Consider the following 56,893-nt stretch of genomic DNA (forward strand, 5'->3'; position numbering starts at 1 on the left):
GGCACGGAGTTTGTGGCGAAGATCAAAAGCCTGGGCCGGCAAGGAAAGATCAAACACCAACTTGGCTTGACGCTTGTTGACCGGCACTTTCTTCTGGACCGGTCTAACGCCTGAGTTAAGCCGGGCCGCTTTGCGGCCTTGGGCAAGTGAAACTCAATGGTACTTGCACGAGGCCGCGAAGCGGGCTCGGCTTGAACGAATTGTTAGGCTGCTGCGCGCTTACGCCACTGGCTACAAGTGTTGGAGTGGCCAAAAATGTCATGACTCGATGCTCTCCCATGTGGCTCAACTAGGTCAGGGAACTTGTTTAGTTGAGCCGAGAGTTGCTGGTGGACAACCATGAACGGCTCACCGCCGCCTTTGTAAGAGTTAAGAGCTTCCACGTACGCCGCCTGATTTTGTTGGGCAAGGCGAAGGATGAAGTCGTGACTAGTGAACGTATCAGGCATCGCAGCGATGTGCTTTGGGTACAGCGCGAAGAGGTGTGAAAAGTCGTGCTTTCCCATGTAATTCTCCTGCAGCCTAACGCCTGAGTTAAGCCGGGCCGCTTTGCGGCCTTGGGCAAGTGAAACTTGCAAGAACTTGCACGAGGCCGCGAAGCGGGCTCGGCTTGAACGAATTGTTAGCCCGTAGCGTTAAGGTGCATGCAGATTCTCGAAAGAACTAAGAGTGCATGCTCAATGTCTGGCGGTGATGTTGTGTTGCGATACCATCGAAGACGTTTACCTGCACCTTGTGGCTGCGCCCAATAATAGTTGAAGGGAAAGGTTGCTGGTGGAAGCGCTGAATTTGGAACAAGAAACTGATCCGTTAGATAAGTCCATTTGAATGGAGCGAGAATTTCGTCCTTGATCTGTTGAACGGATCGTCCTGTGAATGAGATATGAGTTGCGTCTTTGAAAGGTGCATTGCCCCTGACCGCGATTACCAAGCTGTGCGATTTCCCAAGAATTGCGAGAGCTGGCACTTCATCTATGTAGAAGGTGGTGCCTTGGGTTCGTTCCTGTTCGCACTTGGTAGTTAGCTCAGAAAAACTGGTTCCGAAGCCTCTGACTTCCCCTGAAGGATTGCCATGCCAAGCATTGCGATTAGTGTGGTAGCAGAAAAGTTTTGAGAGATAGGCGCCCACTGCATTCTCGTCCTCTATCCGTTCGTAGCTCGATAGCGGTTTGAGTGGCAAGACTTGTGTCATAAGGGCTAACGCCTGAGTTAAGCCGGGCCGCTGCGCGGAACGGCGGAGTGGTACACGTCACCATGCAGCCGAGCCGCGAAGCGGTCTCGGCTTGAACGAATTGTTAGGGCGCACGGAACAATGCTGGCGCTTTTGCCGTCAACTTTGGCTGTTGAAAGGATGCGAGTCCGTCGACAACCGAAAAGGGTAGGTAGGCCATGAATCGTTGTTCTCCGCGCTGCTCAATGTCGATCATAGCGCCGCTTGTGTTGTCTTCAACTGTCGGTGGCTCAAGAAGAATGACGAGGGCTGTGCCCAGCGCCCCGGCGGTGATGCCTTGCTGAAGTTCGTCAACAAGTGAGCCAAATGATTGCTCTTCTTCTCCTGGTTGGAATGCCGGGAAAAGCTCCTGAACCTGACCGTGAGCGTGCATTAATAGCGCGAAGCAAGGCACCAGCGACTGCGAGCCAATGAGGCGACCAATGACTGCCTGCGAGATTGAGAGCAGCTGATCTTGACGATGCGTAAGCAAGGTTGGAGTCCGTAAGAAATGGGGTGCGCCCTAACGCCTGAGTTAAGCCGGGCCGCTGCGCGGCTTGGCGGGATGGTAAACGCTACCATTTAAGCCGAGCCGCGAAGCGGTCTCGGCTTGAACGAATTGTTAGGCCGCAGCGATGGACGCAATTGCCCCAATCTCCGTCAAGTCATTCACTAGCTGCTGTGCCATCGAGTTGTCTGAAACGTAGACACGTTGAGTCTCACCACTAAGTACACCATCCGTTATCGCCTTACCCTGGACAAGGTCTATGCCGGTAGCGGCCCTGATGATGTTCGTACATGCAACCTTGTTGAACCCAACTTGCCAGCCTTGGATCTCGACGATTGTCATATGCGGCCTAACGCCTGAGTTAAGCCGGACCGCTGCGCGGAACGGCGGAGTGGTACACGTCACCATGCAGCCGAGCCGCGAAGCGGTCTCGGCTTGAACGAATTGTTAGGCCGCACCTGCGTGACTCATGCCGCCTTTGCCTGGGCAATGCACAACTGAAGCTTGGCTAGGAATTCTTCAGCCTCACTCTCACTCATGTCCAGCGGGTCACCATTTGAAGCAACAGCGACAATGCAAATGGCGGATCCGTCGAACCAGACGTCCAAGCGGTCTTTTGTAGGTGATTGCGTCATGGATCCTTCTGCGGCCTAACGCCTGAGTTAAGCCGGACCGCTGCGCGGAACGGCGGAGTGGTACACGTCACCATGCAGCCGAGCCGCGAAGCGGTCTCGGCTTGAACGAATTGTTAGACCAACGCCTAACGTAGCTGACGAACCCCAACGGCCTTGTCAGTGCCCTCGACTTTCATCTTCCAGCCTCCACTCGTTTGAAAGATGATGACGTCAGGGGAGTAGGCGTAGTGATAGTGATAGTGGTACTCGGTCTGCAGCCAAATCTGACCGTTCTGGAGCTTTATTACGGTCTCGCCTTCCCATCCTTCGAACTCACCATCGATCTGTGATTCGATGACGTCTTGGGCTTGAGCCGCAGTTGGGTGCAGGAGAGTGACAAAGCCTACAGACATTGACAGTGCGAGTAGAAGGACTGTTCTTTGTATGACCTGCATGACTTTCCCCTAGTTGGTCTAACGCCTGAGTTAAGACGGACCGCTTTGCGGAACGGCGGCGTGCTACACGCTAGCACGCAAGCCGAGCCGCGAAGCGGTCTCGGCTTGAACGAATTGTTAGCGCCGGCCGCCACTACGAACCGCGTTTAGCTGGCTTTTAAACCAAGAGCTGCTCGATACCGGAGCTGTCTTGCCACAGCGTACCTGGTAGGGCTTGCCCGACATGCTGCTCTTTGTGGCGGCAAGTTCAATGAATGACTCGGTGGTCGTTACCAAGCGCTTCTTCAGCAGGTAATCATACTTGCGCTGCAGGTGCTCGCTCGCTTTCTGGGCATTGTGCCAAGATCCGTTGCGGGAGAACTCACAGTTGGATTGCTTCAGGGCGGCAAAGAGCTGGCCCACTTCTTGGGTCGTCTTTGCCGACGGCGTCTGAGCGATCGCGCCGCCTGCAAATAGAAGTAAAAGTGTGAGTGCTGGGATCTTCATGGAGTAAGGCGCTAACGCCTGAGTTAAGCCGGACCGCTGCGCGGAACGGCGGAGTGGTACACGTCACCATGCAGCCGAGCCGCGAAGCGGTCTCGGCTTGAACGAATTGTTAGGGCGCAATCTGGATTGTTACCGGCACATCAATCATGGCCCAGATTTGATCCATTTGCGCGTTGGTCACTGCAATGCAGCCGTCAGTCCAGTCGTAGCGCTGAAGAACGTCAGGAGAGTAGCTGGAGCTATTGGGTTGGCCGTGAATCATGATGTCGCCGCCTGGCGATACACCAAGCTCCCTGGCGTGCTTTTTGTCTTGGGCGTTCGGATACGAGACGTGGATTGACAGGTAGTACTGGCTGTTCGGGTTCTTGTAATCGAGGACGTAGCGGCCCTCCGGGGTTCTCTTGTCACCCTCACGCTCCTTGTGACCAACGGGCGAACGGCCCAAAGAGATCGGGAACGTTGCTAGGAGTTCTTTCCCGTCATATAGGAACATTTGCCGTGCGGCCTTGTGCACGTAGACGAAGGTCGCCTTCTGCGGCGGCGGCGGGGTGGCACCGACCGAAAGGCTTGCGAATAGGGCGATGAGTAGACAGGGAACCTTCATTTGCGCCCTAACGCCTGAGTTAAGCCGGGCCGCTTTGCGGCCTTGGGCAAGTGAAACTTGCAAGAACTTGCACGAGGCCGCGAAGCGGGCTCGGCTTGAACGAATTGTTAGACCGGTGCCAGCCGTGGCTTTTGACCAAGAACCCGTGAACAGAGCCAAGTGTAGAACTGACGATCGCTCTTTGCGAACTGCTGACCCCAGAAGCGGAGTGCCGGCCGCTCTAGCCGGCACGGAGTTTGTGGCGAGGATCGAATGCCTGAAACAGGCGAGGGCCCGGCTCCGAGCTTTGCGCTTGTTGACCGGCATTTTCTCTGGACCGGTCTAACGCCTGAGTTAAGCCGGACCGCTGCGCGGAACGGCGGAGTGGTACACGTCACCATGCAGCCGAGCCGCGAAGCGGTCTCGGCTTGAACGAATTGTTAGCCCCCAACTGCGGGAACTTTGTGAATTGACCCGTTCCCTTGGCGGTCACACTTAAGCACGTAGTTCTCACCTGCAGTAAAGTTGAATACAAGTTTCATGCTGCCATCAAAGACAAAATAATTCGGACACGTGTAGTAGATGGAACGCGTTCCACGAGCCACATAGATGTGAAGTCCATTCCCGTCAATATCTTGGTCATCCACGCTGAGTATGCCGTACCCCCAGTTGGGATCTGTCTGTTGCTGTTCTGCTAGCAGTGTCAGTGATGCGTAGTTCTCGCCGGGCGTTCGTTTAGCTGAGATCAGCATAGAGCTGCAGCCTAGTACGAAGAATGGAGCTAGCAAGAGCGATGCATGTCTCATTGGGGGCTAACGCCTGAGTTAAGCCGGGCCGCTTTGCGGCCTTGGGCAAGTGAAACTTGCAAGAACTTGCACGAGGCCGCGAAGCGGGCTCGGCTTGAACGAGTTGTTAGACCGGTGCCAGCCGTGGCTTTTGACCAAGAACCCATGAACTGGGCCAAGTCTAGACCTGACGATCGCTCTTTGCGAAGTGCTGAACCCAGAAACGGAGTGCCGGCCGCTCTAGCCGGCACGGAGTTTGTGGCGACGATCAAAGGCCTGAGACAAGCGAGGGAAGAACAAACCCAACTTGGCGTGACGCTTGTTGACCGGCAGTTGTTTCTGGACCGGTCTAACGCCTGAGTTAAGCCGGGCCGCTTTGCGGCCTTGGGCAAGTGAAACTCAATGGTACTTGCACGAGGCCGCGAAGCGGGCTCGGCTTGAACGAATTGTTAGACCTGCCAACAGTTATCCCCGCCACTCAAACTCAATGGGAAACGTGTGGCGGCAAGCCGTGCGCCGTGAAGGGTAGCGCCATTTAGAGAGGGCAGAAACGATTGACTCGTCATATCCGCTGGGCTTCCCGCGACTGCGGCCGATCGGATGCCAAGTTGCAGAAGTGATCTCGGGTAACTCCACCAGTCCTGTCGCCAGGATTGTGAGGGAGATTTCCACCTGTCCGGGGAACTCGTTATGCAAGCGGCGTGGAAGCTCGGGTGCAACGAAAAACACCGGCGCGAGATTAGAAGTGCATTCTTGCATCGGTTCTTTGCCTGTTGATGCGCCGGACGCCGCGCCTAGCAGTAGAGCGCAAAAAGAGCAGAGAACTTTCATGGCAGGTCTAACGCCTGAGTTAAGCCGGACCGCTGCGCGGAACGGCGGAGTGGTACACGTCACCATGCAGCCGAGCCGCGAAGCGGTCTCGGCTTGAACGAATTGTTAGCCCGCAGCCTCACATGCTTCACTGATCTTTACTTGGTACTCGATTACAGCTGACTCTTGAGTGATCTCTGTCTTGCTGCATTGAATCAGGAACGGTCTCTTTGCGCCCGCAGGAATAGGGCCAATGAGTCGCGTTTCACACTCGTTGATTTGTGACCCTGGCTTTCCAATCGTTGCGGAAATTACAGCATCACGCCACTCGAGGTTTGAAGAATTGTGGGCCACGCCAAAGATGGCTACTTGATCCACGTCTGGCACGAAATTGTGCCTTTCAATAGCGAGTCCTGCCGGTGCGGTCTTGCAGGGGGCGTGTACAGGAGCGGTGGATTGCATGTCCTTCATGTACTGCCTCTCCGCGTACCACATGAAGCCGAAAACGGTGGCCGCAATGAGTGCGATCGTAATTATTGCGCTGAGTACGGAGATGAGAAGTTGCTTCATGCGGGCTAACGCCTGAGTTAAGCCGAAACGCGTAGTGGAGGTAAAAACATGGCAAGCTTTTCCTGCCATGTTTTTGCCGTAACGAAGCGGTTTCGGCTTGAACGAATTGTTAGGCCAGCGTTTTAGGCGACGAGACCGCACATGCGACGGCTTGCGCGTGCAGCACCGAGAGAACCAAAGCAGCGACGAAACAAAGATGTTGCCGAAGGGACTGAACCACACGGTTGCACAGAGTAGCCGAAATTTGCCCGAAGTCCGACGCCTAGTTTTGGACGCGGAAATTGGCGAACAGCGCCCACGCGATGAGCGTCGCAGAAATCCCCCACGCTCCGGAAAGCACCGCGGCCCCTGTCTCGGAGATCGGACCTACGAGATCGGAGAGCAGCGCGTAGGGGAAATAGAGAACTTTGAGGGTGATGTCGTGCCAAGCGGGCAGTGTGCAGCCCTCAGTGTAGAAGCAGGATATCGACGAATACACCAAATACCGAAGACCAGAGTTGTGCAGGAATGCGGTGATCACTCCGATGCTGCATAAAAATGGCACGTGCTTTTTGATGGGCCTAACGCCTGAGTTAAGCCGGGCCGATTTGCGGCCTTGGGCAGGTGAAAATATATAGCACTTGCACGAGGCCGCGAAGCGGGCTCGGCTTGAACGAATTGTTAGCGCGACGCCCTTTCTGGAGCCCCGCTTTCAGTTGCGCATCATCCGATTGGCCTGTGGTCGGCTGCTTTCCTGGATGATCGGGCAGGGCGCGATGGAGTTGCCACCGAAGCCCGCCGTCAAGCGGAGCGAAAGCAATTCACGCGGTCCCACGCGGACGCGCACTGTCGCCGAAGCCCGTGGCCAAGCTTTGTGTGAACTTGAGCGCTAACGCCTGAGTTAAGACGGACCGCTTTGCGGAACGGCGGCGTGCTACACGCTAGCACGCAAGCCGAGCCGCGAAGCGGTCTCGGCTTGAACGAATTGTTAGGCGCGCCCATGCACAAAGAACTTACGCGCCTCCGGGTGGAACGATTCAATCAATGCTGGCTCGCTGCGGTCCTGGCGAGACCAGATTGACCATATCGACTCTCCAGCAGCGTCAGCAATGTCTGGATCAACCGATTGATCTTGAACAAGTTGCAGAAGAGCCGCCTCAGCCTCCGGCTCATCGTATTCACCAAGATCCATTGCTGCATCATGACGGTCGCCGAACGGCGCTGCCTGATTTAGCACAACCGTTATCAAACCCGCCGGCTGATTGGTCTTGGCAGTCACGACTAGAAGATTCCTGTGCGCGCCTAACGCCTGAGTTAAGCCGGACCGCTGCGCGGCACGGCGTGATGGTACGCGTCACCATTTAAGCCGAGCCGCGAAGCGGTCTCGGCTTGAACGAATTGTTAGGCGCGCGCCACTGAAGCTTGATTGATTCCGTATGCGCTCCATCTGATTCCAGTCGATCGATTAAGCCAATGCATATATCTTGCAGAATCAAAAGCAATGGCACAGCAGTTTCTCTACGGTGCCTGAGGAAATTCAGTGCCTCATAGAACTTCGATTCCGTGTCAAGGCGCGAGAACGGCTGCTCTACGTAATGGTGCATCACCTCGTTACGATATTTGACGATTTGCGTCCAATCTCGGTCTAGCAGTTCTGGATGGCTTGAGTCGACGTGCTCTTTCAGCTTTTGAATCAAAGGGCCGAGTGTGTTCTTTGAGTCTAGGTAGAGCCTCCAGTTGGAAGGGTCTTCACCAGCAAGGCTGGCGTCTTTCCCGGGCGGAATTAGATGAGGCAGCATCATCTTAAGTCTTGCCTCAATTCCTTGGAAAACATAAACACACCTTCCAAGCTCCGCGAAAAGTAGCTCGTGTTGCTTTGAAGTTGGGATCCAAACTTTGCTCATCGATAAGCGCCTAACGCCTGAGTTAAGCCGGGCCGCTTTGCGGCTTTGGGCGAGTGAAGATCATAGCGACTTACACGAGCCGCGAAGCGGTCTCGGCTTGAACGATTAGTTATGCGCCTGATTCAGTCGGTGAACCCGGCGGGCTGAAGCGATCTTAAGCCCGCGAAGATCGGGATGCGAAGGTCACTTCACGAAGGCCAGGTTGGTTGGTGGCCAGTAAAGCCAACACTGTCAGCTGCATTGCACGATCAATTGGGGACTTCAGATCGCATGGCTGATGGATTCAAGCCGAAGAAGCGCGGTTACGGGTGACCACGCATAACGCCTGAGTTAAGCCGGAGCGCTTTGCGGCCGCGGCGATGGTTGAATCTTACGACCATTTCCGCGGCCGCGAAGCGGTCTCGGCTTGAACGAATTGTTAGATGCCATGCCCTGTTCGCGAGAAGAGAAAGCCTTCTTGGTTGTCGATGTTGCAAACAAGGTCTTGGCTATCAGTTCTAGTGCAATGAATTTCAGCAGGCCCGACTTGGCGGCCGTTCTCGCACTCTCCGACTTTGAGGTTGAAGTCAATCTTCTCTCGGCTGGTGTCTACTGTTCCGGCCTGACTACAGGTTGTAGGAGCTGAATTTGGGTTCGGGTAGTAGATCGTTCGCGTGGCATAAATCCCATTGCTGCACATGGTCAGCGTGTTCCTGGCCAAGTCCACTCGATCTATTGTGTGCTTCCAGCACTCTTCCTTGGCCACCTTCTGAGCGACAGAGGAACATCCTGAAGCGGATAGGACGAATACTGCAAATGCGAAGTACTTGAGCATGGCATCTAACGCCTGAGTTAAGCCGCACCGATTTGCGGCGTTGTGCGAGTCAAGATTAGCAAGACTTGCACGACGCCGCGAAGCGGTGTCGGCTTGGACGAATTGTTATGCAGCGTCTGAGAGTAGGCGAAGCAACGCGGATGAAGCGATCTTAGGCCCGCGAAGATCGGGACGCGAGAGTCACTTCACGAAAGCCAAGGCGGTGAGCGGCCCGAAACCGCTGTTGCCAATGAACACATGCATTGAGCCAACAACAGGCTGACAACTTGCAAGGCAATCAGAGCTGCCCACAAAAAAATCGAAAAGCTCTTTGCGTTTGACCGCGCATAACGCCTGAGTTAAGCCGGGCCGCTGCGCGGAACGGCGGAGTGGTACACGTCACCATGCAGCCGAGCCGCGAAGCGGTCTCGGCTTGAACGAATTGTTAGCCGTCAACACGAACGCTGCAGTTCTTTGCCGGGATTTCAACACTAATCTTTGGTGGTGCCGAACCAGAGCATTGCGTAACGATTACTTGGGAGGCCCGTCTCATATGGGCAGAAAATTTCTGAATCTCCCCGCTAGTATGTGGTTTCCCGACCTTAGAAACGTAAAGTTCGTAGCCACCTCTCCGCACACGGAGGCCCATGTAGATGTCGCCGCTTTGTACCGGCACGTGAGACTCCTCGGGGAAGCCCTCTGCATCGAACCCGGCTCTACGCAGCGCCTCCACAGCGCAACTCATGCCCCTAGCTGTCGGACTGTCAATCTCAACCCTTGTCTCTGAGATTGGATCACATCCCAGGCAAGTAGAAGCTAGTAGAACAATCGCAACGACGGGAAATCCTTTCATTGACGGCTAACGCCTGAGTTAAGCCGCACCGATTTGCGGCGTTGTGCGAGTGAAGATTAGCAAGACTTGCACGACGCCGCGAAGCGGTGTCGGCTTGGACGAATTGTTAGCGCGGTGCGTAGTCACAGAGCCTCAGATGGCCAACCTGATTGCATCCTGGCCGTCGAAGGTGGCGTTCGGTCAGGGCCAGCCACCGCTTTCCCGAAAAACCAACGCCTGAAGAAGCGTTTTTGCTGGCTGATCGCGAGCAATTGCGACAACAGCTGAGAACAACAGAATAATTTTTAGAGCAAATTCCGTGAACTCGTTCTACCCCGCGCTAACGCCTGAGTTAAGCCGGACCGCTGCGCGGAACGGCGGAGTGGTACACGTCACCATGCAGCCGAGCCGCGAAGCGGTCTCGGCTTGAACGAATTGTTAGCTCTCTTACTCATTGGGTTTTGGCTTAGGCGTGAGGCTATCTCTGAGTGCAAGAACTTGTTTACGCCGATCCGCTCGCAATGCAGGAACCACATAGATTTCATGCAGCACTTCAGAAAGTGAGGCAAGGATCACTCGCAGATGCTTGGATTGCCAGCCGTCGTAGGAATTTTCATGAACCTTGGCGCTTGTTACCTGTTGGATCGTAAGAAGAGTGTCGAAGAACGTGGGGTCGACCTCCGGGTGCTTTTCCTTCAGTGACTTGATCCGCTCGTCATAGTTCTCTCCTTCCGCTTCACTCAGTACGCCAAGCTCATAAACGATCTTGCGCGCACAGGCTGACGCGCCGGTCAAATAGTTACTCTTAAGACACCCCTCTGCTTCCGTAAGAAGTTCCCGGAGCGGTCGTGGCACTCTGTCGTCTAGAACGAAGAACGAGGTCGGTACAGAGTAAAAGAACAGTCCGTCAAGGATCTCACTGAGGCTGCTACCTTCCACTTGCCGAAAGCGGTACGTGGTAGTGCCGCTCCAAGAGCCGGAGTTAACTACGCCTGGGGGATCAAACGACAAGTGCATTGACTTGTGGTGGCATGACTCGCAGCGCACGAAGTACGCGGTGCAGGGCTTTTCATCCGTCCAGTCAAAAGTGACATGGTCGTACACGTGATAGGCAACGTGTCGCCGATTGCAGAATGGACAGTTGTAGACCCTTCCATCTACGAAGTACTTCGAGTCGAGGTGCGATTGATCTGTCATAAGAGAGCTAACGCCTGAGTTAAGCCGGACCGCTGCGCGGAACGGCGGAGTGGTACACGTCACCATGCAGCCGAGCCGCGAAGCGGTCTCGGCTTGAACGAATTGTTAGCCCTACACGCGATCAAGTAGTTCATGGGACGGGCCATAGCCAATCTTCCACCCAGCGAAGCAGCCAAGGACGCCGCACGTTGAACAGCGGTATCCCACGTAAAGCCATTTGATATCTGTGCTATCTGCGTAGAGGGAGAATCCAACTCCTATATTGGCACCCGAAGATTGGCACTCACTACATTGCCAGCTCTCCGGCTCAGCGTCACTCCAATACTCTTGACTGTCGCAGATGAAGTGCGCAACTCCGCACGCAGTGCATGTTCTGCGGGCAACCCCCTCGTTGTCGTCGGCTTCAAGGCTGAATTGATCGGATCCGCAACTGCAGCGGGCTAAGCGGAACACGTGGGTCTGGTATCCATCAGAACTGTAAGCCTCCAGGTACTCCTCTATGTCTTGAGGAGCACTGCCGACCCACCACCTTCCGGTCGTATCGATAGTCATCTGTAGGGCTAACGCCTGAGTTAAGACGGACCGCTGCGCGGAACGGCGGCGTGCTACACGCTAGCACGCAAGCCGAGCCGCGAAGCGGTCTCGGCTTGAACGAATTGTTAGGTGCCGCCCTTACTCCCAAAAAGCGCTAGCAGAAAGACATACACGCCGGCTGGAATGAGTAGCCCTGTCAATGCTGCGAGATGTGCCAGCCACGCGGCTGAAATCCCAACTGCAACCGCAAAGATGATGTACAAGCTGGTCATTCCTAGGATCGGAATCAGGTACGCATAGGACGTGCGTTGCAGAGCACCACGTCTGAGCAGCGGAAGAAATATGCCTAAAGACAGCAAATGGGTCGCCGCAGAGAACGCGATTGATCCGAAGAAAAGCAGGCCCAACAGTTCTGCTTGTCCAGGACCCGAAGCTATACAGATCGAGGGCAATGAACTGAGAGCAGCAAATGCTGGCAGGCGATACTGGTTCATAGGCACCTAACGCCTGAGTTAAGCCGGGCCGATTTGCGGCCTTGGGCAAGTGAAACTTGCAAGGAACTTGCACGAGGCCGCGAAGCGGTCTCGGCTTGAACGAATTGTTAGACCGGTGCCAGCCGTGCTTTTTGACCAACGAACCGATCTGACCTGAGTCTAGTGCCGACAACCGCTCTTTGCGAGATGCCGAACCCAGAAACGGAGTGCCGGCCGCTCTAGCCGGCACGGAGTTTGTGGCGAGGATCAAAGGCCTGGAACAGGCGAGGGCCCGCGGCTCCGAGCGTTTCGCTTGTTGACCGGCATTTGTTTCTGGACCGGTCTAACGCCTGAGTTAAGCCGGGCCGCTTTGCGGCCTTGGGCAAGTGAAACTCAATGGTACTTGCACGAGGCCGCGAAGCGGGCTCGGCTTGAACGAATTGTTAGGCCTCAGCCTTAACTACTCGGGCCTAAGTGGGAACAACGGTTCCGAGCTTGCCTTGTATGCGCTGTAGCCGCCGCCAATCTGTAGGCCGCGAGCTTCAGCCAGCACGACAATTGCACCCATGAATTCGTTGGCCTGATCCACCGTGATGAGTCCGCCGCCATCTTGCTCAATTGCGAAGTTGAATTCCCAAGCGACCTGCGGTTCGTTGCCAGACATTCGCTGGTACTCCATGAGGCCTAACGCCTGAGTTAAGCCGCACCGATTTGCGGCGTTGTGCAAGTGAAGATTAGCAAGACTTGCACGACGCCGCGAAGCGGTGTCGGCTTGGACGAATTGTTAGCCCGCTGAAGCCGGCTGTTCTTGCAGATTGGAAGCGAACTGAGTTCATTTGAAGCCAAGAAATGTTTCACCGCGCGGAGTTGTAGCGGGTTTGAGGTGCGACGGAGCGCGGGCGAGAGGCGATCAGGGAAGATCTTCGGGCTTTGCCGAGAATGCTCTAAGCGATGATCTATTTCTTCTGCGGGCTAACGCCTGAGTTAAGCCGCACCGATTTGCGGCGTTGTGCAAGTGAAGATTAGCAAGACTTGCACGACGCCGCGAAGCGGTGTCGGCTTGGACGAATTGTTAGCGCGGTGCGTAGTCACAGAGGCTCAGATGGCCAACCTGATTGCATCCCGGCCGTCGAAGGTGGCGTTCGGTCAGGGCCAGCCGCCGCTTTTTCCGAGAACCAATGCCTGGAGAAGATCGACAGTTGCTGATCGCGAGCACTCTCGGGGAGGGCGGGAGCCAGCATAAATTTTCTAAGAGCAGGTTCCGTGAACTCGTTCTACCCCGCGCTAACGCCTGAGTTAAGCCGGACCGCTGCGCGGAACGGCGGAGTGGTACACGTCACCATGCAGCCGAGCCGCGAAGCGGTCTCGGCTTGAACGAATTGTTAGGCCGCAGTGCGTTGGTTCAACGCCAACAAAAGCCATAGCAATATTGCTGCAACTGAAGCGCTTAGCAAGTAGAGGATTGGAAGATCACCCAGCGTCACGGGCATCATTTGAAGGGCCCGAGCATCTGGATGGTTCATAGATGACAGCCGAAACTCATAGATGGCCAAAACCGCGAGTGGAGTAGCAAGCGCCAGTCCCACGACGGTCCAGAGCGATCTACCGGCCTTAGGGGTTCTCTGAAGGAAGAGTCGGCGAGCCGGGTAAATGCCTGAGACAGCAATCAATGCGATGACTGCTGAGGAGCCAAACATCACATAGCCGATAGTTTCGTACATGCGGCCTAACGCCTGAGTTAAGCCGGACCGCTGCGCGGAACGGCGAAGTGGTACACGTCACCATGCAGCCGAGCCGCGAAGCGGTCTCGGCTTGAACGAATTGTTAGGCCTCACCCGTTCTCTGTTCTGGTAGCGGATTGTCAGCTGTGGAACGTTCTACGATGCGCAATGTGAGCTCATCTCCAACGGATAGTTGAGCGTGATGCCAATGAAGGTGGACGTGCATCGGCTCATCTGTGGCCGACGTGAGTCCCGTGAGACTGGTCTCTAGGATGCACGAATCCTTTAAGTTGGCCGTGCCTTGTGATGCAGATCCTAGTTTCCCTCGCGCAGTGAGGGTATGGGATAGCACGCTCAAGCTATCTGAGCCAGCAGACGAAACTAATTTGCCGTTGACTACCAGTTCGATGACGATCATTTGTGAGGCCTAACGCCTGAGTTAAGCCGCACCGATTTGCGGCGTTGTGGAAGTGAAGATTAGCAAGACTTGCACGACGCCGCGAAGCGGTGTCGGCTTGGACGAATTGTTAGCGCGGTGCGTAGTCACAGAGGCTCAGATTGCCAACCTGATTGCATCCCGGCCGTCGAAGCTGGCGTTCGGTCAGGGCCAGCCACCGCTTTTCCCGAGAACCAACGCCTGGACAAGATCGGCAGTTGCTGATCGCGAGCACTTTCGGGGAGGGCGGGAGCAAGCACAAATTTTCTAAGAGCAAGTTCTGTGAACTCGTTCTACCCCGCGCTAACGCCTGAGCTAAGCCGGGCCGCTGCGCGGCATTGGCGATGGTCAAATCATAGCCGGCCAGCGCCGAGGCCGCGAAGCGGGCTCGGCTTGAGCGAATTGTTAGACCGGTGCCAGCCGTGCTTTTGGCCAACGAACTGATCTGACTTGAGTCTAGTGCCGACAACTGCTCTTTGCGAGCAAGTCGAACCCAGAAACGGAGTGCCGGCGCTCTGGCCGGCACGGAGTTTGTGGCGAGGATCAGAGGCCTGGGCGAGGCGAGGGAAGAAAAAACACCAATATGGCTTGACGCTTGTTGACCGGCCTTTGTTTCTGGACCGGTCTAACGCCTGAGTTAAGACGGACCGCTTTGCGGAACGGCGGCGTGCTACACGCTAGCACGCAAGCCGAGCCGCGAAGCGGTCTCGGCTTGAACGAATTGTTAGCGGGCAGACACGCGCCAAACAACCGATACACCTCCAGAGTTGTGCACGCCCACAAGAACAGGTTTAGATGACGCGTCTGCTGGACAGCGATAGAAAACGTACGAGCTGAGTAGCTGGCGCTCAGTTGGCCACCATTCCTGCCTGTAGCGCGATGGCTTAGCTTCTGAAGCTGGGATGAGCTTGCACTGTGCGGGTGGCCGCCAAGCCGTGCCTAGCTTGTGCTTGAAAGAAAGAGCGCTTTCGTTAGTGTCGATGTTATGGATTTCATGGAGTTCGGTTGCTGAGTCAGGGAGCCATGAGGGAATCCAACCGCTTGAGATGCCGCCTCTCGATTTGACTTCAGTCATGTCGGAATAGGTGGTCTCCAAAACATCAAGAGGGCCACAACCCGCCAGCAAACTGCCGAAGATGCAAATGGCTGCGCTTAGTTGCTTCATGCCCGCTAACGCCTGAGTTAAGCCGGACCGCTGCGCGGAACGGCGGAGTGGTACACGTCACCATGCAGCCGAGCCGCGAAGCGGTCTCGGCTTGAACGAATTGTTAGGTGGGCCCTGGATACAATTGAGTGATATTTGAGTCAAACGCTGTGCGCATGACTTGAGGCAGCCAACTTTCTTTGCGCAACGCAGTACGAAGATTGGCAGGAATTTGGTCCAAGAGTTGGTCCCAACGCTTGGCCGTCTCTGGGACCGAGCACGAGGCGCCATCTTTGAGAATGAAGGTGATCCAAATCGTGTCCCAAGTGAAATCATCAGTCTGTCCGGCGAAGACTCTTTCAATCTCTGACCATGCGACAAAATTCTCCGAGCCACCTGGGGCAAGAAACGGTCGATAGTCGATATGAGAGATGACAAGCCCGCCAGGCTGGAAAGAGACTTGCCAGTCGTCAGCTGGTCGTAAAAGGAAGCCACGTTTGCCAGCCTCAATCCGATAGCGAATGAAATCGCGAAATTTCACGATGCCCACCTAACGCCTGAGTTAAGCCGCACCGATTTGCGGCGTTGTGGAAGTGAAGATTAGCAAGACTTGCACGACGCCGCGAAGCGGTGTCGGCTTGGACGAATTGTTATGCGCCTGATGCAGTGGGTGAACCCGGCGGGCTGAAGTGATCTTAAGCCCGCGAAGATCGGGATGCGATTGCCACATCACGAAAGACAGGCCGGTAGGCGGTGCGGATCTGCCTTTGCCAACGAACAACTGCACACAGCCAACACCAAACCACTGAATTGCAACTTGGTCACTGTTGCCAAAAAAGATCGAAAAGCTCTTTGCGTTTGACCGCGCATAACGCCTGAGTTAAGACGGACCGCTTTGCGGAACGGCGGCGTGCTACACGCTAGCACGCAAGCCGAGCCGCGAAGCGGTCTCGGCTTGAACGAATTGTTAGGCCGCTGCCCGGAATTTCTAGAGAAGTTCCCACTCAACAATAAAATCTGGATTCGCAGTCTGATTGCCTCTGGCTTTTGTTTCTTGATGGTGTCTGGTCGCGGTCTTGTTAGTGAGATCAAATTCAAGGATCACATCTGCAACCTTTTTCCCAGACTTGGCGCGGATCTTTGTGTCTGTCCAGGATTCAATCGTGTATTCACTTAGGAGGGAGAACAGGGCGGAAGAGGGCATGCGCGGTTCATCTTCCTTTGTCATGAGTGCTGCGACCGCCTCAGTGCACGACATGGTCTCTTTGCGGCAAATGATCTGTACGGTGTTGATCTTTGACAAGGGCGGAGAACCTACCTCTGTGTCTGTAACCCACCGACCAGACGCTTCAATTGAGTCTGGGGTAACTGCTATTGAAGCTGGAAGAGCCCTAATCTGGTCGTCAGCTTGCGCGCAAGCCGTGAGGGATAGAAGGGCAATAATCACTATGGGTCTCATTGAATGCTCTCCTGCGGCCTAACGCCTGAGTTAAGCCGGACCGCTGCGCGGCCTTGGGCAAGTGAAACTTGCAAGAACTTGCACGAGGCCGCGAAGCGGGCTCGGCTTGAACGAATTGTTAGCGCCCAGGCCACGTACCCTTATGCACGACTTGCTCGCCAGCGAACGTGACCTTGTTAACGCGATAAGCCTCTCGGCCAAAGGTGAATTTGGCCCAGTACTCACACTCACACATGATTGCGACGTCTGTTGGAGAGTGCAACTCATAATTTAGGTTCAGCGCATCTGTATGACCAACTACTGAGGGAGCCCGGCCGGATAAGCCGCATGCTGCGACCGTGTGCGTAAGAAAGCTGACCGTATCACCGGACGTAAGCCTCCAGACTTGGGGCCTTGCGTCCGTACCCTCAAAGTCCCCGCTGCAGCCAAGAAACTCGAACGACTGCAATGCGAGCGGCGATGCATGCTGAACTCTCACAGGCGTGCAGGCCGCGAGTATCAAGGTGACTAGTGTGATCGCGATATTCTTCATGGGCGCTAACGCCTGAGTTAAGCCGGACCGCTGCGCGGAACGGCGGAGTGGTACACGTCACCATGCAGCCGAGCCGCGAAGCGGTCTCGGCTTGAACGAATTGTTAGGTGCGCCCCTAGTCACCGAGGAACCAAACATATGAATGTGTTGTGCCATGAGCCTCGGAAACAAGTGTGATCAGGTCATCCAGCTGTTTAGCGGGCCTGCCGCCAGCGACCTTGGTACGGACTTGGTGCAACTCTGAGAGAAGATCAGGCAACTGCAGCTGGTTGAAGCAAGCGTCACCAGCAGGATCGATGTAACGAGCGCACGAACCGGGCTGTTGATATAGGAGCTTACTTAGGTTGCTCAGAAGGAAATCAGCGTCCGAAAGCTCGCCGAGAACTTCACCGCGTTCGTTCTTCCAGTAAACGTTGATTCCCATTGCGCACCTAACGCCTGAGTTAAGCCGGACCGCTGCGCGGAACGGCGGAGTGGTACACGTCACCATGCAGCCGAGCCGCGAAGCGGTCTCGGCTTGAACGAATTGTTAGGCCTCACGTGATTGTGCCCGGAAGAGCCCCGCCGACTCCAGAAAGAGCTCGCGTGCAACCCGCTCGGCACCGGCGAGATCACGAACTGAGAATCCGTAAGCTGCTTCTGCTCGCGTGGCGACCCCGAGAGGAAGTCTGCTTTGGAGTGGCCAGTTGGCACATATGTAACGGGCAACCGCCTGCTTGTCTGCAGAGAGCTGATGCAGATGGCTTCTGAGAAGTTCGATGGATCGCGAACCTACTGTCATGAGGCCTAACGCCTGAGTTAAGCCGGACCGCTGCGCGGAACGGCGGAGTGGTACACGTCACCATGCAGCCGAGCCGCGAAGCGGTCTCGGCTTGAACGAATTGTTAGGTTTGACGCTCTTGCTAGTTGACCTTCATGGACACGGGCACGTCCTCACACTCAGGTCGTTCCGTGCCATCTGCTCTGACGGGAGGGAACTTCCAACGTTTCGCGGCTTGGAAAACGGCGCGATCCATCTTCTTGTCGCCGCTCGACTGGACCATTGAGATGTCATATGGACGCCCTTGCTTGTCAGCGCAGACCCGGATTACTGCGGTTGCGTCAGCGCCGACCACTCCGATTGCTCGTACTGGCTGCGGCAAAGGGTCAGCGGCGAACGTATTCGCTGTTGCGATGCTCATGAGTGCCAATAACAAGTTGCGGAAGTCTTTCATGTCAAACCTAACGCCTGAGTTAAGCCGGACCGCTGCGCGGAACGGCGGAGTGGTACACGTCACCATGCAGCCGAGCCGCGAAGCGGTCTCGGCTTGAACGAATTGTTAGGGCGCTGCGTGATTCTACGAGCACTTGCATGGCAACCGATCCCGATCGAGCGCTTGAACCGTGCATGTCCCGCGCAATCTTGATCGTCTTATCTGAATTGTCTTGGCTATCTTGGGTGGCGGCGAGGTGAGTCTGCAGGAGCCGGTTCCTCCAGCGGTACAGCAAGTGACATAGTGGACTTCATTACCCTGGAATGCTCTTGGTGAGAAGGACTGTTCAATCACTTCTGGTGGAAGTATTGGGTCAACTACAAGCATAAGAATTGACCAGATGATTGCGCTACACACTGCAACGCATAGGCCAAACAAGGCCATTTTTTTCATGAGCCGGCTCACAAATTTGTTGTGCGAGCATATTTGCCAAATGTGCGGAGTAAACGAAGCGGGCATGAGCCCGAGGTGAGCGCCCTAACGCCTGAGTTAAGCCGGACCGCTGCGCGGAACGGCGGAGTGGTACACGTCACCATGCAGCCGAGCCGCGAAGCGGTCTCGGCTTGAACGAATTGTTAGCGCCCAGCCTGTTGCATTAATGCCAGTTTACGATTGCGCTCGGCGTCCGGCCAGGCCTTGTGTCCGCGAGGCACGCGCAAGTAGTGCTGGATCGCTAGAGCGTACATCCCGCGGTCAAAGCACGAGTTGCCCATATTGAAATGCAGGGCGGGGTGCCACTCCGGTTCACACAACGTCATCGCTTTGCGATACGCCGCCTCTGCTCTGGCGGGTTGTTTCAATGCGTCATGGCAACTGCCGATGGCGATCCAGCAGTCCCCGTCTTCCGGGTCTGCATCCGCTGAGTTCCTGAATAGCGCGAGCGCTTCCTTGTAGCGGCCGCAATGAAATAGGTCGTCCGCGTCCGAGTAAGCGGAGATGTTCAGTGAATAGTCCGGTGGTCTTTCAGTTGCGCGGCTTGTCATGGGCGCTAACGCCTGAGTTAAGCCGGACCGATTTGCGGCCTTGGGCATGTGAAAATTATCAGAACTTGCACGAGGCCGCGAAGCGGGCTCGGCTTGAACGAATTGTTAGGCACGGACCCGACGTTTTTGTCTCGTCATGGCATACCAGGACACGACCATGACAATGACGAGCGCTAACGTTGGAAGGAGGGCATAGTCGAATACTGTCGCGTCATACTCCGGTGTGGTCAGTACTTTGCGCAACCAATAGATCCAAAAGACGTACTCAGCTAGAGCCGCTGTGAGTACAACTACAAAGTAGCGAATCTTAGACGTAAGCCATAGGCCAACAATTCCCGCTGCGATTACAGCGGGAAGAACAATCGTGAAAGCGGCGAGGTTGATCACAGTGCCTAACGCCTGAGTTAAGCCGGACCGCTGCGCGGAACGGCGGAGTGGTACACGTCACCATGCAGCCGAGCCGCGAAGCGGTCTCGGCTTGAACGAATTGTTAGCCGCGTAACAAGGCACTAAGTCTTATCCCACCGCTCAGCAAAGAGCCCAAATCCAGACTCAAGATAGTCTAGGAGTTGCTGTGCGCTAAGAGTCGTGCGGAGGATGATGTCATTGAGGCTTAGCAGTGGCGGAAATAGATCTGTACCTGCGCGGTGCGTAACGGAAGAAACAGTGAAAATTAGAGGATTGAGCGGATGATCCTTAGGCAAGAGCTCGATTCCGCTGTTCGGCTGAGTGAAGGAGATTAGCTCACCTACTCTCGGTAGATGGGAAAGATCAAGCTCACCGTGAACGAGCCCGAATGGCTCGTCGCTTACGTAGACCGACATAGCAATTTGAAGTCTCAAGATATCTGCATTCCAACTAGCGGCTAACGCCTGAGTTAAGCCGGACCGCTGCGCGGAACGGCGGAGTGGTACACGTCACCATGCAGCCGAGCCGCGAAGCGGTCTCGGCTTGAACGAATTGTTAGGCACCACTACCAGAACTTCCACCACTTCTTCTCGGCAGAAGGAAGTGGGCCGATGCCCGGGATGAGGATTTCTCCTGGATCATCACTGGCGTGGAAAAAGCCAACCTCATGCTTGATCGCAAGCTCCCTCATCTTTGCGTGAGCCTCATCTGCCAGAGACCAGCTAAACGCCGAATAGATGACGTTCTGACCAATGCAATGGTCTGTGACTTCCGGACCTTCAGCGTCTGGGGAAGACAGCGGACCGTTGATTGGCGGGAAGAACTGGATCATCTCCGCGAACCAACGCTGCAACGCGGGAGAAGCGACTTGAGGATCGTCGTAGCTATGGTCTTCCGACCATTCCGCTTGTTTCGCGTACCAATTCATGAAAGACGCGCGATCGTGCGGAGCCGCGCTCGGCTCAAATACCATCATGTCAAAGCTCATAGATGCCTCAAATGTGGTGCCTAACGCCTGAGTTAAGCCGGACCGCTGCGCGGAACGGCGGAGTGGTACACGTCACCATGCAGCCGAGCCGCGAAGCGGTCTCGGCTTGAACGAATTGTTAGCTGCGAAAAGGGCTGTGCCTCTCAGAGTGAGACTTCCGCCTAGTGGGTCTGGAAAACGCATAATTATCTCGTGCCAATTCAAGTAGATCGGACTGAGGGATTGCGGAAGCTACAGCTATACGCTCCGCGTCAATCAAACTACCAAGGTAATCTGTCGCCTTTTTAGATAGTGCCAAGAGATGCGCCATTTGCTGTGGGGAGAGGATAGATATCATCTCGGTGCCATCAGTGACGCGGCTAACGACGGGTTCACCGGTTGGCCCTTCTGAGAGTTCAACTTGAACAAATGATGTTTCATAGTCATTGACAGAGTGGGCCGCCCATTTGTCTCTAAGATCTAAAAACTCCTGATGATGCTGTTGTTCGCTCACGCTAAGAATGGCGATAAATTCGTCCTTTATCTTGACCCTTACACCTTGGCCGAATATCCGAGCGTAGGTGACTAACGATGCAATGCAGAGCCCGCGCATACACCAAATTGAATGAATGTCGGTGTTGGCTGAAATGCTGAGAAGCGTACTGGTCATTTCCGTCGTGGTAAGGCTATCCAATCTAAGTCCACTTAGATCAGCCAGGCGTTGCGTTTCTTTCTTGCAGTAGTCGAGTAGTGTCATTTCGCAGCTAACGCCTGAGTTAAGCCGGACCGCTGCGCGGAACGGCGGAGTGGTACACGTCACCATGCAGCCGAGCCGCGAAGCGGTCTCGGCTTGAACGAATTGTTAGGCAACATCCCATGGGCGAACTGCCTCAAGATCCGGGAGGGGTGTCGCGCCTTGACCAACCAACTCTAAGCCAACGAGTGCGCCATGGCGTTCCCAGACGATCAACTGAATGTCTTCTCCAGCCGATGTCGCGAAGGCCTCCGCGACAATTCGTCCGTTGGAGCCGTCCCCGTCGGGACCAAACCACACGGTCGAGCACCCACACTTGCACAAAGCGGTGACTTGCAAGGAGCCGACGGACGCGACAAGTTCCGGTGAAATATCAGTCGTGGCCCCCACTTCTAAGGTGCGAAGGACGAGCGCGGCTTCTAGCTTTGAGATTGGGCGCAACATTGTTTGCTGTTGCCTAACGCCTGAGTTAAGCCGGACCGCTGCGCGGAACGGCGGAGTGGTACACGTCACCATGCAGCCGAGCCGCGAAGCGGTCTCGGCTTGAACGAATTGTTAGGCCGCCAGCAATTACTCGTGATCATGCATCCAAGCTGGTATGTCGCGCTGCGATTGCAAAAGACGCCAGACATCTATGTGCTGCGTTTGCTCGACATAAAAAATCAAGTACGGAAAGCCCTTGACTGACCAATGCCTCAGACCAGGAAGGTTCAGCTCGTGAGCGTACCGAGGTGATCCAGCCGCTGGGTGGCGGCTAATGTGCGCTATTGCAGTTTCCAGTGCATCCGCAAATGAAAGCGCTATCTCAGATCCAGCTTCCGTAAGGTAGTGGTCAAACGCCTCTTGAATATCGGCGTCTGCCTGCTTGCGCGGGATTACAGGCTTTGATTTCACCGCTTCTTTGGCCTACTTACGCGCAGGCGCAAACTATCAAAGTAGTTAGAGGAGAACGGCGTCGCTCCAAGCTCCGACTCAGCACCGGCAAGCAGTAGGTTGCGAAGTCGCAGCCTATCTTGATCCTTGCGGATCAGTTCTCGGACATATTCGCTGCTAGTGCCATAGCCACCTTGCGACACTTGCTTGTCGACGAAGGACTTCAACGTTTCTGGCAAAGAGATATTCATTGTGCTCATGTGGCTGAGCCTACCGCTGTTGGCAAAAATTGGCAAGAAGCTTGATTCGGCGGCCTAACGCCTGAGTTAAGCCGGACCGCTGCGCGGAACGGCGGAGTGGTACACGTCACCATGCAGCCGAGCCGCGAAGCGGTCTCGGCTTGAACGAATTGTTAGACCTTGCCCGAGTCATGGCTCATAGCTGCCAAGGAAGACTGCGATTCCTATGTAGAACACGACTGCCAAGATAGCGGCGACGCGGGCTTCTTTGCCCAACACGCTATCAGGACCTGCCAGCCGCCGGACACGAACTGCATTGCCCAGCGCTGAGGGGGCAATGGTCAATGCGACGAAGAAGACAGTGAGCAGAGCGTAGCCATTCATGTTCGGCCTGTACGTGATTTGTACAACACAAAGACATCCGATCCCTGTTAGCGTCCCCAAAAGCCAGGTAATGGTTCTTTCTGCAATCGCGTCAATCTTTCGCAAGGTCTAACGCCTGAGTTAAGCCGGACCGCTGCGCGGAACGGCGGAGTGGTACACGTCACCATGCAGCCGAGCCGCGAAGCGGTCTCGGCTTGAACGAATTGTTAGACCGGGGCCAGCCGTTGCTTTTGACCAAGATCCCGCGACCTGAGCCGAGTGTAGAGCTGACGATCGCTCTTTACGAGATGCTGAACCCAGAAACGGAGTGCTGGCGCTCTAGCCGGCGCGGAGTTTGTGGCGAGGCTCAAAGCCCTGGGAACGACGGTGCACGAACGACCGAGATTGGCCTGACGCTTGTTGACCGGCATCTGCCTCTGGACCGGTCTAACGCCTGAGTTAAGCCGGACCGCTGCGCGGAACGGCGGAGTGGTACACGTCACCATGCAGCCGAGCCGCGAAGCGGTCTCGGCTTGAACGAATTGTTAGGCGGCACCCGGCAGGATGGTCTGGCCTCCCAGCGATCTGCGCGCTCAGCCAGTTGTTCCGGGCACCGCGAGAGCAAGCATGGAAACATCCCCCGGCGATGCCCTCGGCACATCCAGTGCGACTGCAAGCAAGCACACATGCATCCCTCGGCTCGCAGCGAACTGCTGCGGTCTGCAGATATGCGGCCTCTTTAGCATTTCGGACCGGGATGCCTTGAGTAGTGCAGTGCCGTGACCACGGCATTTGTGCGGACACCGTTTCTGCGCCGGCTGAGCAGCCGATAAGGGTGAGGCCAAGTACCAGGATGGTCATGAGCCGATGCATTTTCTTTGCCGCCTAACGCCTGAGTTAAGCCGGACCGCTGCGCGGAACGGCGGAGTGGTACACGTCACCATGCAGCCGAGCCGCGAAGCGGTCTCGGCTTGAACGAATTGTTAGGTGCCGGGAGCTTTGCGAAGAAAGTTGTATTCCGATTCTTGAACACTCTTTCCCCATAGTTGTCCGTCGCGGTGCACCAGAACGCCGTTGCCAAAAAACCGTAGGGCGATGTTGCCGTCAGAAACGAGGATTCCGCCGCTCGGTGGGGTAGCGTAGTGCTTCGACCAGCCAGTTTGGTTCCGCGAAATCCAGTTCTGAAGTGCCTGGTGGTCCGGTGTCCCAGGCTGAATTTCATGGACGGATGTGCTGTCACGAACGGAAACTGGTGTGTCCGGTGACAAGGACAGTTCAAGCCGTGCACTGCATGCGGCGAGGATAAGAAGGCTTGTTAGCATCAGCTTGCGCATATTTCCCACCGGCACCTAACGCCTGAGTTAAGCCGAAACGCGTAGCGGAGGTAAAAACATGGCACGCTTTTCCGCCATGTTTTTGCCGGAGCGAAGTGGTTTCGGCTTGGACGAATTGTTAGGTGGCATTTGCGATCTCACTTGCTGCCAGCAGAGCTTCTATGGCCGCGGTTGCGTCAGAAGAGTTGACCGCGAACCCTTGAGCGCTGACGATCTGCCGGCCGTCCAGTGCCAAGGACTCACTGACATACGACGAGTCACTCCACCAAGTGAAACGGGCTACTGCATGCGGAGAGTCAAAGTCGAAGCGAACGGCAGGATTGTCCGAAGGCTCCGTATAGGTGATCTCGCAAGGCGCTGTGAGTGCGACGACGACGCAGTCTGCAGTTCTGCTCTCAATCAAAAGTTGCGAAGAATTTTCCATGCCACCTAACGCCTAGTAGGTTGTGATTTTGCAGCATAGCGCCGCGTTGTTCAGGTTTGGACGACGTAATGCGGGCGCCGTTCCTTTGAAGATCAAGAGCTTAGCTTCTGTGAAGAATATTTGCATTCCATGCATATTCCGCAGATCTGAGGCGATAAATCTTATTGCCGCGCTTTTGAAGGTGATCGGAGCGGCCTAACGCCTGAGTTAAGCCGCACCGATTTGCGGCGTTGTGCGAGTGAAGATTAGCAAGACTCGCACGACGCCGCGAAGCGGTGTCGGCTTGGACGAATTGTTAGCCCGCTGAAGCCGGCTGTTCTTGCAGATTGGAAGCTTAAGTGGGTTCATTTGAAGCCAAGAAATCTTCCACCGCGCGGAGTTGTAGCGGGTTTGAGGTGCGACGGAGCGCGGGCGAGAGGCGATCAGGGAAGCTCTTCTGGCTTTGCCGAGAATGCTCTACGCGATGATCTATTTCTTCTGCGGGCTAACGCCTGAGTTAAGCCGGGCCGCTGCGCGGAACGGCGGAGTGGTACACGTCACCATGCAGCCGAGCCGCGAAGCGGTCTCGGCTTGAACGAATTGTTAGGGCGCACCCGCGATTACCCACGGCAGCTCAACAATGAAGCTAAAGCATACTGCCCCTTCCACATGAAACTCGCTTTGCGCGAGAGGGGAAGGTTTGGTAAAGGTGAAGTCGAGTGGACCCGATGGATCTAGCCCGGAGCCATCCGTGAGCGGCGCCTCGCCGAAGAAATAGAACTCTCCGCCGTATAGGTGCTTGCCTGACTCCGTTTGGTTGTACTCATAAGTCTCGGCCGGCTGGTCAAGGTCGATACCGGCCTGCTCGAAGAAGGCGAGCACGGCAAGAGGAAACGGAGTGCTTCCTAGAGCCCGAAAATTTTGGCAGTACGCGCAGGAGCATTTGTAGGCCGAGGCAGCGAGCGCCTCGTAAGTGCGCCGTGTGCGGGCCTGGTCTATTGAGACCTCAACTCCCCCGATCTCGACGATGTTCATGTGCGCCCTAACGCCTAGTAGCTTGTGAACACGTGGGATAGTGCTGCTTGTTCATTCAAGTTTGGTTGGATCGAGGAAAAATCCTACCGTAAAAACAACGTATTACCGAATGGGCATGCATGGGGTGGTGTGCACGATGGCGTGCAAATCCAGCACAGGCGCGATCATATGCTTTATGTCGATGAAAGCTCGAAATATCCCAGGCTCTTGGCTGAGCCGAGCTGGGAGGGTGATGAGTCGCAGTTGGCGAGGATATCGGCGTTGGTCGAAGACGTTCGCCGCGTGTTGCGAGCTCGGCATTACAGCGTCAGGACCGAGGCGGTGTATCTGGGGTGGGTCAAGCGGTTCATCTTGGCGAATCGGTTGAGGCATCCATCGGAGATGGGCCAGCGGGAAGTCGAGGCCTTCCTCACCCGGTTAGCGGTGGAGGGGCAAGTCTCGTCATCGACCCAGAACCAGGCGTTGTCGGCGCTGTTGTTCTTGTACCGCGATGTCTTGCGGGCGCGCATGGACTGGATGGAGGACGTGGTGCGTGCGAAGCGGGCGCGCAAGCTGCCGGTGGTGTTGGCAGGGGAAGAAGTGCGGTTGCTGCTGGCGCAGCTGGACGGACGTGCGTGGTTGCTGGCCAGTGTGCTGTACGGAACCGGGATGCGCTTGATGGAGTGCTTGCGCTTGCGGGTGAAGGATGTTGATTTCGCGCGGGGCGAAATCACCGTGCGGGATGGCAAGGGCGGAAAGGATCGGCGCACGGTATTGCCGCGGAGCCTGGTGGAGCCCTTGCAGTTGGAAGTCGAGCGTGCCCGTATCCTGCATGCAAGCGACCTCGCTGCGGGCTTCGGGCGGTCTGGCTGCCGCATGCCCTGGCGCGCAAGTATGTCAATGGGCCACGCGAATTCGCGTGGCAGTACGTCTTCCCGGCGCGCAATCGCTCGCTGGATCCGCGCGACGATAGCGAACGACGGCATCACGTGGACGCGGAGTTCGTGTCGCGGGCGCTGAAGCAGGCGCGAGACCGGGCGGCAATCCACAAACCTGTCACGGCGCACACGTTGCGGCATTCCTTCGCGACCCATTTGCTGGAGGCGGGCTACGACATCCGCACCATCCAGGAACTGCTGGGGCACAAGGACGTGGCGACGACGCAGATCTATACCCACGTGTTGAATCGCGGGCCGAATGCTGTGCGCAGTCCGCTGGATCGCTGAGGCAGGCGCTGGCGGGCGTACGCTGATGTCTTTCGCAGCACGGAGGTGGGACGGTGATGGGGTAACGAACAGGCGGGTGTGGAATCACGGAATGCGCTGCTGGCGCAAGTCGGTCTGGCGTGTCGTCGACGGCATCTGAGCAGGAGCACGGAGGCGGCGTATCGATATTGGGCGAGGCGTCTCATTGACTTCCTGGACGGACAGGCGCTGGAGACGGCCGGGGTGGTGCGTTTTCTCGACCAGCTGGCGTCGGTGGAGCATGTGTCGGCAAGTACGCATCTGCAGGCATTGCACGGCGTGCTGTTCCTGTTTCGGCATGTCCTGGAGCGCGAGGTGGGACGGTTGGATGGGTTGCGCACCATGCGACGTCCGGCCCGGGTGCCGGTGGTGCTATCGGTCGAGGAAGTGCGGGCGATCCTCAATGCGATGCGCGGGATGCCGCGGCTGGTAGCGGCGTTGCTGTATGGCTCGGGGATGCGCGTCGGTGAGGCGCTGGCCTTGCGGATCAAGGATGTGGATTTCCGGGCTGGCACGATTACAGTGCGGGCCGGCAAGGGGGCAAAGGATCGCGTGGCGATCTTGCCGCGGCGCGTGCGCGATTCGATGCACCGATTGGCGCTGTGGCGGTTGGCCTTGCACAAGCGCGACCTGGCGCAAGGAGGCGGGCATGCGCCGTTGCCGAATGCGCTGGAGCGCAAGTATCCGTCGGCATCGCGGGCGTTCGGTTGGCAATTCATGTTTGCCTCAAGCGCGGTGCGGCCATGTCCTAGAACCGGCCATCGGCTGCGCTGGCATCTGTCGCCGTCCACGGTACAGGAGGCATTCCACGAGGCGTTGCGGATGACCAATTGCCACAAGCAGGCGTCGCTGCATGTGCTGCGGCATTCGTTTGCGACCCATTTGCTGGCGCAGGGAGTCGACATCCGCACGATCCAGCAGTTGCTGGGGCATCGCCATCTGGACACCACGATGATCTACACGCATGTGCACCAACCGGTGCGCGGCACGGTCAGTCCGCTGGATCGCTTTTAGTCGGTCAGGGTTACGGGGTACTGGAAAGGTCGATGCGCAAGCTGGCTTGCGGTTGCGGGCGGGCGAGGTGGGTGAAAGTCACTGTGCGAGTTTCCAGTTTGGCCGTCGACGGCCCTGCCTGCGAGTTCAAATGGAGGCTCAGGTTGCGGGCGGTGCCACGGGTCGGCATCCAATGCAGTTCGATCACCGCATCGCCAGCCCACACGCACTGGACGTCGGGCTTGCAGCGCGAGTCGTTGGAAACGCGAACATAGCGAAGGAGACCATCAGCCAGGCTCGCGGACTGGCCCGGCATGAGGGCGACCGTGCTGCCATCGGCCACTTTGACGCCGACGTTGTAGGGATAAGCACAGGCGCCGAACAGGCTGCCCAGAAGGAGGGCGACGACAATCCGTGGCATGGCGGCGGTTCCTGTGGGGGACGGCCGCAGCTTGGCACTGGCGGGATGAACGCGGCGCGAGCCTAGCCGGTACCACGATCGAACAGGTCGGCGGATCCGGCATCGCGCATGCCCGGATCGCGCCGGGAGGCGAGCCGATCGGCGAGGCGGGTGGGTTCGGGCAGGCGGTACTTGCCGGTGAAGCGCATGACCAGTTCCGGCGCGGAGGGCATGGCCACGCGATGGCCCGGCGAGACGATCAACGGCAGGCAGCCGGGCTTGCTGCGCAGGAGCCAGCCGATCTGTTCCTTGCCCCTGCGCAACGGGGTGAAAGCACCGCGCATTTCGTGCAGCGCCATGCGCGGCTCGCCGGTCAGGATCTTCTTGGCCACGCCGATGCTGGGCAGGCCGGTGGCGACGCCGAAGTGCGCGGCGATGCCGAGCCGGCGTGGATGGGCGATGCCGTGGCCATCGATGAAGGCGAGGTCGGGCGCAGCGGGCAACATCGCCAACACTTCGAGCAAGGCGGGGAGTTCGCGAAAGCTGAGGAAGCCGGGAATGTAGGGCATCCGCGTGGGCAGGCGGGCGACGCGCTGGTCGATCACGTCAAGCGTGTCGGCATCGAGCAGAACCGCCGCGGCGCGGGTGATCGCGCCATCCTCCTCGAAGCCGACGTCGAAGCCGGCGATGGTGCGCAGCGGCTTGGCGAAGTCATCGCGCAGGGACACCCGTTGCGCGAGGTCGTCCTGCACGGCGCGCAGGGCGGCGGTATCGCCGGTCCAGTCGGGAAGCGCGTTGCTCACGGTGCGGGCGAGGCCGCGCCGTAGCGAGTCAGTTCCAGCCGTGCGCGGCCGTCGGCATCGATGCGGACGATGCTGAGGCGGTCGTATTCGTGATCCGCGATCGGTGTTGTCGTGCAGGCGCACAGCGCGGCGACGATGTCGGGCACGGTATTGCTGTGGCCGGCGATGAGTACGGTGCCGCGCGTGTGCGTGGTGCGGAGATTCGCGGTGAATTCGGATGCGGGTTGCCCGGCAGCGTATGGCGTGATTGGCAGGCCACGTGCCTCCACGCCGGGGGCAAGCGTTTGCGAGGTGCGCTTGAATTCGGTGGCGTAGGCGGCGGCGAGTTCGCGCTGGCCCAGATAGGCGGCCAGTGCTTGTGCCCGTGCGTGGCCGGCGACGCTCAGATCCGGGTCGCGGCTGGCATCGACCTTTTCGGCGTGGCGGACCACGATGAAGGTGACGGCAGTGGTATCGGTCACGCGCGGCGCGGTCCCGACGCAGCCGGCAAGCGTGAGCGCAAGCGCGATAAAGGCAAGGAGTCGATGCATGCGGCGAAGCATACGACTAGCCCGGTGCCAAAGCGGTCAACAAGCCGCGCGCTGCGTTGAAGCGCGTGGCTGCATCCGGCAGGTCGAGGGTGATCCGCAGCTTGTCCGGGCCGTCCATCTTGTAGTGCTTGGGCTGGCCCTGGATCAGGCGGATCACCGACATCGGGTCGACATTGGGTTTCTCGACGAATTGCAGGCGGCCACCGCTCGCGCCGAGGTCGAGCTTGCGGATACCGAGATGGGTCGCGTCCAGTTTCAATTCAGCGGTGGCGAACAGGTGCCTGGTCGCATCCGTGAGCAGGCCGAAGCGATCGATCATCTCCACCTGCAACTCGCGTAGGGCGTCGCTGTCGCGGGCGGCGCTGATGCGCTTGTACAGGGTCAGGCGCGCGTGCGGATCCGGCAGGTAATCGTCGGGGATCAGCGCAGGCACGTGCAGGTCGACATCGGCACCGTGGCGGGTGTCGCCATCGACATCCGGCAGCTTGCCCTGCTTGATCGACTTGACCGCGCGTTCCAGCAGTTCAGTGTAGAGGCTGAAGCCGATTTCGGCCATCTGCCCGCTCTGGCCCTCGCCCAGCAATTCGCCGGCACCGCGGATTTCCAGATCATGGGTGGCCAGGGTGAAGCCGGCACCGAGTTCGTCCATCGAAGCGATCGCTTCCAGTCGCTTCTTCGCGTCGGGCGTGATCGAGCGCTGGTCGGGGATGGTCAGGTAGGCGTAGGCGCGGTGGTGGCTGCGGCCGACGCGCCCGCGCAACTGGTGCAACTGGGCCAGGCCGAACTTGTCGGCGCGGTGGATGACGATGGTGTTGGCGTTGGGGATGTCGATGCCGGATTCGATGATCGTCGTGCACAGCAGCACGTTGAAGCGCTGTTTGTGGAAATCCAGCATCACCCGTTCCAGTTCGCGTTCCGGCATCTGCCCGTGCGCGATACCGATGCGCGCATCCGGCACCAAAGCCTGCAACTGGTCGTGCATGCGGCCGATGCTCTCGACATCGTTGTGCAGGAAATACACCTGGCCGCCGCGCGCGAGTTCGCGCTGGAAGGCTTCGCTGAGCAGCGCATCGTCCCAGGCATGCACGAAGGTCTGTACGGCAAGGCGGTTCGCCGGTGGGGTGGCGATGATCGAGAGGTCGCGCAGCCCGCTCATCGCCATGTTCAAGGTGCGCGGGATCGGCGTCGCGGTCAGCGTCAGCAGGTGCACGTTTGCGCGCAGTGCCTTCAGCGCTTCTTTCTGGCGTACGCCGAAGCGTTGTTCCTCGTCGACGATGACCAGGCCGAGGTCCGCGAACTTCACGTCGGGCTGCAGCAGGCGATGGGTGCCGACGATCACGTCGAGCTTGCCTTCGGCGAGCTTCTGCAGCTCCGCGTCGATCTCCTTCTTGCTCTTGAAGCGAGACAGCACTTCGACCTTGAGCGGCCAGTCGGCGAACCGGTCGCGGAAATTGCGGTAGTGCTGCTCGGCCAGCAGCGTCGTCGGCACCAGCACGGCGACCTGCTTGCCGCTGGTGGCGGCGACGAAGGCCGCGCGCACCGCGACTTCGGTCTTGCCGAAGCCGACATCGCCGCAGACCACCCGATCCATCGGTTGCGACGATGCCAGGTCGCGAATCACCGCTTCGATGGCGCTGTGCTGGTCGGGGGTTTCCTCGAACGGGAAGGTGGCGGCGAACGGTTCGTACATCGCCCGGTCGACGTCGATCGCCAGGCCCTTGCGCGCGTGGCGGCGCGCCTGGATCTCCAGCAGTTCGGCGGCGACATCGCGGACTTTTTCGGCGGCTTTCTTCTTTGCCTTCGCCCATTGCTCGCCGCCGAGGTTGTGCAGCGGGGCGGTGTCGGGATTGGCGCCGGAATAGCGGCTGATGCGGTCGAGCTGGGCGACCGGCACGTACAGGCGGTCGCCCTTGGCGTACTCGATGTCGAGGAATTCGCCGGGCATGCCGCCGATGTCCATCGAGAGCAGGCCGCGGTAGCGGCCGACGCCGTGGTCCTCGTGGACGATCGGCGCGCCCAGGCTGAGTTCGCCGAGGTCGCGGATGATGGCTTCCGGCTCGCGCCCGGCGCGCTTGCGGCGGCGCGGCTGCGAGGCGCGCTCGGGGAACAGCTGGCGTTCGGTGAGCACGCACAGCGCGGGGTTATCCAGCGCGAAGCCGTCGTCGAAGGCGGCGACGGCGAGGAAGAACCGACCCCCGTCATCGGCTTTGCTGTCATCCCCGCGTTCGCCGGGATGACGAGCAAAAGCCGCGAAACTGTCGATGGTGACCGGCTGCAGTCCCGCCGCTTCCAGCACCTCACGCAACGCCTCGCGGCGGCCGGCGGAATCCGCGGCGACCAGAACACGGCCCGGATAACTACCGAGGAAATCACGCAATGCCTGTGCGGGTGCGTGATCCTTCGCGGCCAACGGTAGCGCGGGCGCGGGCTGCACCGGCAGCGGCCACGCCTCGGCGTGGCGCGGATGCCGGGCGCTGCAGATCTCGATGCGGTCGCCGCGATTGAGGGTCTCGCGCAACGCGTCGGGAGCCAGCCACACCTCGGCCGGCGGCAACAGCGGGCGTTCGACATCGTGGCGCAGTTGATCAAAGCGCTGGCCGATCTGTTGCCAGGCATGCTCGGCGGCTTCGCCCACGCCATCGCAGAGCAGCGGCAGCATGCCGTCGGCCAGGTAATCGAACAGGGTCGCGGTGCTGGTCTCGGCACCGCGCGGCTTCTCGAAGAACAGCGGCAGGTAGTACTCGATGCCGGCAGGCGCGACGCCGGCCTTCAGGTCCTGCACCAGCGGACTGCGGCGGGTGTCGATGTCGAAACGCTCGCGCAACGCGTCCAGTGCCCGTTGCACGTGGGCCTCGTCCAGCGGGACCTCGCGGCCGGGCAGCAGTTCGATGCGGTCGATCCGGTCCAGCGAGCGCTGCGATTCCGGGTCGAACACCCGGATGGTGTCGATTTCGTCGTCCAGCAGCTCCAGCCGGAACGGCGCGTCGCTGCCCATCGGGTAGACGTCGAGCAGGCCGCCCCGCACGGCGAAATCGCCGGGGTCCTGGACCTGCGGGACGTTACGGTAGCCGGCGGATTCGAGGCGGCGCTTTTCGGCGTCGAGATCCAGGCGCTGGCCGCTGCGCAGGTCGAAGCGGTTGCCCAGGACATGGCCGAGCGGGGCCAGCCGTTGCATGAGGGTGGCGACCGGCACCACCACGATGCCGCGCTGCAGATCCGGCAAGCGCGCCAGCGTGGCCAGGCGCTGGCTGACGATCTCCGGATGCGGGCTGAAACGGTCGTAGGGCAACGTTTCCCAATCGGGGAAGCCCAGCACGGGCAGGCCGTCGTCACCGGCGGCGAGGATGCGCAGGTCGGCTTCCAACTGGTGGGCGGCGTGGTTGTCGCGGGCGACCACCAGCAACGGGCCGGTATGTTGGCGCGCGGCCGCGGCAATCGCGCAGGCCAGGGCAGTGCCAGACGGAGGCGCTCGCCACCAGGCGCGCGACTGACCGGGCTTCGGCATGGGAACGGGGAAGGACAGCGACGAGGCGGGATCAGGCATGCGAAAAGGCGACCGGCGCCGGGCGCGATGCGCCAGCGCTTGGATGTCCGAATTGTGGGGAACCAGCGCGGAGTTTAGCCGCTCGGCTCAGCGAGCCGCGGCGCCCATGCCCGGCAACGGCGGCGGCAGCTTCGGCTTGGGCGGGGGCAGGTCCAGCACCATCCGGATCATGCCGGGATCGCCGGACGACTCGCGCTGGAAGCCCAGCGAGGCCGCCAGTGCCTGCATCGGCAGGTTGCTTTCCAGTACTTCGCCATAGATCCGCAGGACCTTGCGGCCCTTGGCCCAGCGCACCAGCCGGCGCATGAGGTGCCGGCCCAGGCCCATGCCGTTCACGTAATGGCTGACCAGAATCGCGAATTCGGCGTCGCGGCCGTTGTCGTCGATGGCGATGCGGGCGACCGCACCGACCAGGGCCTCGCCCGGCGGCAGCGGCTCCGCGGCGACCAGGGCGAACTCGCGGCGCGGGTCGGGGTGGGTCAGGCGTTCGGCCTGCTCCACGCCCAGTTCCTTCATCGGATGCAGGAAACGCTGGCGGACTTCGTCCGGTTCCAGCAGCACGAAGGCCGCGCGCAGGGGCACGGCGTCTTCGGGGCGGATCGGGCGGACCAGGACCTCGCGACCATTGGCGAGGAGGATTTTTTCGTGCCACGGGGGCATGCGGTTGCGGGCGGCCATTACGGCATCATCCCTGCATCGAAGTTAAGAAAATGAATGGCGCGTGTCCGGCCTGCCCGTGGCGGGCCGGATCGACTGCCGATCAATGCGCCGGGGCGGCAGGCTTGCCGCGCAAACGGGCGATCCCCATCACTGCACCCAACACGATCGCGCCAGCGATGATGCCGACCACCGCGTTGTACAGGTTCTCCCACAGCCAGCCCGGCGGGACGGCGCGGACGGCCTCGGCCAGGTGGTGCAGGGCGGGGACGCCGTGGACCAGGATGCCGCCGCCGACCAGGAACATCGCGGCGGTGCCGGCGATCGACAGGAACTTCATCAGCTTGGGGGCGAAGGCCAGGATGCCGCGGCCGATCGCGGCGCCGAGCTTGCCGGCACCCTCGCGGGCCAGCCGCAGGCCGAGGTCGTCGAGCTTGACGATGCCGCCAACCAGCCCGTACACGCCCACGGTCATGATCAGCGAGATCGCCACCAGCACCGCCAGTTGCTTGCTGAAGGGCTGGGTGGCGACGGTACCCAGCGAGATCACGATGATCTCCGCCGACAGGATGAAGTCGGTGCGGATCGCACCTTTGATCTTGTCCTTCTCGAACGCGACCATGTCCACCGATTCGTCGGCCACGGCCTCCACCAGTTCGGCGTGGTGCTGTTCGTCCTCCTGCGGTTTGTGCAGGAACTTGTGCGCCAGCTTTTCCACGCCCTCGTAGCAGAGGAAGGCACCGCCGATCATCAGCAGCGGAGTGATCAGCGGGACGTTGTAGCCCTGCCCGCGCAGCCAGGCTTCCAGTGCGGCCACGCCCAGCGCCGCCGGCACCAGGATCACCTTGTTGACCATCGAGCCCTTGGCCACCGCCCACACCACCGGCAATTCGCGGTCGGCGTTGACCCCGCTGACCTGCTGGGCATTCAGGGCGAGGTCGTCACCGAGCACCCCGGCGGTCTTCTTGGTGGCGACCTTGGTCATCACCGAGACGTCGTCGAGCAGGGTGGCGATGTCGTCGAACAGGGCGAAGAAGCTGGAGGGCATGGGGGCTCGAGGAAAGTAGGGTCAGAGTCGAGTTTCGCATGCGAAACTCGACTCTGACCCTACTTTCCCGACGCCGCTCCTACGCGGGGCTTTTCAGCCACGCCACCCGCGACGCCGCCCCGGTCTCGCCGAGCGCGGCCTGCAGCGCGGCCAGTGCGGGCCGCATCGCCACGTCCAACTGCCAGGGCGCGTTGAGGATCAGCATGCCGCTGCCGTTCATCCGCAGCGGCGAATCGTCGGGCCGCACCAGCAGTTCCAGCACCAGCGCGGACTTGGCCTCGATGGCGGCGGCCTTGCGCTGGAACGATTGCAGGGCGCGGCCCTGCTTGATCGGGTACCAGAGCGCGAACATGCCCTGCGGCCAGCGGGCAACGCCCTCGCGCAGGGCCTTGATGGCGATGTCGAATTCGTCCAACTGCGCTTCGTAGGGCGGATCGACCAGCACCAGACCGCGGGCGAACTTTGTCGCGCGGTGCTTGGGCGGCAGCATCGCCTTGATCGCTGCATAGCCATCGCGCGCATGCACGGCCACGCGCGAATCGCGGGCGAAGGTGTCCGCCAGCACCGCGGCTTCCTCCGGCAGCAATTCGCAGGCGGCGATGCGGTCCTGTTCGCGCAGCGCGTGCGCGAGCAGCCACGGCGAGCCCGGGTAGGACTGCGCACCGTGCTGCTGGCGGCAGGCACGCACGGCAGTGAGGTAGCGCTGGAGTGCGGGGTCACGCGGGCCCTCCGCGACCAGCCGGGCGATGCCGTCCCGGGCCTCGCCGGTCTTCTGCGCGGACTCGCCATCGAGCTTGTACAGGCCGCGGCCGGCGTGGGTATCCAGCACGAAGCAGGGCGCGGGTTTCGCGGTCAGGGCATCGCACAGCGCCAGCAGGACGACGTGCTTCAGCACGTCCGCGTGGTTGCCGGCATGGAAGGCGTGGCGGTAATTCATCGGTGCATTGTCGCATCGACTTCACATTCGCCACCCAAAGCCCGCCTCATGGCCGGTTACGATGCCGCGCATGCCCACGATCCTGCTGGCCGAAGACGAACCCGCCATCGCCGACACGGTGCTGTATGCGCTGCGCGCCGAAGGTTTCACTGCGGAACATGTCTTGCTGGGCGGCAGCGTGCTGCCGCGCCTGAAGCAGGGCGGCATCGACCTGGTGATCCTGGACGTGGGCTTGCCGGATCGCAGCGGCTTCGAGGTCTGCCGGGAGCTGCGCACGACCAGCGCGGTGCCGGTGGTGTTCCTGACCGCGCGCAACGACGAGATCGACCGGGTGCTCGGGCTGGAGCTCGGCGCGGACGACTACATGGCCAAGCCCTTCTCCCCGCGCGAACTGGTGGCGCGGGTGCGTGCCCGGCTGCGCCGGCATGAGGGCGGCGAGACCCAGCGCCGCGGCCGGTTCGAGGTCGACGCCGCGGCCCACCGCATCCGCTACGCCGGCCACTGGCTGGACATGACCCGCTACGAGCATGCGTTGCTGCATGAACTGCTGCGTCGGCCGGGGGCGATCCTGAGCCGCGCGCAGTTGCTCGATCGTGCCTGGGAAGACGCGCTGGAAAGCGGCGAACGCACCGTGGATACCCACGTGAAGACGTTGCGCGCCAAGCTGCGCGCGCTGGATCCCAGCCGCGACCCGATCCGCACCCATCGCGGCCTGGGTTATTCGATCGATGTCGACTGAGTTCGCACGGGCAGCGCCATGAAGATCGGCTTGCGGGTGCTGCTGGGGTATTTCCTGATCGTGGCGGTAGCCGCGCTGTTGCTGGTGAATGTCTTCGTGCAGCAGGTCAAGCCCGGCGTGCGCCAGGCGATGGAAGACACCCTGGCCGATACCGCCAACGTGCTCGCGGAACTGGCCAGCGACGACCTGCTGGCCGGGCGCATCGACAGCGGCCAGTTCGCCGGGCGGATCCGCGCGATGGGCCAGCGCGAGATCCGCGGCAAGATCTGGGGCCAGGTCAAGCACGCGCCCAGCTACCGGATCAGCGTGACCGACGCGCGCGGGATCGTGGTCTACGACTCGGCCGGCCGCGACCTGGGACGCGACAATTCGCGCTGGAACGACGTGCATCGCACCTTGCGCGGCGAATACGGCGCGCGTTCCACCCGCGACGATCCGGATGATGAAATGAGTTCGGTGATGTACGTCGCCGCGCCGATCCGTGATGGCGAAGGCCGCATCGTCGGCGTGCTCACGGTGTCCAAGCCGAATCGCAGCATCCAGCCCTTCATCGAGCGCAGCCAGAACGTGATCCTGCGCTGGGGCTGGGTGTTGCTGGGCAGTGCCTTGCTGGTCGGCCTGCTGATGGCGTGGTGGTTGTCGCGGCAACTGGCGGGCCTGCGCCGCTATGCCGATGCGGTGTCGGCGGGGCAGCGGGCGAGTTTGCCTGAGCGCGGCATCGAGAAACCCGCCGGTGAATTCGCCGACCTCGGCCGCGCGCTGGAGAGCATGCGCCGGCAACTGGACGGCAAGCAGTACGTCGAGCAGTACGTGCACAGCCTCACCCATGAGTTGAAAAGCCCGCTGGCGGCGATCCGTGCTGCTGCCGAGTTGCTGGAATCCCCGTTGCCGGATGCCGATCGCGCGCGCTTCGCTGCCAGCATCGGCAGCCAGAGCCGGCGGATGGCGACGATGGTGGACAAGCTGCTGGCCCTGGCCGAGGTCGAGCACCGCCAGCGCATCGAGCGGCCCGAGTCGCTGGACATCGCCGCATTGGCGCGCGAAGTCGTGGACGATGCGGCATCGCATGCGCAGGCGGCGCAGGTGCGCATCGAAGCGCATGCGGGCGAAGGATTGCCGACCCTGCAGGGCGACGCATTCCTGCTGCGTCGGATGCTGGCCAATCTCGTCGACAACGCCATCGATTTCTCGCCGGCGGATGGCGTGGTCGAGCTGTATTTGCAGGCCGATGCGGATGCGCTGCGGATCGAGGTCGCGGATCGAGGTCCGGGCATTCCCGACTACGCGCTGGAGCGCGTGTTCGAGCGGTTCTATTCGTTGCCGCGTCCGGCGGGCGGCAACCGCAGCAGCGGGCTGGGACTGAACTTCGTCGCCGAGATCGCCAAGCTGCATGGCGGACATGCGCAGCTGCAGAATCGCGATGGCGGTGGTGCTGTCGCCAAGGTGATCTTGCCGCTCGGCTGATCCGCCTCACCCTCGCTTCATCGTCCGCCCCTCGTGGCGTCGAATGTCGGCGCGACCCTGCACCCACTTTCCGGCAATGCATGGAGCGGGGCGATGCGATTGGCATTCAAGGCGATCATGGTGGTGGTGCTGACGTTGGCGATCCTGGTGCCGTTGACGATGGTCCGCGGCACCATCAACGAGCGACAGGCGTACCGGCAGGAAGCGGTGGAGGCGGTGGCGCAGAGCTATGCGCGGGCGCAGGGTTTGGCCGGGCCGGTGTTGGTGGTGCCGTACAGCGAGCAGGTCGAGTTGGAGGAAACCGACGCGAAGGGCGTCGTGCGCAAGCGCCAGACCACGGTCGAGGGCAACTGGCGGTACTTCCCGAAGACGATGACGCTCGAAGGCAACTTGCTGCCATCGATCCGCAAGCGCGGCCTGCACCAGGTGCGGGTTTACGAATTGCAGGGCGCGCTGGACGCCACGTTCGACGCGCGCATTCCCGACGCCGACCCGTCGCGCCCGCGCACGCTGGGCACGCCGTGGCTGGACATCGGCATCGCCGACGTGCGCGGCCTGACCGGCACGCCGACCTTGAAGATGGGCGCGACGCCGCTGCCGGTGCTGCAGGGCCAGCAGGGCCGCAACGAGGCCGGCATGCATGCGCTGCTGCCGGAGGGCGCGATCGTCGACGGGCGGCTGGCGTTCCCGCTGCAATTGGGGTTTGCGCTGCGCGGCACCGAAGCGTTGCGCATCGCGCCGTTGGCGGACAGCAACCGCATCGTGCTGGCCTCGGCCTGGCCGCATCCGCAGTTCAACGGCGACTTCCTGCCGCGCGCGCCGCGCATCGACGGCAACGGCTTCAAGGCGGAATGGGAAGTGTCGTCGCTGGCCAGCAATGCGCAGGCGCAGTATCGCGACGGCGGCAATGTCGACGGCAAACAGGCGCTGGACGCGATCGGCCTGTCGCTGGTGGAGCCGGTGGACCTGTATTCCAAGCTCGACCGCGCCAGCAAGTACGGGCTGCTGTTCGTGCTGCTGACCTTCGTCGGCTTCTTCATGTTCGAGACCATCCGCCAGTTGCCGATCCACCCGATCCAGTACCTGCTGGTCGGGCTGGCGTTGGCGATCTTCTTCCTGTTGCTGCTGGGGCTGTCCGAGCACATCGCGTTCGGCATCGCCTACTGCGCGGCCAGCGTCGCCTGCATCGGCCTGCTCGGGTTCTACCTGGCGCACGTGTTGCGCAGCCGCGCACGCGGCATCGGTTTCGCGGCGATGCTGGGCCTGTTGTACGCGGCGCTGTACGGGCTGCTGCTGTCCGAGGACAACGCGCTGGTGCTGGGTTCGGGCCTGCTGTTCGCGATCCTGGCCGCGGTGATGATCGCCACCCGCAAGGTCGACTGGTACCAGGTGGCGGCGCGCGCGCCGGTGCCGGTCGCGGTCGATCTCGATGCCGATGTCGGCACCTGATGCCACGCCCTAGAATCCGCGCATGGAACGCACGATCACCCTGGAATGCCTGTCCGGTGCGGCGCTGCTGCCGCACCTGGACGCAGTGGCGGCGCTGCGCATCGCGGTGTTCCGCGACTGGCCCTACCTGTACGACGGCGATGTGGCGTACGAGCGCGAGTACCTCGATGCGTATGCGCAAAGTGCGGACAGCCTCGTGGTGCTGGCGCGCGATGGCGATGTCGTCATCGGCGCGAGTACCGGCATTCCACTGGCAGCGGACAGCGCCGAGTTCCAGGCGCCGTTCCTCGCACGCGGCATCGATGCCACGACGGTGTTCTATTGCGGCGAATCGGTGCTGTTGCCGGCATGGCGCGGACGCGGCATCGGTCATGCGTTCTTCGACGCGCGCGAGGCGCATGCGCGCGCGCTGGGCGGGTTCGCGTGGACGGCATTCGCCGCCGTGGATCGTGACGAACGCGATCCGCGGCGGCCGCCGAACCATCGCGGCAACGAGGCGTTCTGGAGCAAGCGCGGTTACCTGCGCCAGCCGGGCATGACCATGCGCCTGCACTGGAACGAAACCGGCATCGGCGACATCGACCATCCACTGACGTTCTGGCTGCGGCCACTGGACGAGGACACAGGCACATGAAAGTCGCGGCATGCAAGTACCCGGTCGGCGAACCGCGCGATTTCGCCGCGTTTGCGACGAAGCAGGAAACGTTGCTGGGCGAAGCGCAGGCGCGCGGCGCGCAACTGGCGGTGTTGCCGGAATATCTGTCGCTGGAGCTGGCGGCGATGTTCGATGATGCGATCCGCAGCAACCTGCAGGCCTCGCTGGCGGCGATCCAGCCGCTGCGCGAGGACTGGCTGGCGCTCTACGCAGGCTTGGCGAGACGGCTGGGCATGGCGGTCGTCGCCGGCAGTTTCCTGCTCGATGGCGGGCGCGGCCGCTATCGAAACCGCAGCGATTTCTTCGCCGCCGATGGCGGCCACCTGTGGCAGGACAAGCTGCGCCTGACCGGCTTCGAGAAACGCACCGGCGTGATCGACTCCGGTGATGCCCTGAAGGTGTTCGATGCCGGCGGCGTGCGCGCGGGCATCGCGGTCTGCTACGACAGCGAGTTCCCGTTGCCGGTGCGCGCACAGTGCGAGGCCGGCGCGCGGCTGCTGCTGGTGCCGAGCTGCACGGATACCGATGCCGGTGCCACCCGCGTGCGCGTGGGTTGCCTGGCGCGGGCCCTGGAGAACCGCTGCTTCGTCGCGCAGGCGGTCACCGCTGGTGAGGCAGCATGGAGCCCGGCACTCGACGTCAACACCGGCGAGGCCGCGCTGATTGCGCCGATGGATGTAGGCCTGCCCAGCGACGGCATGCTGGTGCAGACCCGAGGCAGCGAGGCCTGGGCGATCGCCGAACTCGACTTCGATGCATTGGAAGCCAGTCGCGCGCAGGCGCAGGTGGCCAACGACCGCGACTGGTCGGCGCAGTATTTCCCCACCGTGCTGCGCGCGCGGCTGGAGCGTGCGGCCGATCACGGATCACGGGCGGCCCTGGCTCGGGCATGACCGATGGCCCACGCCCGGCACGCGTGGGCTTACTAGACTCCACGGTTTGTTTTCAACCATGGGGATGGCGATGAAGCGATTGATGTTGGTAACGGCGTTGCTTGTGGCCGGCGTGGCCGGTACGCAAGGCGTGTCTGCTCAAGAGAAGGTGGACCTGGACATGACCGGGCGCATCCGCGCCGAGGCGTTCAATCGCTCGCAGGTGATGGCCACGCTGAACCACCTGACCGACGAGATCGGCCCGCGCCTGACCAACTCGCCGTCGATGGCGGAAGCCAATCGCTGGACGCGCTCCAAGTTCAGCGAATGGGGTCTGTCCAATGTGCATGACGAGGCCGTCGACGACATCGGTCGCGGCTGGTCGTTCAACGATGCCGGCGTGGAAATGCTCAGCCCGCGGGTGATGCCGCTGCATGCGCTGCCGAAGGCGTGGACGCCGGGCACCACCGGCGCGGTCGAAGGCGAGGCGATCTACGCCAAGTTGCAGAACAAGGGCGACCTCGAGAAGTGGAAGGGCAAGCTCAAGGGCAAGGTGCTGTTCACCGACGAACTGCGCCCGTACAAGCCGAACGAGAAGTCCGACTTCAGCCGCCACGACCACGACAGCCTGGAAGAACTGCTGTCCTATCCGTTGCCGACGGAACGCACGCGCGATGCCAGCATGCTTGCGCAGTACCTGGAGCGGATGAAATTCGGCCCGGAGCTCAACCAGTTCCTGATCGATGAGGGCGTGGTCGCCACGATGTCGATCAGCAGCTGGAACGACGGCATCGTGCGGGTGATGGGCGGCGGTTCGCGCAAGGCCGGCGAGTCGGTCGGCGTGCCGGCGCTGGTGATGATGGCGGAGCACTACAACACGGTGATGCGCGCGCTGGATCGCAAGGAGACGGTGAAGCTGCGCGTGAACGTGGATGCGCGTTTCCTCGATGACGCAAACCGGCCGGGCTACAACACCATCGCCGAGATCCCCGGCACCGGCCCGAACAAGAACGAAGTGGTGATGCTCGGCGCGCACATGGACTCGTGGCATACCGGTTCCGGCGCCAACGACAACGGCGCGGGCGTCGCGGTGATGATGGAGGCCGTGCGCATCCTCAAGGCGGTCGGCGCGCGTCCCAACCGCACCATTCGCGTCGCCTTGTGGACCGGCGAGGAGCAGGGCCTGATCGGCTCGCAGGCGTACGTGGCCAAGCACTTCGCGGCGTATCCGGAACCCACCGATCCGGCGCAGAAGGCGTTGCCGGCGGCGTTCCGCACCAACAAGGGCAAGCTGGTCAAGACCGGCGACTACGAGAAGATCACCGCGTACTTCAACCTCGACAACGGCAGCGGCAAGATCCGCGGCATCTATGCGCAGGAAAACCTGGCGATCGCGCCGATCTTCGAGGACTGGCTGAAGCCGTGGAACGACGTCGGTGCGACCATCGTCACCCAGCGCAACACCGGCAGCACCGACCACGTGAGCTTCGACCGCGTCGGCATCCCGGGCTTCCAGTTCGTGCAGGACCAGCTGGACTACTTCAGCCACGTCCACCACACCCACCTGGACGTGCAGGACCATGCGGTCGCCGATGACCTCAAGCAGGCCTCGGCGATCGTCGCGTCGTTCGTCTACAACGCGGCGCAGCGCCCAAGCAAGTTGCCGCGCAAGATGCTGGTCGAGGATTGATCCATTGCTCCCTCTCCCGCTGCGGGAGAGGGTTGTGGCGAGGGTGATATCGAAGGGTCGGCATTGCCGGCCCTTTTTTGTCGACCACTCAGCTGCCGCATCGGCCTGCCCGGATGGGGTTCGCCGCTTAGGCTCCGCATCCGGCTTCGATGCGCGGCCGCGCGCCGTCCATGGCGCGCTCGAACCCCATCCGGGCAGACCGACGCTCGTTGGAAACTTTCGCTATCACGCAAGTGGGGCACGTAGCCCGGGTAGAGCGCAGCGAAACCCGGGGCTCGATCACGCGAACAACGACACCCCTGGAACAAGCCAAAGCGACACGCCGGCAAGCGCGCAACCGATGCCGGTCGCTGCCAGCACATCGCTCGGGTAATGGAGGCCGAGCATCACCCGCGAGGCCGCCACGCTGGCGGTGAACGGCACCAGCAGCCAGGCCAGCACCGGGTAATGCGCCATCGCCACCAGGCTGAAGGCGACGGCGTGCAGGGTGTGCCCGGAGGGGAAGCTGAACTCGTCGAGCGGCGCCACCCATGCGCGGATGCGGACGTCGCTGGCGAACGGCCGTGGCCGCTTCGTCCAGCGCTTGAGCGCCTTGTAGAGGATCAGCGCGACCAACCCGGTGAGGGCGAGGTGCAGCGAGGCACGCAGGCCTGCCATGCCGTCGACCAACAACAAGCCGCCCATCAATGCGTACCAGAACACACCGTCGCCGAGCCGGCTCACGGCCGCGAAGAAGCGCAGCGCGCCGTGGCGCGCACACACGCGATTGGCGCGCAGGCACCAGCCGGATTCGGCAGTGGCGATGCGGCGGGTCGGCGACCTAGAGGGCAGCGATCGGGACATGGCGATCCCCAGGGTTGGCGAGCGAGCGCAGCAGATGGTCGAAGTCGCTGGCGACCTGCGTAGGTCGCAGCGCGGCCACCGCCTCGCGGCAGGCCGGGCGCATGCGTCGGCGCGCTGCTTCGTCGCTGCCGATGCGCGCCACCGCGGCGATGAACGCGGCATCGTCGTTGGCGGGCTGGTCGCTGCGCGGGATCGCGGCGCCATGCAGGCCATCGCGCAGGCATTCGCGGGCGGCGCCGTAGTCGAAGGCGACCGTCGGCACACCACTGGCCAGCGCCTCCAGCGTCACGTTGCCGAAGGTCTCGCTGTGGCTGGGGAAGACGAACAGGTCGGCGCTGGCGAAATGGCGGGCCAGGGCCTCACCCCGTTGCAGGCCGCAGAAGATGAAGTCGGGGTTCTCGCGCTGCAGGGCTTCGCGCGCGGGGCCGTCGCCGACCCAGACGAAGCGCGCCTCCGGGCGTTGCCGTTGCAGGGCGCGGAACGCATCCACCGCGAGGGCGAGGTTCTTCTCCGCCGCGATGCGGCCGACGAAGATCGCCGCGACGCCACGTTCGCCGACGCCCCACAGGGCGCGCAGCACCGGGTCGCGATGGCCGGGATCGAACTGGCCGGTGTCGACCGCGCGGGCCAGGCGCACGACGTTGTCGAAGCCTTCGGATTCCAGCAAGACCTGCAGTTCTCGGGTCGGCACCAGGGTGGCCTGTGCGCTGTTGTGGAAGTGGCGCATCCAGCGCAGCGCGACCGGTGCCAGCATCGGCAGCCCGTAGTCGCGCATGTAGGTGTCGAAGCGGGTGTGGAAGCCGGTGGCGGCGGGGATGCCGAGCTGGCGCGCGGCGCGCAGGGCGGACCAGCCCAGCGGACCTTCGGTGGCCACGTAGAGCGCGTCGGGGCGATTGGCCTCCCAGTGGCGTTGCAGCAGGCGCGTGGCCGGCAGGCCGAAGCGGAGGCCGGGATAGCGTGGCAGGCCGGCACCGCGGACCAGCAGGGTGTGGTCGGGCGTGGCATTCGCCGCATCGCCGGCCTGGCGCGGGCGCACCACGTCCACCGCGTTGCCGCGTTCGCGCAGGCCTTGCTCCAGCCCCTGCACGGTCAGGGCGACGCCGTTGATCTCGGGCGGGTAGGTCTCGGTGACGATGGCGTAGCGCATGCAGCTCTCCGTTTGCGGGAGGCTGCGCGGCACGGGTGACCGGGTGGTGTCGTTGCGATGACGCGGGGGTGACAGGCGAGACCGAAAGTGGGGTCAGAGTCGGCTTTCGCGTCGCGAAAGCCGACTCTGACCCCACTTTCCCCCTGTTTCGTCGCAACCCGGCTTGACGATCCGGGCGTGTTCGTACTGTACTAGATCAACTAGTACAGACAGGACGCCGCCCATGGCACGCCCCCAGCCCCTGATGATCCAGATCGCCACCGGCGACCCGCGGCCGATCGGCAAGCAGATCGTGGACGCGGTGCGGATGAAGATCGCGACCGGCGAACTGGGGGCGGGCGACCAGCTGCCCAGCGTGCGCGGGCTGGCCCAGCAACTCACCATCAACCCGAACACGGTGGCCAAGGCCTACGCCGAGCTGACCACCGAGGGCTGGCTGGAATCGCGCCAGGGCATGGGCCTGTACGTGGCAACAAAGCGCCAGCGCCTCTCCGAGGACGAACGCGAACGCCGGCTGGACGACGCCATCGGCCGCTTCGTCAACGACGTGATCCCGCTGGGCTACCCGCCTGACGAGGTGCAGGCGCGCGTGGCCGACGAATTTCAACAACTGGTTCCCCGAAAGATCGCCTGAGGGCGATTGACAGACATCGAGCACACACATGACAGACAAACACGACTACGTCATCGAGACCCGCGCACTGAGCAAGCGCTATGGGCGAAAGCTGGCGCTGGATCATCTTGATCTGCGCATCCCGCGCGGGCGCATCCACGCCATCGTCGGTGCCAATGGCGCCGGCAAATCGACACTGTTTCGCATCCTGATGGGCTTCATGCCGCCGACTGCCGGCGAGGCCCGCATCCTCGGCCGCGACAGCCAGACGCTGACCCCGCAGGACCGCAGCCGGATCGGCTTCGTCAACGAGGAACACACGCTGCCGAACTGGATGCGCGTGGCCCAGGTGACGACGATGCAGAAACACCAGTACGCGCGCTGGAACCAGCAGGCGTTCGACAGCGTGATCGGCCACTACCACGTGCTGCCGGAGCAGAAGGTCGGCCAGTTGTCGCGCGGCGAGCGCGCCGGTTTCAACCTGGCGCTGGCGCTGGCGCAGCGGCCGGAACTGCTGGTGCTGGACGAACCCACGCTGGGCCTGGACGTGGTCGCCAAGCGCGCGTTCCTGGAATCGCTTCTGTACAGCAACGCCGCCGACGACTGCACGGTGATCTATTGCTCGCACCAGATGGAGGAGATCGAGCGCGTCGCCGACAACCTGGTCATCCTGGAACGCGGGCAGCTGAAGAACATGTCCGCGCCGGAGGATTTCACCGCGCGGGTCAGTCACTGGGTGGCGGACGTGCCGTTCAAGGGCCCCGAGCTGCACACCGTGCCGGGCCTGCTGGAAGTGCAGCGCCTCGATGGCCTGCACCACTACCTGGTGCTGGACCAGGACGCCGGCTTCGAACAGTTCCTGCGCACCAGCGGCGCGCGCAACGTGCAGTCGATGCCGGTCAGCCTGGACCGCGCCGTCAATGCCTTCCTGAGCAAGAACCACGCGGCGCCGGCTGCGGCCTGACGCGCGACACGAGGACACCACCATGATCGATCTCTTCAAGGGCGAGCTCACGCGCTTCCGCCTGTGGGCCGGCATCGCCGCCTTCATCAACCTGGCCATCCTGGGCTTCCTCAGCCGCATGGTCGACCTGGCCCAGCAACCGCTGCAGGTCTACCAGGTGTTCGGCGCGGTCTATGCCGTCGCCGGTGCGTTGCTGGGCCTGTATCAAATGGGCAGTTATCGCAAGCCGAACCAGTGGCTCAACCTGCTGCATCGGCCGATGCATCGCCTGCGCATTGCCGGTGCGCTCACCGGTGCCGGCTCGCTCTTGCTGCTGCTGGCGGTCGCATTGCCGATCCTGCTGGTCGCCATCTACCAGGACACGCTGACGCCGCGCGTGGTCGACATGCGCCACTGGCTGCTGCCGGTGGCCGCGTGGCTGATCGCGGTGTCCGGTTACCTGGCCGGTGCCTACGCGATGGTCGGCGATCGTCGCTATGCCTTCGCCGGTTTCCTGCTGCCGAACCTGTTCATGTATTCGCAGGCCTCGGGCGTGGCGATGCTGGGCGTGCAACTGGTCGCCATCGCGTTCCTGGCGCTGTTGCTGGCGATCGCGTTCAAGCCGGATCCGACCGCGTCGTCGCGCAATCCGCTGGCGGTACTCGCGGTCGCCTTGCCGGTGCAGGTGGGTGCGTATTTCCTGGTGTGGATACTGGGTTACGGCGTCGAGCTCGGGTGGACGGTGACCGGTACGCATCCGCTGAACATGCCCACCCCACCGAAGGGCGGCTACATCGAAGCGGACCGCGCCGAGGCCAAGGATCTCCTGTTGATGGGCCTTGCGCAGAGCCGTGCCCCCGAAGCCGCGCTGTGGCGCGAGCAGATCGCCCTGTCCGATGTGCATACCCGCTATCCGCTGCGCAACCTGCCGGAGCGCAACACGCTGACCAATCCGTCGCCGCTGGAATTCAGCGATGGCGACAACAACACCATGTTGGTGTTCAGCCACGACCGCGGGCGTTTCGTCCGCCGTGGCCTGCTCGACAATCGTCCGCGCGGTGAACTGGGCGTGGGCGAGGCGCAGGCGGCGTTCCCGGCGCCGACCATGCCGTACGGCGGGACCTACCTGTTCAACGCACGTGCCGCTTACCAGTACGAGTCGGAACAGCAGCGGTTCTTCGAGCGCATCCGGCTGCCCGTGGGCGAAGTCATGGCCAGCCCGCCGGAACCGGCCGGCGACAACATCCTGGTGCTCAGCGATCGCGCCGCCTATTTCTATCCCGGCCGCGAGGCGATGAATGGCCTCGACCTGTTGCAACCACTGGTGCGGGTGCCGATGCCCGGTCACGTGGGCCACCTCAGCAGGATGGACGCGATCGAATTGCTGGACGGTTACCTGGTCTCGTTCACCTACACCTGGGGAGTGTGGAGCGGCGAACTGCAGCAGCCGTTCCAGCAGGTGCTGCGCGTGGATGGTGCGGGCAAGGTGCATGAGGTCGCACGTCGTTCGATCAACATCGACCTGCCTTCCGCTTACACCAACCGCAACACCTGGCTGTCGCCGGTGATCCGCGCGATCTGCCTGGGCGCACGCGACCTGTTCGCCGCGAATGATCCATTGACCGCGAAGCCCGAGCGCGTGCCGGCTTCGGTACTGTGGCTGGCCGCCGCGTGCTGCCTGCTGTCGCTGCTGGCGGCCATCTGGCTGACGGGACGGCAGGCGCATTCGACCCGCGGTCGCTGGGCCTGGATCCTGCTGTGCGGCGTGGTCGGCCTGCCGGCGCTGGCCAGCCTGTGGTTGCTGTATCCGCGTCGCGAAAACTTGCCATTGCCGCTGCCGCATGCATCGCCGGCTGCGGCTTGAGCGGGCAGGGGAATCGACGATGAAGATGCTTCGTATCCTCTGCGGCAGCATCGCGTTTTGCGCGCTGCTGCTCACTCAACACAACGTGCTGGCGCAGGCAAACGAAAGCCTGCGCAGCGTGGAGCAGGCGCAACAGGTGTTGCCACGCGCACCTCGGTTGCCACGTGCGGCGTTCCTCGAAGCGCGCACGCTGGTGGCCGTGCAGCTATCGCCGACGGGCGACTTCGTGGCCTACCTGCGCGAGCAGAAGGATTCGCGCGCGCTGTGGCTGCTGCCGACCGATGGCGGCAAGGCACGGCCGCTCGCAGGCAGCACCCAGGCCGACCAGGTGATGTGGTCGCGCGACGGACGCTGGTTGTTCCTGCGCGGATCGCGCTCGCTCGGCATCGTCGGCGTCGATGGCCGCGCGGGCGTGCGGGTACCGCTGGGCGGCATCGAGCAGCGCAGGGTGATGCAGCTGGATCGGTCGCAGCCCGCCGCGGTGCTGCTGCGCGAGCGCGTGCGTGTCGGCAAGGGCGAACGCTGGCGGATCGTGCGCATGGACGTGCACGGCAAGCGCACCCTGCTGCGCGAAGACGCGCACTGGATCCACGACGTCGCGCTGGATGCGCAGGGCCGGATCGTCGCGCTCGCGCGGTTCGAGGGCGACCACGATGCGCTGCATCGCGTGCGTGCCGACGGCTCGTTGCGCAAGGTCCTGCGCCTGCGGCCGATGGAGCGGCTGGATCTGCTGGCGGCACGGGCCGACGGCAGCCTGCTGATGACCGGCAATCCCGACAGCACGGCTCCAGGCGGGGATTTCCGCCGGGTGATGCGGCTGGATGCGGACGACAGGTTGCAGACGCTGCACCAGGATCCGCGCGGCGAGGCCGACCTCGACGAGGTCGCGCTCGACCCGCGTACGCAGATGCCATTGGCGGCGAGCTATCGCAGCACCGTGGCCGCGACGTATGGCATCGGCGATGCGCAAGCAACGGTCGCCGCCATCACGCGCAAGTTCCCGGGCCGCGACATCGGCCTGCAGGTCGGCGGCGGCCCGTCTGCCCACTGGCTGGTCAGCGAACGCGCGGCGACCCTGCGCGATGCGCGCCTGTACCTCTACGACCCACGCAATGGCGACGTGCGCCGGATCCTGGACGAGCCGGGCATCACCACCGGCGTGCCGGATGAAACTGCGCTGGCGCGCAAGATCGCGGTCAGCTACGTTGCGTCCGACGGCCTGCGCGTGCACGGCTTCGTGCTGCTGCCGCCCGGCGTGGATGCCGCGCGTGCGCCGCTTATCGCGCAGGTTCATGGCGGCCCGATCAGCCATTTCCGCGCGGGTTATGACGGCACCGCGCAGTTCCTGGCCAATCGTGGCTACGTGGTGTTCCAGTCGAATTTCCGCGGCTCCACCGGCCACGGGCGCGCGTACACGTTCGCGTCGAACGGCGACTATGGCAACGGCCGCGTGCAACGCGACATCGTGGAAGGTGTGCGCTGGCTGCTGGCTCAGGGGATCGGCGATGCCAATCGCGTCGGCATCGTCGGTCATTCGTTCGGCGGCTATTCGACGCTGCTGGGCCTGACCTTCCAGCCGGAGCTGTTCAAGGTCGGCGTGGCCGGAGCGCCGCCGGCCGACCTCGGCTGGGGCATGCGCTGGCTGGTGCAGTCCGGCGACCAGGGCGACCTGCCGGACCGTTCGCTTCAGCACACCTTGCGCGCGCTGTCGCTGGATGCCACGGATCCTGCGACCTACGCACGCCTGCATGCGCAATCGCCGCAGGCGAACGCGATGAAGATGCAGCGCCCCTTGCTGATCATGGCCGGCGGCGCGGATCGCACCGTGGCGATCCGCGAGGTCATCCACTACAGCGCCACCCTGAAGTCGCTGGGGCGGCCGGTTACCTTGCTGGTGGAGCCGGGCGGTGGACACTCCCCGGTCGAACCGATCCCGCGTGAGGCCTACCTGTTCGCGATGGAAACGATGCTGCAGCGGCACCTGGGCGGGCCAGTCCCGGAAGCGCCCGGCCAGCGCCTGCGGGCCTACCTGCGCGAGAACCTGCGGCTTGCAGGGCCGGAGTTCACGGCGTTCGCGAAGAAGTAGGGCCAACACCCCCGGGTGCGCTTCGCTTACCCGGGCTGCGAAAGCCGCGAAAACGTGCCTACTTCAACCGCTCCAGCTTGCCCTTGCGCTTGACGATGTTCTTGTAGTCCCACTGGATGTCGCGGGCTTTGCCCAGCCAACGCTGCATGGCCTCGACATCGACCTGGGCGACATCGGTGTAGCGCGCTTCTGCCGCCTTGAAGCTGCCTTCAGCTTTCAGCTCGCTCTCGTCGAACGATTGCCCACTCCAGAACAGCAGGCGCACGCTGGCTTTCAGCTTGTCGTAGCCGGCGACCGGGTTGCCGTCGAGGAACCACACAGGATGCCGGTGCCAGATCCTGTTCTCGGCTTCAGGCAGGGCGCGGTCGATCTGGTGAGCCAAGAGTTCGCAGATCGCCTTGTCGTCGTCTGCCAGCGCATCGTTGTAAATGCGGACATCGTGGTGCATCGGATTCACTCCGCGGGGGTTGAGGGTCACGCCCAAGCCGAGCATGTCGTCGGGTTCGCCGGTCAGTTCGGCTCGCATCAACGGGCGGGCGCGCCACCGCCGCGAAGTCGCCTGGGATGAGATTGGTCAAACGCTGCCGGGCCAGCATACCGGCAGCATCCGGCATGACCAGATGGAGCTGTCCACCTCGCCGATCAGCAGGCGGCACCATCACGCATTCGCCAGCGCTTCCCGGCGATGCTCGATGGCGATGCGTTCCGCCTGCTCGACGAGGGTTGAGGCTCAGGCCAGGGCGGCCGGCGGGCGGCCGTAGACCACGCGGTTGCGACCAGCACCCTTCGCCCGGTACAGCGCGGCATCGGCCTCGGCCAATAGCGCGTCGATCCCGTCGCTGGCGAAGGCGGTAGCCACGCCGATGCTGACCGTGACCGGGATTGCCACGCCTTCGAACGAGACGGGCGCGGCGGCGAGCGTGGCACGCATCGCCTCGGCCACCGACGCCGGTTCGCGGCCCGGTGCGCCATCCAGGATCGCGATGAATTCCTCGCCGCCCCAACGGCCCAGCAATGCGTCTTCCGGCAACGCGGCGCGCATGCGCTTCGCCGCTTCCTGCAGCACCGCATCGCCGGCCTGATGGCCGTGTGTGTCGTTGATGCGCTTGAACTCGTCGAGGTCCAGCAACATCACCGTCAGCGGTTCGGGAATTCGTCCTAGGCGTTCGCCCAGCGCGCGCGCAGCGGCGTGGCGATTGGCCAGGCCCGTCAATGCATCGGTATTGGCAACGCGTTCCAGCGCGTCGCGGCTGGCGCGCAGTTCGTTGCGGTGACGCAGGGTGCTGCGGTAGCGCGCGTACAGCAGGGCAGACACGACCAGCACCGTGGCCAGGCCGACGAACAGGGCGATGGCGATGAGGCGCTGGCGGTTCAATCGCAACGCCTGGATGTCGTTGTCGCGTTGCAGGAGTTCGCGTTCGGTCTTCGCGCGCTCGCGCTCCAGGCTGGATTCCAGCAGCGCGATCCGCCGCGCGGCGACATCGATCGCCAGCTCCTTGTCGAGTTTCTGGTGCGCCTTGCGGGTGGCGAACGCGCTGGCGGCGTCGCCGGCGCGCAATTGCAGTTCCGACATCAGGTCCAGCACCGAACGCTCGAGGATGCGGTCGCCGAGATCGCGCACGTCGGCCAGGACCGCATCCGCTTGCTTGATTGCCTCTGCCGTGCGGTCGCGCGCGGCGAGCACGCGCATGCGGCTGATCCCGATCAGGCTGCGGTCGCGCACCGCCACGTGGTCGCGGGATTCGTCCGCCTTCGCAACCCATTGCTCGGCATCGTCGATGTGTCCCTGCAGCAGACGCAGTTCCGCCATCCGGGTAAAGGCGTTGACGCGGTTGGGGTGGCTGCCGGACTGCTCGGCCAGGCGCACTGCCTGCTGGCCGTGGTACTCGGCTTCCGCCAACCGTTCCAGGCGGGTGAACGTGCCGATCAACTCGCCATGCAGGGCGATCGCTTCGCGGCGGTTGCGTTCCTCCACGTGATCCAGCGCCTCCAGCAGGTGCCGGCTCGCCAGTTCCTCGTCGTCCAGGTTGAGGTACAGCACGCCGAGCATGCGCAGGCTGCGCGCGGTTTCGCTCTTGTCGCCGGCCTTGCGGGCGATCGTGAGCGCATCGCTGTGCATCGCCACGGCGTCGGAGAAACGCCCGGTGCGGCCATCGAGATTGCCGATGGAATTCATCTCGCGGGCTTCCATCACCGCATCGCCGAGCTGCGCGAACAGGCTGCGCGCCTGCAGGAACAGGCTGCGCGCTTCCTCGAAACGGCCCAGCTTGCGCTCCAGCACGCCGCGTTCGTGCAGCCATAGTGCGCGCCAGCGGGCGTTGCTGCCGGACTCGACCATGGCCTGCATCTTCGCCAGCACCGCTTCCGTTTCCTTCGAGCGGCCGCGGTTGACCAGGATCGTGGACAGCCGGATCAGCGCCTCGAAGCGCAGGTCCGGCAACTTCAGTGCAGCCGCCTGCGCCATGGCCTGGTCGAGGCCTGCCAGCGCGGCTTCGGCGTGTTCCTGGTCGTTGGCGAATTCGGCTTCGGCCAAGGTCGCCCAGGCGCGGAAAGCGGGATCCTTCGAGTCTGCCCGCAGGCGCGCGGCCTGAGCCTGCAGCTGTGCCGCGGTCCTGGTCTGGTCGGCGCGCAACGCCGCGATGGCTGGCGGTTCGCTGGGGTTGGCGGCACCGGCGGCGAATGCCAGCGCCAGGCCCAGCCACAACAAGACTGCCAACGCGACGCTGCGCCGCAACGACCCGCCTGCCTGACTGCTTACGCGCCTGCCCATGTCCGGGTTCCCCCCGATTGTCCGTGGCAGCATGCCAGAGTCGCGGCGGCTGGCGAAGCAGGTCGATGCGCGCTTCAACCCCGTGCGGCGGCCGCGAACGCCGCGAATCCCTGCACGAAGCCGGCCAATTGCTCGCGCACCTTGGCATCGACCAGTTCGCCATTCGTATCGAACACGCCGCCGGCGCGCGACACCATCAGCCGGTTGCCGGCCCACAAGCGCACGCCCAGCGTCTTCAGCACCGGCAGCCAGTGGTTCTGCGAGAGGATCGTGCCGAAACCGCCGGGCGAGGCACCGGCCAGCGCGAACGGGCGGTCGCCGAAGACCTCGGGAATACCGGGCGTACCGCGCGACAGCCAATCAATGCCGTTCTTGAACACCCCGGGGATGCCGTTGTTGTATTCCGGGGTGACCAGCAAGACGCCGTCGCTGGCGATGATCCTGCGCTTGAGTTCGGCGACCGCGGCGGGCTCGCCATCACGGGATTCGGCGTCGCCGTCGTAGAGCGGGATGCCGTGCAGGGTGGCGGTGTCGAGCTCGACATCGGCACCCGCGACTTCACGCGCCGCACGCAGCAGCGCGGTGTTGAACGAGCCGGCGCGCAGGCTGCCGGAAATGCCGAGGATGCGGGTCATGCGGATGCTCCGGGGTCGTCGTGGGCGGAAACGGTGGCGATGCGGATCTCGCCGGTCAGGACCTTGTGGATCGGGCAGGCGTCGGCGATCTGCAGGAGCCGCGCGCGCTGTTCGCCATCCAGTTGCCCGACCAGCTGGATGCTGCGGTGGATGTCGCTGCCGGAGGCCGGCTTGCCGTCGGGATTGAAGGCGAGTTCGACATGCACCTGGGTCAGCAGCCACTGCTTGCGCTGTGCGTACATCATCAGCGTCACTGCGGTGCAGCTGCCCAGCGAGGCCAGCAACTGCTGTTCCGGTGCCGGGCCGGCATTCGCGCCGCCCAGATCCTCGGGCTCGTCGCCCAGCCAGTGGTGGCCGTGGTTGTCGTTCAGTTCGACGGTGTAGGGCGTGGCGCCGATGCTGGCGCGGACGGTGGAAACGGCCATGAGTACAACTCCTGATCATCGATTGCGCATTGAAGCGCGTCGCCGTGATTGCGGCTTTCACCGGAATCACGGCGGCGTTTTCCCTCAGTGCATGTTGCCGAACTTGCCGCCGTTGAAATCGGCGATCGCCTGGTGGATCTCTTGCTCGCTGTTCATCACGAACGGGCCGTAGCCGACCACCGGCTCGTCGATCGGTTCGCCGGCGAGCAACAACACCTTGGCATCGCCGCTGGCCTCGATGGTCACATCGGTGCCGGCGGTCGACAGCGTGGCCATCTGTGCAGGACGCAGCACGGTCTCGCCGTTGAGTTGCACCGTGCCGGCCAGCACCACCACCAGCGTGGTCCAGCCTTCCGGTTGCGGCAGGGCAATCGTCTTGCCCGCAGCCAGTCGCACATCCCAGACGTTGATCGGGCTGAAGGTGCGGGCCGGGCCGCGATGATCGTCGTAGTCGCCGGCGATTACCCGCAGCGTGCCGGCGTCATCGGGCAGTGCGACCGCGGGAATCTGCGCATCGGTGATGCCCTGGTAGCCGGCCGCGGCCATCTTGTCCTTCCTCGGCAGGTTCACCCACAGCTGGACCATCTCGAACGGACCGCCGCGCTCGGCATAGCCGGGCGAGTGGAACTCCTCGTGCAGGATCCCGCCCGCAGCGGTCATCCACTGCACGTCGCCCTTGCCGATGATCCCGCCATTGCCGGTCGAATCGCGGTGCTCGACTTCGCCGTCATAGACAATCGTGACGGTCTCGAAGCCGCGATGCGGATGCTGGCCGACGCCGCGGCGCTCGCGGGTGGGCTCGAACTGGAACGGGGCCGCGTAGTCGAGCATCAGGAACGGGCTGCGCTCGGCCACGCCGGGGCCGCTGTAGCCGAACATGCCATGCACCGGGAAGCCGTTGCCGACCCAATGCCGGCCGGGGGCGCTGGTGACGTTGAGGATCTTCTTGGTGCCCATGCTGTTGCTCCCTTGCGGATCGGCGGAATGCCGTTTTCCGTGGTCGGAATCATGGATTGTGCACGCGCATGCATCCAGTCGGTCAGTCGATACCGGATTGTTCTATTTTTGTGTTCAACTGCATTTGCGCGTGTGCTGCGGCATCGCAAATGGAAAGGGCGCCCGTGGGCGCCCTCGCGAAGATCGATGCCGCCCGATTACTTGGTGAAGCTGATCGCCAGCGAAGTGTGGAAGGGCGCACGCGGTGGAATGAACACGACCTTGTCGCGCACATAGCGTTGCAGGCAGATCGCCAGTGGCGAACCGCCCTCGCGCCAGGTGCGTTGAACCTTCCCGCTCGCGTCCAGTGCCATCACGATGGTGAAGCCGCTGAAATCCTTTTGGGGCTTGCCCAGCGAGCATTCGACCACGCCGGCGTCCAGCAGCGCTGCCTGCGCGGCCAGCATCGCCTGATGGGCGGGGCCGGTGACGCTCATCTCGTCGGCATCGGCCAGGCGCTTGGCGTCGATGTACTCGAGTGGCTTGATCTCCGCCGGCATCGCGACCTGCGCCTGTGCAGGCGACAGGCAGGCGAGCGAGAACAGGACGATGGCGAGGCGGTGCATCAGCAAGCTTCCTTGTCGGGATCGATCAGCGATTGCCGTACGGACTGCCGCCACCGCCGCCACGCGGGCCACCGCGGTTGCCGCCGGGCTTGTTGCCGCCCGGGCTACCCGGACGCGGACCACGCGGGCCGGCGTTGTTCGGGCGGGCACCCGCCGGCTTGTTGCCGCCGGGCCGCGGGCCACGAGCACGATCCGCGTAGGGATTGAAGCTGCCCGGGTTGGCGTGATCCGACGGGAAGCTCGGCGCATTGCCGGGATGTCCGTACGGGCGCGGCGCGCGGGCCGGCCGACCTTCGCCGGCACCCGCACCCGCATAACCGCCACCTTCGCGACGCGGGCCGCGATTGTCCGCATTGAAGCCGCCACCCTGTGGACGCGGGCCGCGGTTGTCGCCTTGCGGGCGTGGGCCGCGCGGTGCGTCCGGGTTGAAGCCGCCGCCTTGCGGGCGTGGCTTGTTGCCGTACTTCTTCGGGCCGCGATTGCCGGCATCCGGGTTGCGGTGCCCGCTGGGGCCGGTGTCCACGCCATCCGGCACGTACCAGGTGCGCATTTCGGTGGGGTTTTCGCCGCGCTGCTCGCCCGGGCGCAGGCGCTGGCCCTGCGGCCGCGGGCCCTTCGGCTTGAAGGTCTTGTTGGCCTGCTTGGCGGCGGCTTCGCCACTCACGGTCAGGCCGCCCGGCTTGCGCGGGCCACCACGGCCACGGCCGCGATCCTCGCGCACGTTGTCGAAGCGACGCAGTTCGCGGCCTTCGTCGGCGGTGCTGTGGCCACCGACGTAGCCGTGGCTGCGCGCGTTGCCGGTGACCACTGTCTTGCTGGCCTTGCGCTGGCCGAGCACCGGCATCAGGGTCAATGCGGACGGGGTGCCGTCCTCCAGCCCGACCGACTTGCGCAGGGCATCGACCTCGGCCTGCGGCAGTTCCTGCGAATGGCCGCGCAGCAGCGGCTGCGGCAGGCGCACCTGGCCGTAGCGGATGCGCTTCAGGCGCGAGACCTGGCAGCCCTGCGATTCCCACAAGCGGCGCACTTCGCGGTTGCGGCCTTCCTTCAGCAGCACGCGGAACCAGTCGTGCGAATCGGTGCCACCGATGCGCTCGATCTCGTCGAACTTGGCCGGGCCGTCGTCCAGCGCCACGCCGCGAGCCAGGCGATCGACGATCTTCTCGTTGACCACGTCCTCGCCTTCCGGCGCACGCACGCGGCAGACGTATTCGCGTTCGACCTCGAAGCTCGGATGCATCATCGCGTTGGCCAGCTCACCGTCTGTGGTGAGCAGCAGCAGACCGGTGGTGTTGATGTCGAGGCGGCCGATCGCGATCCAGCGCGCGCCCTTCAGCGTGGGCAGCGCCTCGAAAATGGTCGGG

General features: G+C 62.2%; 54 protein-coding genes and 1 pseudogene (1 of these 55 cut by a window edge). 13 read left to right on the forward strand and 42 right to left on the reverse strand.

Features of this window, described 5'->3' with window-relative positions:
- The first annotated feature begins 323 nt into the window (after positions 1-323).
- The gene (locus H9L16_RS12205; protein WP_187551952.1) at positions 324-488 is read left to right on the forward strand and encodes a hypothetical protein; all 165 of its coding nucleotides are present in this window, start codon (positions 324-326) and stop codon (positions 486-488) included.
- Between the two features lie 134 nt (positions 489-622).
- Here H9L16_RS12205 and H9L16_RS12210 read toward each other — a convergent pair whose 3' ends face one another.
- From H9L16_RS12210 to H9L16_RS12330, 26 genes are all read right to left on the reverse strand, one after another.
- On the reverse strand, positions 623-1,192 hold the full coding sequence (locus tag H9L16_RS12210) for a hypothetical protein (RefSeq protein WP_187551953.1): 570 nt from the start codon (positions 1,190-1,192) through the stop codon (positions 623-625).
- Between the two features lie 103 nt (positions 1,193-1,295).
- On the reverse strand, positions 1,296-1,703 hold the full coding sequence (locus H9L16_RS12215; protein ID WP_187551954.1) for a hypothetical protein: 408 nt from the start codon (positions 1,701-1,703) through the stop codon (positions 1,296-1,298).
- 482 nt (positions 1,704-2,185) lie between these two features.
- Complete coding sequence (locus tag H9L16_RS12220) at positions 2,186-2,353, reverse strand: hypothetical protein (protein ID WP_187551955.1); 168 nt, start codon at positions 2,351-2,353, stop codon at positions 2,186-2,188.
- A gap of 125 nt (positions 2,354-2,478) precedes the next feature.
- The gene (locus H9L16_RS12225) at positions 2,479-2,787 is read right to left on the reverse strand and encodes a hypothetical protein (protein ID WP_187551956.1); all 309 of its coding nucleotides are present in this window, start codon (positions 2,785-2,787) and stop codon (positions 2,479-2,481) included.
- 117 nt (positions 2,788-2,904) lie between these two features.
- Positions 2,905-3,273, reverse strand: a complete 369-nt coding sequence (locus H9L16_RS12230; RefSeq protein WP_187551957.1) for a YfeK family protein — start codon at positions 3,271-3,273, stop codon at positions 2,905-2,907.
- A gap of 109 nt (positions 3,274-3,382) precedes the next feature.
- Positions 3,383-3,877 (reverse strand): L,D-transpeptidase family protein, encoded by a 495-nt coding sequence (locus H9L16_RS12235; protein ID WP_187551958.1) that lies wholly within the window; start codon positions 3,875-3,877, stop codon positions 3,383-3,385.
- A 1,700-nt stretch (positions 3,878-5,577) separates the two neighbouring features.
- A complete protein-coding gene (locus H9L16_RS12240; protein ID WP_187551959.1) occupies positions 5,578-6,021 on the reverse strand; it encodes a hypothetical protein in 444 nt (147 codons plus the stop codon).
- Positions 6,022-6,283: 262 nt separating this feature from the next.
- A complete protein-coding gene (locus tag H9L16_RS12245; protein WP_187551960.1) occupies positions 6,284-6,541 on the reverse strand; it encodes a hypothetical protein in 258 nt (85 codons plus the stop codon).
- A 447-nt stretch (positions 6,542-6,988) separates the two neighbouring features.
- A complete protein-coding gene (locus H9L16_RS12250) occupies positions 6,989-7,279 on the reverse strand; it encodes a hypothetical protein (protein ID WP_187551961.1) in 291 nt (96 codons plus the stop codon).
- Between the two features lie 82 nt (positions 7,280-7,361).
- Complete coding sequence (locus tag H9L16_RS12255) at positions 7,362-7,904, reverse strand: hypothetical protein (protein WP_187551892.1); 543 nt, start codon at positions 7,902-7,904, stop codon at positions 7,362-7,364.
- A 2,072-nt stretch (positions 7,905-9,976) separates the two neighbouring features.
- On the reverse strand, positions 9,977-10,633 hold the full coding sequence (locus H9L16_RS12260; protein WP_187551962.1) for a hypothetical protein: 657 nt from the start codon (positions 10,631-10,633) through the stop codon (positions 9,977-9,979).
- A gap of 752 nt (positions 10,634-11,385) precedes the next feature.
- On the reverse strand, positions 11,386-11,754 hold the full coding sequence (locus H9L16_RS12265) for a hypothetical protein (protein WP_187551963.1): 369 nt from the start codon (positions 11,752-11,754) through the stop codon (positions 11,386-11,388).
- A 439-nt stretch (positions 11,755-12,193) separates the two neighbouring features.
- On the reverse strand, positions 12,194-12,397 hold the full coding sequence (locus H9L16_RS12270; protein WP_187551964.1) for a hypothetical protein: 204 nt from the start codon (positions 12,395-12,397) through the stop codon (positions 12,194-12,196).
- Between the two features lie 2,217 nt (positions 12,398-14,614).
- Positions 14,615-15,055, reverse strand: coding sequence for a YbbD-related protein (locus H9L16_RS16605; protein WP_484600440.1), 441 nt, complete (start codon positions 15,053-15,055; stop codon positions 14,615-14,617).
- A 103-nt stretch (positions 15,056-15,158) separates the two neighbouring features.
- Positions 15,159-15,575 (reverse strand): hypothetical protein, encoded by a 417-nt coding sequence (locus H9L16_RS12275; protein WP_187551965.1) that lies wholly within the window; start codon positions 15,573-15,575, stop codon positions 15,159-15,161.
- Between the two features lie 447 nt (positions 15,576-16,022).
- Positions 16,023-16,337: a hypothetical protein gene (locus H9L16_RS12280; protein ID WP_187551966.1), complete on the reverse strand. Its 315-nt coding sequence runs from the start codon at positions 16,335-16,337 to the stop codon at positions 16,023-16,025.
- A 1,590-nt stretch (positions 16,338-17,927) separates the two neighbouring features.
- On the reverse strand, positions 17,928-18,239 hold the full coding sequence (locus H9L16_RS12285) for a TonB family protein (protein ID WP_187551967.1): 312 nt from the start codon (positions 18,237-18,239) through the stop codon (positions 17,928-17,930).
- A 614-nt stretch (positions 18,240-18,853) separates the two neighbouring features.
- Positions 18,854-19,309 (reverse strand): tetratricopeptide repeat protein, encoded by a 456-nt coding sequence (locus tag H9L16_RS12290; RefSeq protein ID WP_187551968.1) that lies wholly within the window; start codon positions 19,307-19,309, stop codon positions 18,854-18,856.
- Positions 19,310-20,234: 925 nt separating this feature from the next.
- A complete protein-coding gene (locus H9L16_RS12295) occupies positions 20,235-20,657 on the reverse strand; it encodes a hypothetical protein (RefSeq protein WP_187551969.1) in 423 nt (140 codons plus the stop codon).
- Positions 20,658-20,775: 118 nt separating this feature from the next.
- Positions 20,776-21,393, reverse strand: coding sequence for a hypothetical protein (locus H9L16_RS12300; RefSeq protein WP_187551970.1), 618 nt, complete (start codon positions 21,391-21,393; stop codon positions 20,776-20,778).
- Positions 21,394-21,960: 567 nt separating this feature from the next.
- Positions 21,961-22,284, reverse strand: coding sequence for a type II toxin-antitoxin system RelE/ParE family toxin (locus H9L16_RS12305; RefSeq protein ID WP_187551885.1), 324 nt, complete (start codon positions 22,282-22,284; stop codon positions 21,961-21,963).
- Positions 22,281-22,523, reverse strand: a complete 243-nt coding sequence (locus H9L16_RS12310) for a type II toxin-antitoxin system ParD family antitoxin (protein WP_187551971.1) — start codon at positions 22,521-22,523, stop codon at positions 22,281-22,283. The genes H9L16_RS12305 and H9L16_RS12310 overlap by 4 nt, the downstream gene beginning before the upstream one ends.
- A 168-nt stretch (positions 22,524-22,691) precedes the next feature.
- Positions 22,692-22,886 (reverse strand): hypothetical protein, encoded by a 195-nt coding sequence (locus tag H9L16_RS12315; protein ID WP_187551972.1) that lies wholly within the window; start codon positions 22,884-22,886, stop codon positions 22,692-22,694.
- A gap of 962 nt (positions 22,887-23,848) precedes the next feature.
- The gene (locus tag H9L16_RS12320) at positions 23,849-24,199 is read right to left on the reverse strand and encodes a hypothetical protein (protein WP_187551973.1); all 351 of its coding nucleotides are present in this window, start codon (positions 24,197-24,199) and stop codon (positions 23,849-23,851) included.
- A gap of 118 nt (positions 24,200-24,317) precedes the next feature.
- Complete coding sequence (locus H9L16_RS12325) at positions 24,318-24,623, reverse strand: immunity protein TriTu family protein (RefSeq protein ID WP_187551974.1); 306 nt, start codon at positions 24,621-24,623, stop codon at positions 24,318-24,320.
- Between the two features lie 582 nt (positions 24,624-25,205).
- Complete coding sequence (locus H9L16_RS12330; RefSeq protein ID WP_187551975.1) at positions 25,206-25,637, reverse strand: hypothetical protein; 432 nt, start codon at positions 25,635-25,637, stop codon at positions 25,206-25,208.
- A gap of 243 nt (positions 25,638-25,880) precedes the next feature.
- Between H9L16_RS12330 and H9L16_RS16255 the strand changes: the two are divergent.
- Positions 25,881-26,842: pseudogene (locus H9L16_RS16255) on the forward strand (integron integrase).
- A 78-nt stretch (positions 26,843-26,920) separates the two neighbouring features.
- On the forward strand, positions 26,921-27,874 hold the full coding sequence (locus tag H9L16_RS12340) for an integron integrase (RefSeq protein WP_229796455.1): 954 nt from the start codon (positions 26,921-26,923) through the stop codon (positions 27,872-27,874).
- Positions 27,875-27,884: 10 nt separating this feature from the next.
- Here H9L16_RS12340 and H9L16_RS12345 read toward each other — a convergent pair whose 3' ends face one another.
- From H9L16_RS12345 to H9L16_RS12375, 7 genes are all read right to left on the reverse strand, one after another.
- Positions 27,885-28,274 (reverse strand): hypothetical protein, encoded by a 390-nt coding sequence (locus H9L16_RS12345; protein WP_187551976.1) that lies wholly within the window; start codon positions 28,272-28,274, stop codon positions 27,885-27,887.
- A 62-nt stretch (positions 28,275-28,336) separates the two neighbouring features.
- Positions 28,337-29,056, reverse strand: a complete 720-nt coding sequence (gene nfi, locus H9L16_RS12350; protein WP_187551977.1) for a deoxyribonuclease V — start codon at positions 29,054-29,056, stop codon at positions 28,337-28,339.
- Positions 29,053-29,517: a histidine phosphatase family protein gene (locus H9L16_RS12355; RefSeq protein WP_187551978.1), complete on the reverse strand. Its 465-nt coding sequence runs from the start codon at positions 29,515-29,517 to the stop codon at positions 29,053-29,055. The genes nfi and H9L16_RS12355 overlap by 4 nt, the downstream gene beginning before the upstream one ends.
- An 85-nt stretch (positions 29,518-29,602) precedes the next feature.
- Positions 29,603-33,130: a transcription-repair coupling factor gene (mfd, locus tag H9L16_RS12360; protein ID WP_187551979.1), complete on the reverse strand. Its 3,528-nt coding sequence runs from the start codon at positions 33,128-33,130 to the stop codon at positions 29,603-29,605.
- A gap of 87 nt (positions 33,131-33,217) precedes the next feature.
- Entirely contained in the window at positions 33,218-33,808 is a 591-nt protein-coding gene (locus H9L16_RS12365; RefSeq protein ID WP_187551980.1) for a GNAT family N-acetyltransferase, read from the reverse strand.
- 82 nt (positions 33,809-33,890) lie between these two features.
- Positions 33,891-34,835, reverse strand: coding sequence for a DUF808 domain-containing protein (locus H9L16_RS12370; protein ID WP_187551981.1), 945 nt, complete (start codon positions 34,833-34,835; stop codon positions 33,891-33,893).
- A gap of 79 nt (positions 34,836-34,914) precedes the next feature.
- The gene (locus H9L16_RS12375) at positions 34,915-35,772 is read right to left on the reverse strand and encodes a 23S rRNA (adenine(2030)-N(6))-methyltransferase RlmJ (protein ID WP_187551982.1); all 858 of its coding nucleotides are present in this window, start codon (positions 35,770-35,772) and stop codon (positions 34,915-34,917) included.
- A 61-nt stretch (positions 35,773-35,833) separates the two neighbouring features.
- On the opposite strand from H9L16_RS12375, the gene creB reads away from it, so the two are divergent.
- The 6 genes from creB to H9L16_RS12405 all read left to right on the forward strand — a co-directional run bounded on the left by creB (position 35,834) and on the right by H9L16_RS12405 (position 42,641).
- The gene (gene creB / locus H9L16_RS12380) at positions 35,834-36,511 is read left to right on the forward strand and encodes a two-component system response regulator CreB (RefSeq protein WP_187551983.1); all 678 of its coding nucleotides are present in this window, start codon (positions 35,834-35,836) and stop codon (positions 36,509-36,511) included.
- Positions 36,512-36,529: 18 nt separating this feature from the next.
- Positions 36,530-37,975: a two-component system sensor histidine kinase CreC gene (gene creC / locus H9L16_RS12385; protein ID WP_187551984.1), complete on the forward strand. Its 1,446-nt coding sequence runs from the start codon at positions 36,530-36,532 to the stop codon at positions 37,973-37,975.
- A gap of 93 nt (positions 37,976-38,068) precedes the next feature.
- A complete protein-coding gene (gene creD, locus H9L16_RS12390) occupies positions 38,069-39,424 on the forward strand; it encodes a cell envelope integrity protein CreD (RefSeq protein WP_187551985.1) in 1,356 nt (451 codons plus the stop codon).
- A gap of 22 nt (positions 39,425-39,446) precedes the next feature.
- Positions 39,447-40,058 carry a GNAT family N-acetyltransferase gene (locus tag H9L16_RS12395; protein WP_187551986.1) on the forward strand — a complete coding sequence of 204 codons (612 nt, stop codon included), beginning with the start codon at positions 39,447-39,449 and terminating at the stop codon, positions 40,056-40,058.
- On the forward strand, positions 40,055-40,972 hold the full coding sequence (locus tag H9L16_RS12400; RefSeq protein ID WP_187551987.1) for a carbon-nitrogen hydrolase family protein: 918 nt from the start codon (positions 40,055-40,057) through the stop codon (positions 40,970-40,972). Before H9L16_RS12395 ends, H9L16_RS12400 begins: the two co-directional genes overlap by 4 nt.
- Before the next feature lie 70 nt (positions 40,973-41,042).
- Complete coding sequence (locus H9L16_RS12405; RefSeq protein WP_229796456.1) at positions 41,043-42,641, forward strand: M20/M25/M40 family metallo-hydrolase; 1,599 nt, start codon at positions 41,043-41,045, stop codon at positions 42,639-42,641.
- A gap of 279 nt (positions 42,642-42,920) precedes the next feature.
- Here the strand turns inward: H9L16_RS12405 and H9L16_RS12410 are convergent, their stop codons facing one another.
- Together H9L16_RS12410 and H9L16_RS12415 are read right to left on the reverse strand one after the other, a co-directional pair.
- Positions 42,921-43,484 carry a phosphatase PAP2 family protein gene (locus H9L16_RS12410; RefSeq protein WP_187551988.1) on the reverse strand — a complete coding sequence of 188 codons (564 nt, stop codon included), beginning with the start codon at positions 43,482-43,484 and terminating at the stop codon, positions 42,921-42,923.
- The gene (locus tag H9L16_RS12415) at positions 43,462-44,631 is read right to left on the reverse strand and encodes a glycosyltransferase family 4 protein (protein ID WP_187551989.1); all 1,170 of its coding nucleotides are present in this window, start codon (positions 44,629-44,631) and stop codon (positions 43,462-43,464) included. The genes H9L16_RS12410 and H9L16_RS12415 overlap by 23 nt, the downstream gene beginning before the upstream one ends.
- Positions 44,632-44,854: 223 nt before the next feature.
- Here H9L16_RS12415 and H9L16_RS12420 point away from each other — a divergent pair, with 223 nt between their 5' ends.
- Genes H9L16_RS12420 through H9L16_RS12435 form a run of 4 tightly spaced genes read left to right on the forward strand, consistent with a single transcriptional unit; the run spans position 44,855 to position 50,137 of the window.
- On the forward strand, positions 44,855-45,265 hold the full coding sequence (locus tag H9L16_RS12420) for a GntR family transcriptional regulator (protein ID WP_187551990.1): 411 nt from the start codon (positions 44,855-44,857) through the stop codon (positions 45,263-45,265).
- A 28-nt stretch (positions 45,266-45,293) separates the two neighbouring features.
- On the forward strand, positions 45,294-46,208 hold the full coding sequence (locus H9L16_RS12425) for an ABC transporter ATP-binding protein (RefSeq protein WP_187551991.1): 915 nt from the start codon (positions 45,294-45,296) through the stop codon (positions 46,206-46,208).
- A gap of 22 nt (positions 46,209-46,230) precedes the next feature.
- A complete protein-coding gene (locus tag H9L16_RS12430) occupies positions 46,231-48,051 on the forward strand; it encodes a hypothetical protein (protein WP_187551992.1) in 1,821 nt (606 codons plus the stop codon).
- A gap of 19 nt (positions 48,052-48,070) precedes the next feature.
- Positions 48,071-50,137 (forward strand): S9 family peptidase, encoded by a 2,067-nt coding sequence (locus H9L16_RS12435; RefSeq protein WP_187551993.1) that lies wholly within the window; start codon positions 48,071-48,073, stop codon positions 50,135-50,137.
- Between the two features lie 58 nt (positions 50,138-50,195).
- Here H9L16_RS12435 and H9L16_RS12440 read toward each other — a convergent pair whose 3' ends face one another.
- The 7 genes from H9L16_RS12440 to H9L16_RS12470 form a co-directional block, all read right to left on the reverse strand.
- On the reverse strand, positions 50,196-50,663 hold the full coding sequence (locus tag H9L16_RS12440) for a DUF1801 domain-containing protein (RefSeq protein WP_223158144.1): 468 nt from the start codon (positions 50,661-50,663) through the stop codon (positions 50,196-50,198).
- A 204-nt stretch (positions 50,664-50,867) separates the two neighbouring features.
- Positions 50,868-52,907, reverse strand: a complete 2,040-nt coding sequence (locus H9L16_RS12445) for a diguanylate cyclase domain-containing protein (protein ID WP_187551994.1) — start codon at positions 52,905-52,907, stop codon at positions 50,868-50,870.
- Between the two features lie 74 nt (positions 52,908-52,981).
- Positions 52,982-53,542: an NADPH-dependent FMN reductase gene (locus tag H9L16_RS12450; protein WP_187551995.1), complete on the reverse strand. Its 561-nt coding sequence runs from the start codon at positions 53,540-53,542 to the stop codon at positions 52,982-52,984.
- Positions 53,539-53,967, reverse strand: a complete 429-nt coding sequence (locus tag H9L16_RS12455; RefSeq protein WP_187551996.1) for an OsmC family protein — start codon at positions 53,965-53,967, stop codon at positions 53,539-53,541. The genes H9L16_RS12450 and H9L16_RS12455 overlap by 4 nt, the downstream gene beginning before the upstream one ends.
- Positions 53,968-54,051: 84 nt before the next feature.
- A complete protein-coding gene (locus tag H9L16_RS12460; protein ID WP_187551997.1) occupies positions 54,052-54,924 on the reverse strand; it encodes a pirin family protein in 873 nt (290 codons plus the stop codon).
- Positions 54,925-55,121: 197 nt separating this feature from the next.
- Positions 55,122-55,529, reverse strand: coding sequence for a hypothetical protein (locus H9L16_RS12465; protein ID WP_187551998.1), 408 nt, complete (start codon positions 55,527-55,529; stop codon positions 55,122-55,124).
- A 25-nt stretch (positions 55,530-55,554) separates the two neighbouring features.
- Positions 55,555-56,893 carry the 3' portion of a pseudouridine synthase gene (locus tag H9L16_RS12470; protein WP_187551999.1) on the reverse strand. 341 nt of this gene lie beyond the right edge of the window, so the window shows 1,339 of its 1,680 coding nt (coding positions 342-1,680); the start codon falls outside the window, past its right edge — the gene reads right to left on this strand; the stop codon is at positions 55,555-55,557.

The sequence above is a fragment of the Thermomonas carbonis genome (genome assembly GCF_014396975.1).
Taxonomy (GTDB): domain Bacteria; phylum Pseudomonadota; class Gammaproteobacteria; order Xanthomonadales; family Xanthomonadaceae; genus Thermomonas; species Thermomonas carbonis.

Excerpts from the sequence above, each read along its gene's own strand:
- H9L16_RS16605 (WP_484600440.1), bottom strand. The coding sequence starts at position 15,055 with ATGAAGCAACTAAGCGCAGCCATTTGCATCTTCGGCAGTTTGCTGGCG.
- H9L16_RS12435 (WP_187551993.1), top strand. The coding sequence starts at position 48,071 with ATGAAGATGCTTCGTATCCTCTGCGGCAGCATCGCGTTTTGCGCGCTG.
- creC (WP_187551984.1), top strand. The coding sequence starts at position 36,530 with ATGAAGATCGGCTTGCGGGTGCTGCTGGGGTATTTCCTGATCGTGGCG.
- mfd (WP_187551979.1), bottom strand. The coding sequence starts at position 33,130 with ATGCCTGATCCCGCCTCGTCGCTGTCCTTCCCCGTTCCCATGCCGAAG.
- H9L16_RS12345 (WP_187551976.1), bottom strand. The coding sequence starts at position 28,274 with ATGCCACGGATTGTCGTCGCCCTCCTTCTGGGCAGCCTGTTCGGCGCC.
- H9L16_RS12420 (WP_187551990.1), top strand. The coding sequence starts at position 44,855 with ATGGCACGCCCCCAGCCCCTGATGATCCAGATCGCCACCGGCGACCCG.
- H9L16_RS12295 (WP_187551969.1), bottom strand. The coding sequence starts at position 20,657 with ATGAGCTTTGACATGATGGTATTTGAGCCGAGCGCGGCTCCGCACGAT.
- H9L16_RS12300 (WP_187551970.1), bottom strand. The coding sequence starts at position 21,393 with ATGACACTACTCGACTACTGCAAGAAAGAAACGCAACGCCTGGCTGAT.
- H9L16_RS12365 (WP_187551980.1), bottom strand. The coding sequence starts at position 33,808 with ATGGCCGCCCGCAACCGCATGCCCCCGTGGCACGAAAAAATCCTCCTC.
- H9L16_RS12255 (WP_187551892.1), bottom strand. The coding sequence starts at position 7,904 with ATGAGCAAAGTTTGGATCCCAACTTCAAAGCAACACGAGCTACTTTTC.
- H9L16_RS12315 (WP_187551972.1), bottom strand. The coding sequence starts at position 22,886 with ATGAATGGCTACGCTCTGCTCACTGTCTTCTTCGTCGCATTGACCATT.
- H9L16_RS12440 (WP_223158144.1), bottom strand. The coding sequence starts at position 50,663 with ATGCGAGCCGAACTGACCGGCGAACCCGACGACATGCTCGGCTTGGGC.
- H9L16_RS12210 (WP_187551953.1), bottom strand. The coding sequence starts at position 1,192 with ATGACACAAGTCTTGCCACTCAAACCGCTATCGAGCTACGAACGGATA.
- H9L16_RS12395 (WP_187551986.1), top strand. The coding sequence starts at position 39,447 with ATGGAACGCACGATCACCCTGGAATGCCTGTCCGGTGCGGCGCTGCTG.
- H9L16_RS12465 (WP_187551998.1), bottom strand. The coding sequence starts at position 55,529 with ATGCACCGCCTCGCCATCGTCCTGTTCTCGCTCGCCTGCCTGTCGCCT.
- H9L16_RS12370 (WP_187551981.1), bottom strand. The coding sequence starts at position 34,835 with ATGCCCTCCAGCTTCTTCGCCCTGTTCGACGACATCGCCACCCTGCTC.
- H9L16_RS12400 (WP_187551987.1), top strand. The coding sequence starts at position 40,055 with ATGAAAGTCGCGGCATGCAAGTACCCGGTCGGCGAACCGCGCGATTTC.
- H9L16_RS12230 (WP_187551957.1), bottom strand. The coding sequence starts at position 3,273 with ATGAAGATCCCAGCACTCACACTTTTACTTCTATTTGCAGGCGGCGCG.
- H9L16_RS12450 (WP_187551995.1), bottom strand. The coding sequence starts at position 53,542 with ATGACCCGCATCCTCGGCATTTCCGGCAGCCTGCGCGCCGGCTCGTTC.
- H9L16_RS12235 (WP_187551958.1), bottom strand. The coding sequence starts at position 3,877 with ATGAAGGTTCCCTGTCTACTCATCGCCCTATTCGCAAGCCTTTCGGTC.
- H9L16_RS12460 (WP_187551997.1), bottom strand. The coding sequence starts at position 54,924 with ATGGGCACCAAGAAGATCCTCAACGTCACCAGCGCCCCCGGCCGGCAT.
- H9L16_RS12405 (WP_229796456.1), top strand. The coding sequence starts at position 41,043 with ATGAAGCGATTGATGTTGGTAACGGCGTTGCTTGTGGCCGGCGTGGCC.
- H9L16_RS12320 (WP_187551973.1), bottom strand. The coding sequence starts at position 24,199 with ATGCGCAAGCTGATGCTAACAAGCCTTCTTATCCTCGCCGCATGCAGT.
- H9L16_RS12265 (WP_187551963.1), bottom strand. The coding sequence starts at position 11,754 with ATGAACCAGTATCGCCTGCCAGCATTTGCTGCTCTCAGTTCATTGCCC.
- H9L16_RS12455 (WP_187551996.1), bottom strand. The coding sequence starts at position 53,967 with ATGGCCGTTTCCACCGTCCGCGCCAGCATCGGCGCCACGCCCTACACC.
- H9L16_RS12310 (WP_187551971.1), bottom strand. The coding sequence starts at position 22,523 with ATGAGCACAATGAATATCTCTTTGCCAGAAACGTTGAAGTCCTTCGTC.
- H9L16_RS12225 (WP_187551956.1), bottom strand. The coding sequence starts at position 2,787 with ATGCAGGTCATACAAAGAACAGTCCTTCTACTCGCACTGTCAATGTCT.
- H9L16_RS12290 (WP_187551968.1), bottom strand. The coding sequence starts at position 19,309 with ATGCCCAAGGCCGCAAATCGGTCCGGCTTAACTCAGGCGTTAGCGCCC.
- H9L16_RS12410 (WP_187551988.1), bottom strand. The coding sequence starts at position 43,484 with ATGTCCCGATCGCTGCCCTCTAGGTCGCCGACCCGCCGCATCGCCACT.
- H9L16_RS12330 (WP_187551975.1), bottom strand. The coding sequence starts at position 25,637 with ATGAACATCGTCGAGATCGGGGGAGTTGAGGTCTCAATAGACCAGGCC.
- H9L16_RS12430 (WP_187551992.1), top strand. The coding sequence starts at position 46,231 with ATGATCGATCTCTTCAAGGGCGAGCTCACGCGCTTCCGCCTGTGGGCC.
- H9L16_RS12375 (WP_187551982.1), bottom strand. The coding sequence starts at position 35,772 with ATGAATTACCGCCACGCCTTCCATGCCGGCAACCACGCGGACGTGCTG.
- H9L16_RS12425 (WP_187551991.1), top strand. The coding sequence starts at position 45,294 with ATGACAGACAAACACGACTACGTCATCGAGACCCGCGCACTGAGCAAG.
- H9L16_RS12220 (WP_187551955.1), bottom strand. The coding sequence starts at position 2,353 with ATGACGCAATCACCTACAAAAGACCGCTTGGACGTCTGGTTCGACGGA.
- creB (WP_187551983.1), top strand. The coding sequence starts at position 35,834 with ATGCCGCGCATGCCCACGATCCTGCTGGCCGAAGACGAACCCGCCATC.
- H9L16_RS12445 (WP_187551994.1), bottom strand. The coding sequence starts at position 52,907 with ATGGGCAGGCGCGTAAGCAGTCAGGCAGGCGGGTCGTTGCGGCGCAGC.
- H9L16_RS12240 (WP_187551959.1), bottom strand. The coding sequence starts at position 6,021 with ATGAAGCAACTTCTCATCTCCGTACTCAGCGCAATAATTACGATCGCA.
- creD (WP_187551985.1), top strand. The coding sequence starts at position 38,069 with ATGCGATTGGCATTCAAGGCGATCATGGTGGTGGTGCTGACGTTGGCG.
- H9L16_RS12285 (WP_187551967.1), bottom strand. The coding sequence starts at position 18,239 with ATGAAAGACTTCCGCAACTTGTTATTGGCACTCATGAGCATCGCAACA.
- H9L16_RS12415 (WP_187551989.1), bottom strand. The coding sequence starts at position 44,631 with ATGCGCTACGCCATCGTCACCGAGACCTACCCGCCCGAGATCAACGGC.
- H9L16_RS12270 (WP_187551964.1), bottom strand. The coding sequence starts at position 12,397 with ATGTCTGGCAACGAACCGCAGGTCGCTTGGGAATTCAACTTCGCAATT.
- H9L16_RS12325 (WP_187551974.1), bottom strand. The coding sequence starts at position 24,623 with ATGGAAAATTCTTCGCAACTTTTGATTGAGAGCAGAACTGCAGACTGC.